Raw genomic sequence first — 55305 nt, 5'->3', positions numbered from 1 at the left:
GGGTCTGGGAACCCTGCCCCGGGCACGCGATGACGATCACGGGTTCAAGTCTGCCAATCTTCCGCCGCGCGGATGTGTCGGATGTGGATGAACTATGCGCCGAAGCTTTGTGGATGTCTACAACGAGCGGATATCAGTGCTTCCGCGGCGCGTCCGGCTCGTTGATCGAGCCCACGATGAGCGCAGCCTGCAGGATGAGCGCCTCCCTGGCACCGGTGGCGTCCCAGCCGATGACCTCGGAGACGCGCTTCAGCCGGTAGCGCACGGTGTTCGGATGCACGAACAGCTCGCGCGCGGTGGCCTCCAGCGACCTCCCGTTGTCCAGGTAGCACCACAGCGTCGTGAGGAGTTCCGTGGAGTACGCCTGCAACGGCCGGTAGATGCGGCTGATCAGCGTGGCCCGCGCGAGCCCGTCGCCCGCGAGCGCCCGCTCGGGGAGCAGGTCGTCGGCGTGCACGGGCCGCGGGCAGTTGCGCCACGCCTTGGCGACGGCGAAGCCGGCCAGGGCGGCCTTGGCGCTCTTGGAGGCGTCCACCAGGCTCGCGACCTCGTGGCCGAGCACCAGGTGGCCCGGCCCGAAGCCCGGCTCGAGCTGCTGCGCGATCTCCAGGAAGCTGACCGCGGGAGCTGCGCCGATGGCGTCCTCGTTCGGGGTGTCGGCAGGGAGGGCCCGGCCGATGACCAGCACCAGCCGGCTGCCCTGCACGCCGATCAGCACGTCGGCGGACATGTGCCTGGCCGTGCGGCGCAGCTGGTCGACGTCGAGCATCTTGGGGGCGGTGCCCACCAGGACGCTGACCTCGCCGTGACCGTGCCAGCCGAGCGCGGCGATCCGGCTGGGCAGCTCGTCGTCGTACTCGCCGGTGAGGATGCTGTCGACCACCAGGGCCTCCAGGCGCGCGTCCCAGAGGCCGCGGGCCTCGGCGGCGCGGGCGTACACGTCGGCCGCGGCGAACGCGATCTCGCGCGAGTACAGGAGGATGGCCTCCTTCAGCGACTCGTTGCCGCCGCTCTTCACGCGCTCCTCGACCACCTCCACGGTGATCTTGATGAGCTGGAGGGTCTGCTGCAGGCTGACGCTCCGGAGCAGCTCACGAGGAGCCGCCCCGAAGACGTCGGCCGCGATCCACGGCGTCGAGCGCGGGTCGTCGAACCACGAGATGAACGAGGAGATGCCTGCCTGGGCGACCAGCCCGACCGCGCTGCGGCGGCCGGGGGGCATGTCCCGGTACCAGGGGAGCGTGTCCTCCAGCCGCTTCAGCGTGGTCGTCGCGAGTTCGCCCGAGATCTTGCGCAGCCACGCAAGCGTCTCGGCCTTCGTCCTCTCGTGTGCGGTCGCCACGGGCGTCGTTACGCCTCGCCGCCCGCTGTGCCGGTGGTGCCGGCGTTGACGTCGTGCAGCAGGTACTTCTCGATCGCCCAGGCCGGGGCGTTCGGGTCCACCTTGCCCTGGGCCGCGAGCAGCTCCAGGGTGCGGACCACGAGCGACGGGCCGTCGATCTTGAAGAACCGGCGCGCGGCGGCGCGGGTGTCGGAGAAGCCGAAGTCGTCGGCGCCGAGCGTGGCGTACTCACCCGGCACGAACTGACGGATCTGGTCCGGCACCGCGTGCATGTAGTCGGTGACGGCGACGAACGGGCCCTCGGCGCCCTGCAGCTTGCGGGTGACGTACGGCACCTGCTTGTCCTGCTGCGGGTAGAGGAAGTTGTGCTCCTCCGCCGTGAGGCCGTCGCGGCGCAGCTCGCTCCACGAGGTGACGCTCCACACGTCGGCCGACACGCCCCAGTCCTGCGCGAGCAGGTGCTGGGCCTCCAGCGCCCACGGCACCGAGACGCCGGACGCGAGGAGCTGGGCCTTCGGGCCGCCGGTCTCGCCGTCGCGGAGCTTGTGGATGCCGCGGACGATGCCGTCCACGTCCACGCCCTCCGGCTCGGCCGGCTGCACGATCGGCTCGTTGTAGACCGTCAGGTAGTACATGACGTTCGGGTTCGGGTGCGAGTCGCCGTACATCCGCTCGAGGCCGGCGCGGACGATGTGCCCGATCTCGTAGCCGTAGGCGGGGTCGTAGGAGACGACGGCCGGGTTCGTCGAGGCGAGCAGCAGCGAGTGGCCGTCCGCGTGCTGCAGGCCCTCGCCGGTCAGCGTGGTACGGCCGGCGGTGGCGCCGATCATGAAGCCGCGCGCCATCTGGTCGCCAGCCGCCCACATCGCGTCGCCGGTGCGCTGGAAGCCGAACATCGAGTAGAAGACGTAGACCGGGATGAGCGGCTCGCCCTGCGTCGAGTACGACGTGCCCACATTGGTGAACGCCGCGAGGGCGCCTGCCTCGTTGATGCCGACGTGGATGATCTGGCCCTGCGGGCTCTCCTTGTATGCCAGGAGCAGCTCGCGGTCGACCGAGGTGTAGTGCTGGCCGTTCGGGTTGTAGATCTTCGCGTTCGGGAAGAACGCGTCCATGCCGAAGGTGCGCGCCTCGTCCGGGATGATCGGGACGATGCGGTGGCCGAAGTCCTTCGCGCGCAGCAGGTCCTTGAGCAGGCGGACGAACGCCATCGTGGTGGCGATCTCCTGCGTGCCTGAGCCCTTCTTGGAGATGGCGTAGGCCGAGTCGTCCGGGAGGGTGAGCTGCGTGTACTTGACGCGGCGCTCCGGCACGTACCCGCCGAGGGCCGCGCGGCGCTCGTGCAGGTACTGGATCGCCTCGTCGTCCGGCCCCGGGTTGTAGTACGGCGGCAGGTACGGGTTCTCCTCGAGCTGCGCGTCGCTGACCGGGATGCGCATGGCGTCGCGGAACGTCTTGAGGTTGTCCAGCGTCATCTTCTTCATCTGGTGGGTCGCGTTGCGGCCCTCGAAGGACGGACCCAGGCCGTAGCCCTTGATGGTCTTGGCGATGATGACGGTGGGCTGGCCCTTGTGCTCGACGGCCGCCTTGAAGGCTGCGTAGACCTTGCGGTAGTCGTGGCCGCCGCGCTTGAGGCCCCAGACCTCGTCGTCGGTGTAGTCCTTGACGAGCTCCAGGGTGCGCGGGTCGCGGCCGAAGAAGTTCTCGCGCACGTAGGCGCCGTTCTCGGTCTTGTAGGTCTGGTAGTCGCCGTCCGGCGTCTGGTTCATCAGGTTGATCAGCGCGCCATCGGTGTCGCGGGCGAGCAGGTCGTCCCACTCGCGGCCCCAGATCACCTTGATGACGTTCCAGCCGGCGCCGCGGAAGTAGCTCTCCAGCTCCTGGATGATCTTGCCGTTGCCGCGCACCGGGCCGTCGAGGCGCTGCAGGTTCGCGTTGATGACGAAGGTCAGGTTGTCGAGCTTCTCGTTCGCCGCCACCTGGAGCTGGCCGCGCGACTCCACCTCGTCCATCTCGCCGTCGCCGAGGAACGCCCAGACGTGCTGGTCGGAGGCGTCCTTGATGCCGCGGTTGGTGAGGTACTTGTTGAGCTGCGCCTGGTAGATCGCGTTGATCGGGCCGAGGCCCATCGACACGGTCGGGAACTGCCAGAACTCCGGCATGAGACGCGGGTGCGGGTACGACGACAGGCCGCCGCCCGCGTGCGACTTCTCCTGGCGGAAGCCGTCGAGCTGGTCGGCGCTCAGCCGGCCCTCGAGGAAGGCGCGGGCGTAGGTGCCGGGGGAGGCGTGGCCCTGGACGAAGATCTGGTCGCCGCCGCCCGGGTGGTCCTGGCCGCGGAAGAAGTGGTTGAAGCCGACCTCGTAGAGCGCGGCGCTCGACGCGTAGGTCGAGATGTGGCCGCCGACGGCGATGCCGGGTCGCTGCGCGCGGTGCACCAGGATGGCCGCGTTCCAGCGGATCCAGGCGCGATAGCGGCGCTCGATCTCCTCGTCGCCGGGGAAGTCCGGCTCGTTCTCGGGGGAGATGGTGTTGATGTAGTCGGTGGTCGGCACCATCGGCACGCCGAGGTGGAGTTCCTTCGAGCGCTTCAGCAGGCTGAGCATGATCTCGCGAGCGCGCTCATGGCCGTGTGCCGCAACCAGTGCGTCGAGGGACTCGCGCCATTCGGCGGTCTCCTCGGGGTCCGAGTCGATGTTATTCATCGAGTACGGGTCCTGGTCGTTTACAGTCACCCTCGACCTCTTTCTTGTGTCGGATGGATCGTGGAAGGAGCGCATCCGCTTGTCGGGTCACGACAAATCTGCGGGCACCATCGTTCAGCCTAGCCGCAACTCGGGACCACCGGTGACCGCTCGGAGGGAGGCCACGGGTTGGCGCTCCCCGCGTCCGGGTCTATGCTGTGTCCTCGTGCGCCGGCCGGGTGGAATCGTCCCCGGAGCGCGTGAAAGGACACGTCTCATGGCTCTGGAGAACGACACCCAGGCTCCCGACTTCGAACTGCTCGACCAGCACGGCCGCTCGGTCCGGCTCAGCGACTTCCGCGGCTCCAAGGCCGTAGCGCTCGTCTTCTTCCCGATGGCGTTCTCGGGCACCTGCACGGGTGAGCTGTGCGCGCTGCGCGACAACCTGGCGATGTTCCAGGATCACCGGGTGGAGCTGCTGGCGATCTCCGTGGACTCCAAGTACACGCTGCGCGCCTGGGTGGAGCAGGAGGGCTACGACTTCAGCCTGCTGGCCGACTTCTGGCCGCACGGCGACATCGCCAAGGAGTACGGCGTCTTCCTGCCGGAGAAGGGCTTCGCCAACCGCGCGACCTTCCTGATCGACGAGACCGGCATCATCCGCGCCTCCTTCATCACCGCGCCGGGGGAGGCGCGCTCGATCGAGGCCTACAAGGCCGCGCTGGAGCTGCTGCCGGCGCACGTGTGAGCGTGCGGCTTCCCCGCTAGGCTGGGAGGCGACCAGGGCCTTTAGCTCAGCTGGTAGAGCGCCACGTTTACACCGTGGATGTCGTCGGTTCGATCCCGGCAGGGCCCACTCGCCTCCCACCCCGCAGCGGACCTAGTCTGTGCCCTGGAGTCGCGCGCGCGACTCGGACGGGGATCGTTTCATGGACGCAGAGGGCGACGGCCCGCAGGAGTACGGGATTTATCCGGAGGACGACTCGATCGAGGAGAACCCGGAGACCGAGGGGACCAACGCGTCGCGGTTCGCGATCGCGGGCGCCCTCGGGGCGACGACTCTGCGAGGTGCGCCCCTCGACGTGGTCGAGCCCGGCATGCTGGAGATGTTCGGCTTCCGAGACGAGCTGCAGGGCGCCGTCGACCGACTGCGCGGCGTCGACAACATCCTCTTTGGGGAGGGCGAGTTTCTCCAGGGGACGGTGCGGGGCGGTTGGCAGCCGCGCGAGGCCCGCCACGAGTCCTGGCGGCGGCTGAACGAAGGCAGCGTGTGGCACCGGCTCACCCTGCTGGCGGCCGGTTTGTGCAGCTCGCTGGAACGCGAGAGCGTCGTCGCCGCCGTCGCCGTGCTCAACGCGCTCCCCGCGTCGCTCGTGATCGACCTCCTCGGGATCGACGCCGACGACCTCCTTTATCCGTTGCCCCTCTCGCTTTCCGAGCCGGCCGTCGAACGCGTCACCTGGCGAAGCGACGCGTGGGCGGCGGAGTCCGCTGACCAGCTCAGCGCGTCCGCGGACGGCGACACTCGGGACGTGCTCCGCCGGCTTCTCCTGCTCGCGTTCGAGCGTATTCGTGCGGCGCTGCGGTCACCCGACGACGTCGTGCGCGAACTGGCGGCCGTGGCGTGGCTCCGCGCGATCGCCGTGGACGACCGCGTCGAACAGGCGGGGGACGACGCCGAGACAGGAGCGAACGACGAGGAGGCGGGTGGCAGCGTACCGCCCGCAGACGTCCCCGATGGCGCCCCTCCTGGAACGGCGCCGGCCGCGCCCGCACGGCTCAGCACGCTCATCCACGGCACCTGGGCCTGGCAGGCGGACTGGTGGTACCCCGGGGGCGACTTTCACACCCATGTCCTGAACGGCCTCCGTCCCGCGCTGTACGACGCGGGGATGCCGTTCTCCTGGTCGGGCGAGCTCAGTGGGCAGCATCGTGCGATCGCAGCGCGACGCCTCAAGGAGTGGCTCACCACCGCTACCGGCGGCGCCGGTGTCGGCACCGTGTTCGCGCACAGCTACGGCGGCGAGGTGGCCGCCCGCGCCGTGAACAACGGCTGCCCCATCCCGCAGCTCGTGCTGTTGAGCGCACCGATTCACCGGCATCACCGCCGGGCGCTCCCGCTCATCCCCGACGTGGTGGACATCCGGCTGCGGTTCGACCTCGTGCTGACCGGCGCGCTCGCGAAGCAGCGGCTCCGGGGCCCGCGCGTGCGGAACCGGATCATCTCGAAGGCCTTCTGGCAGCACGGCGTGACGCATGATCCGGCGCTGTGGCACGGCGAGGGGCTCGACGCGTTCGTCGGACCCTAGACTCCCGCACATGCCGCCAGGCCCCTACCGCTGGTTCGTCATCGCCGAGCTGATCCTCGCGGCCGTGACCTTCGTCGCCCTCCTCTTCGTCGTCGCCCCCTACGGCGGCCGCCACGGCCGCCCCGGCTGGGGCCCGACCGTCCCCGCACGCGTCGGCTGGATCGTGATGGAGGCCCCCGCGAGCCTCGCCTTCCTGGCCTTCTACCTGCTCGGCGCGCACCGTGCCGACCTCGTGCCCCTGCTGTTCCTGCTGCTCTGGCAGGCGCACTACGTGCAGCGCGCCTTCGTCTACCCGCTGCTCATGCGTTCCGGCTCGCGGATGCCGGTGCTCGTGATGCTGCTGGCCATCCTGTTCAACCTGCTCAACGCGTGGGTGAACGCGCGCTGGATCTCCGAGTACGGCGACTACCCGGTGTCGTGGCTGGGCGATCCGCGGTTCTGGATCGGTGTCGCCCTGTTCGCGGCCGGCTACGCGCTCAACGTCGGCTCCGACCGCATCCTGCGGAGGCTGCGGCGAACCGGGGCCGGGTACCGCATCCCGCACGGCGGCGGCTTCCGGTTCGTGTCCAGCCCGAACTACCTCGGCGAGATGGTGGAGTGGACCGGCTGGGCCGTCGCCACCTGGTCCGTCGCGGGGCTCGCGTTCGCGCTCTACACGGTTGCCAACCTCGCGCCGCGGGCGATGGCGAACCACCGCTGGTACCGGGAGACCTTCCCCGATTACCCCTCCGACCGCCGTGCGCTGCTGCCGTTCCTCCTATGACACCCCCGCTGTCGGACGCCCGCCGTACCGTTGGCGTGTGAAGGACGGGGTGACGTGACCGAGAACGTCGCGCAGTGGTGGGCACGCAGGCAGTGGTCGAAGGGCCTCCCGGTGCCCTACGCCGTCGGCGCCTACCGCGCCGACTGGCAGCGCTATCCGACCGTGGTGCGCCAGTTCCATCCCGAGCTCAACGCCGGGATCGTGCTCAGCCAGATCCCGCCCGCCGCGGACGTCTACGTGCAGTGGGAGTGCGACGCCGGCCACCGCTTCATCGCCACGCCGGAGGAGCAGCGTTCCCGTCCTGGCGGCACCCGGCGGCGGTCGGCCTGGTGCCCGTGGTGCAGCGAGGAGGCGGTCCCGCGCCGCGTGCGGACGCCGGAGCCCGACGCGGGGCTGCACGTCTGCGGCCACGCGCGCGACCTGCGACGCATCGAGAACGACCCGGACGACGACCGCTGCTACCTCTGCCGGAGGCTCGACCGCACGTCGATGACACGGGAGGAGTTGATCGCGCTGGCGGCGCCCGGCTCGCGCGTCGCCCTCTCGCACGAGAACGGCACCGCCACCCGCTACTCGTGGCAGTGCTCCAACGGACATCCCAGCTACTCCGCCACGGTCGAGCGCATCCTCGGCGGCCGCCGCTGCCCGGTCTGCCGGAACGCGCGCCGCGGGGCGGACCGGGTGCCGGTCGGAGAGGCCTTCCTCAGCGAGCTCGCCCCGCGCCCGGCGTCGGCGGCCGAGCCCGAGCTGAAGCGCCGTCTGGCCGCCCGGCTCGCGGTCGACCTGAGCCTCAACGCGGTCCGGGTCGCCCGGCCGTTCAACAACCAGCTCGAGGTCTGGCCCGACATCGTCGTCCCCGAGCTGCGCGTCGCCATCGAGTACGACACCATCGGCCGGCACGGGCTGGAGCACGTGGGCCCGCGGGAGGCCTCCGACCGCCGCAAGGACCGCCTCCTGCGCGCCGCCGGCTGGGAGGTCGTGCGGGTGCGCTGCTCGCCGCTCGCACCGCTCGGCCCCCACGACGTCGTCGCGTCCGGGGTGACGGACGCGGTGGTCGAGCGTGTTCTCGCGGCGCTGGGCGCGATCCGCGGCGAGCTGTTCGTCGCCGCCTACCTTGCCTGAAAGGCCTCGCGCGCCTCGGCCTTCCCGCCCGGGCGGCCCACTGACTAGCCTGAAACCTGAGCCGCGCACCGTGCGCGCGCACGAAGGGAGATCCCACGATGCCGTCGATCTTGAACCCGTACCTCAACTTCCGCACGCAGGCCCGCGACGCGATGGACTTCTACCAGTCCGTCTTCGGCGGCACCCTCCAGCAGAGCACCTTCGCCGAGTTCGGGATGAGCCAGGACCCGGACGACGCGAACCTGATCATGCACTCGCAGCTCACCACCGACGCGGGCTTCACGATCATGGCGGCCGATGTGCCGGCCCACATGGACCTCAAGGAGGGCTCGCAGATCTCGGTGTCGCTGAGCGGCGACGACGAGGCCCAGCTCTCCGGCTACTACGACAAGCTGGTCGACGGCGGCACCGTCGTCGAGCCGCTCTCCAAGGCGCCGTGGGGCGACAGCTTCGGGATGCTGGTCGACCGGTTCGGCGTGCAGTGGCTGGTGAACATCGCGGGGGCCGCGCCGACCGCCTGAGAGCGGTCCGGGGAGTCGCTCCACCACCCATTCCCGGGGGAGGGTCCGCGGCGTTATGGTGCTCCCGGATCGAGCCGGTCGATCCGGGAGGGGAAGACGTCATGTGCCGTTGGCTCGCGTACTCCGGGGAGGCGCTGAAACCCGCCGTCCTGGTCCTGGACGCGCAACACTCGCTGGTCGCGCAATCGCTGAACTCGCCGCTCGGCGCCGAGACGGTGAACGGCGACGGCTTCGGCTTCGGGTGGTACCCGGAGGGCTCGAAGGCGGGCAGCACGCCCGCGCTGTTCCATTCCACCGAGCCCGCCTGGAACGACGAGAACCTGCGCGAGCTCACCAACTCGATCGCGAGCCCTCTCTTCTTCGGGCACGTGCGCGCGGCGGGAGGGCCGCCCATCCAGCAGACGAACTGCCATCCGTTCCGCTACGAGAACTGGATGTTCATGCACAACGGCTTCCTCGACGGCTTCGGGAAGATGAAGCGCGACCTGACCTTCTCCGTCGACGAGTCGCTGTACCCGCTGATCCACGGCACCACCGACTCGGAGGTGATGTTCTACCTGGCTCTGACGAACGGGCTCCAGGACGACCCGATCGGCGCGATGACGAAGACCATCCAGCGGGTAGAGGAGGTGGGGGAGTCGAAGGGCATCCGCTTCCCGATGCAGGGGACCATCGCACTGTCCGACGGCGCAACGCTCTGGGCGTTCCGCTACTCCACGTCGGGACGCAGCCGCAGCCTGTATCACTCCGTCGCGATCCCGGAGCTGCGCGAGATGTACCCGGATGCCGCCCGCCTGGAGATGTTCGGGGACAAGGCGAAGGTCGTGGTGTCCGAGCCGCTCAACGACATCCCCGGCACGTTCGTGGAAGTGGGGGAGTCCACGGTGGCCATCCTCACCGACGACGGCTACCACCACGAGCCGTTCATTGCGCGCGCCGACGCCTGACGACGAAAGGCCCTGACCACAGCGAAAGGCGGGGACGACCTGAGTCGTCCCCGCCTTCATCGCCTCCCGGTCAGGCCCGGCGTCGCCGCAGGAACCGGAATCCGATCGCGCCTCCGCCGAGGGCCAGGAGGATCGCGCCGAACCAGACGAGGGTGTCCACGTCCAGGCCCGTCGAGGCGAGCCCACCCAGGGCGGCCCGAGCCGTCGACGGAGGGGACGTGACCCGGCCCGAGCCGGACTCGCCGTCCGCGACCGCCGTGTTGGTCACGGTTGCCGCCCGCCGATCGGCGTCGGTGAGCGTGTACGTCGCCGTGCAGACGATCGACGCGGCGGGAGCGAGCGAGGCCGCCCCGTCCGGGCAGTCGACGCCGGGGAAGCCGCCGGTGCCGGTGAAGTCGCCCTCCGCGATGGACACGCCGGTGACCGTCACGTTCCCGGTGTTGGTCACCGTGAAGCGGTAGTCGATCGTGGAGGCGTTCACCGTGGCGCTCTTCACCAGGTCGAGCGCGGGCGCGCTGTCGTGCGGCAGCGTGACCGTGGACGGCGCGCTCTCCACCGGTTCGCCGCCCGCGGGCGGGATGCCGCTCGCGGTCGCCGTGTTGGTGATGCCTCCGGCGTCGGCGTCCGCCTGCGTCACGGTGTAGGTCGCCGTGCAGGTGAGCTGTGCGGCCGGCGCCAAGGAGGTCGGCTGACCCGAGCAGTCCGGCACCGGGGCGGGGCCGCTGCCCGTGAAGCCCGAGTCGGCCACCTGGATGTCGTCCAGCGTCACGTTGCCGGTGTTGGTCACCACGAAGCTGTACGTGATCACCGCCCCGGTCTTGAAGGACGCGGCGTCACTCGGCGTGCCCGACTTGACGATCGTCAGCGCCGGCTGGGCCGGTGCGTCGACGGTGCTGCCCGCCGGCCCGAATGTCATCGGCACATCGGGAGCCGACGGGATCGTGCCCTGTACGGTCGCCGTGTTGTCGACGGTCCCCGCATCCACGTCCGCCTGGGTCGCGATGTAAGTCGCCGTGCAGGTCACCGTGTCACCAGGGGCCAGGACGATCGGCGCTGCCGGGCACTGGACGGCCGGCGCGACGCCGGTTCCGGTGAAGGTCCCTTCGATCACCTCGACCGAGGACATGGTCACATTGCCGGTGTTCGTCACCACGAAGCTGTAGGTGACGGTCTGACCGGCTTTCGTGATGGTGGCCGGGTCGGCCGTCTTGGTGATGGTCATGTCCGGCGACGCGGTGGCGCTGAAGGTCGTGGACGACGGCTGCGAGTCCACCGCCGCGCCCCCGCCGATCGGCGTTGCGCTCGCGGTCGCGGTGTTGGTCACGGTGCCCGCGTCGACGTCGCCCTGGGTCGGCGTGTACACCGCCGTGCAGGTGACGGTCCCGCCCGGCGCGAGGGAGGCCGCGCCGGCCGGGCAGCTCGGCGCCGGTGTGGCACCGCTGCCGGTGAACTCGCCCTCGGCCACGGAGACGCCGGTGACCGTCACGTTCCCGGTGTTCGTCACCAGGTAGGAGTACGTGACCGGCTGTCCCGCCGCGGTGATCGCGGTGGGGTCGACCGTCTTCTCCATCGTCAGCGCCGGCGCCGGGTCGGCGGTGATGTCGACCTCCGACGGGGGAGCGGTGATGGTGGCTCCGCCCGGCGTCTGGAGCGTCGCCACGGCTCTGTTGGTGATCCCGCCCTTGTCGATGTCGGACTGCGTCGCGACGTAGTCGGCCGTGCAGGTCACGGACTCGCCCGGCGCCAGGGAGGTGACCCCGGCCGGGCACACCGGGCTCAGCACGGCGAACCCGCTGAACGTGGCCTCCACGACCTGGGGGCTCTGCAGCGTCACGTTCCCGGTGTTGGTGACCACGAACTCGTACGTGATCGTCTGGCCCGCGGCGGTCACGCTCCGCACGGTGGCGGTCTTCTGCAGCGTCACTCCCGGGTCTGCCAGGATCGGGACCACGGTCTGCGAGTCGCCCGACGTGACGGCGGCGCCGCTTCCCGTCGTGCCCGTCGCAGTGGCGGTGTTGTCGATGCCGCCGGCGTTCGCGTCCGCCTGCGTGACGGTGTAGGTCGCCGTGCAGGTCACGGTCGCGCCGGGCGCGAGGGAGGCCGCGCCGGCCGGGCAGCTCGGCGACGGCGCCGTGCCGGAACCGGAGAACGTACCTTCGGCGATCCCGATGCCGTTCACCGTCGTGTCGCCGGTGTTGGTCACCGCGAACGAGTAGGTGATCGTGTCGCCCGCGGCTGTCGCATGCAGGGGGCTCGCCGTCTTCACCAGGGTGAGCGCCGGATTCTCGGCGACCGCGACGGTCGCCGTCGACGGCGCGCTCGTCACCGGGCCGCCCGCCGACGCCGGCGGGGTGCCGGTCGCCGTGGCGGTGTTGACGAGCTGGGACCCGTCGGCGTCCGTCTGGGTCAGCGTGTAGCTGGCGGTGCAGACCACCCGGGCGCCGGGGACCATCGTGGCGGCCTCCGCGGGGCAGATGACGGCGGGGGTCCCGCCGCTGCCCGAGAACGCCGCCTCGTCGACCGTGACGCCCTTCAGGGTCACGTTCCCGCTGTTGGTGACAGCGAACTGGTAGCTCACGACGTCACCCTGCGCCGCGACAATCGCGGGCGTCGCGGTCTTCTCGACGGTGATGGCCGGCGCCGGGTTGCCCGGGGCGCTGATCGTGGCCGGCGGCGAGATCACGGCAGGGCCGGTCGGCGGCGTGCCGTGCGAGGTCGCGGTGTTCGTCACGTCGCCCTGGTCGATGTCGGCCTGCGTCAGCGTGTAGGTCGCCGTGCAGGTCACCTGGCCGCCCGGCGGGATCGGGGCGCTCGCCGGGCAGACCGGGTTCACCGCGCCTCCGGTGCCGGTGAAGCCCTGCTCGGCGATGCCGACGTTCGTCAGCGTCACGTTGCCGGTGTTGGTGGCGACGAAGGAGTAGGTCAGCACCTGCCCGACGACGAACGACGCGGCGTCGTCCGGCGACGCCGACTTCTCGAGCGTGATCGCGGGCGCGCCGGCCGAGGTCACCGTCGCCGACGAGTCGGGGGAGTCGACGGTGCCGCTCTCCGGGTCGGACGCCGTCGCGTGCGCGGTGTTCGTCACCGAGCCGCTGTCGACGTCCGCCTGGGTCAGCGTGTAGGTCGCGGTGCAGACCGTCGAGGTGCCTGGAGCGAGCGACGTCACCGGGCAGACCGGCGCCGGGCCGGTCCCGCTGCCGGAGAAGGAGCTCTCCACGATCGCGAGGGCGTGCACGTCCACGTTGCCGGTGTTCGTCACGCTGTAGTCGTAGGTCACTGCGGTCCCGGCGGTCGCCGCGGTCGACGGGGTGACCGTCTTGCTGAGCGTCAGCGCGGCGTTCGCCGCCTCGAGCGTCGTCGTGGTCGCGGAGCTGTTGGAGCGGATCACGGTCGTGCCGCCGAGCGGGTTGCCCTGCGCCGTCGCGGTGTTCGTGAAAGCGCCGGAGGCGACGTCCGCGGCCGTGATGGTGTACACCGAGTTCGCCGTGCAGCGGGTGGAGGCGCCGGGGGCGAGCGTGGTCGCCGGGCAGGTCACCGCGCCGACGGCGGGGTCGTTGACCACGAGGTTCTCGACGCTCATCTGCCCGGTGTTCGTCACGGCGAAGGAGTACGGGATGGTGTCGCCCGCATCGCGGACGCCGTTCCCGTTGACGTCGTTGACGGGTCCGGCCTCCTTCTGCAGGAGGAGGTTCCCGGCGAGCGCCGTGTTGGTGATGGTGCAGTTGACCAGGTCGCCGATCGCGAGCGCGACAGTGGCAGAGGGGCCGGCGGCGCCCGAGGGCAGACCGGGGTCGGCCGAACCGTTCCTGGTGCACGACCAGGACTGTGCGTACGCGCCGATCGGCGTCGTGCCGGTCGCGGTCTCCGCGAGCGTGAACGGGGAGGTGGTGGCGGCGCCGATGGTCTCGACCTCGCCGGTGGTGGCGGTGGTCGCCGTCCCGGTGTTGGCGCCGGCGAGCTGGATGCCGCCCGGGGCGGTGACGCTCAGCCCGAACGAGTCGGACGGGCTCACCCGGCTGGCGACGGTCTTGGACAGGACGACCTTCGACAGCAGGATGCCGAACGCGACGCCCTGTCGCCGGTTCGAGTTCAAGTCGATCGTGGCGCCGGTCGGAGCGTTGGCCGCCAGCATCGCCGTGCCGCTCCTCGTGGTGCTCTGGCTGCTGGAGCACATCACCGTGTTCGTGCCGACCCCGGTGAACCCCGAGTCGCACGCGTTGCCCAGCGGCGCGATCTGCCGCAGCGGTTGATCGGCCGCGAACCCCAGCGATTCGTCCTGGTCGGTGGACTCGGCGTCCGCCATGACGATCGAGAACGCGTTGACGGGGTTCCCGTCGGCATCCTTGACGGTGATGCCATTCATCAGCACGGACGAGTGCCCGCCCGTGGCGCCCGCCTGGTACAGCGCGGGCAAGCCCGCCACGCCTCGGTACCCGCCGTTGGTACTGCCGAGGTAGGCGCTCGCATACGTCGGGAACGCGGCGGGGACCACCGCGCGGCCGTTCGCGAAGGCCGTGTATTCGAGCGTGTAGCCGCCGGGTAGCGCGACCTTCATCTGCTGGCCGCCGGGGCTGGAGGCCGCCGCCTGGTCGTATCCGCTCTGGTCGAGCCAGCACAGCGTGCGCGCGTACGTCCCGCTGCCGGCGTCCGCGTACGAGCACTGCTGGTCGGTCGGCGCGGCCGACGCGACTTGCGAGAAGACGATGACGCCGGCCACTGCCATCAGCAGGCTCACGAGCGCGGCAAGCGCTTTCGAGCGCCTGCGTGTGAAGAACTTCATCGATGCCTCCCCGGCGGTGAAATGACCGTCGAAAGCTACCGACGTCACTCCGCGGATCGAGCAGCCGGACCTCGTCTTTCCGCAGGACTGAGCGCACCCTTCCGTTCAGTGGAAGGCAAGTTTAACGACGATCTTCACCCTGTCGATCTGCACCCATATGGGTATATGATCGAACACATGGCACGGGCAGCGACGACCTCGGACGTCTTCAACGCGATCGCGGAGCCGCGCCGCCGGGACATCCTGATGCTGCTGCGGTCCGGCGATCGGCCGGTGAACGAGGTGGCCGCGGCGCTCGGGATGCCGCAGCCCGGCGCGTCCAAGCACCTCCGGGTGCTCAAGGAGGTCGGGCTCGTGCTGGACCGCAGGGCCGGCAAGCAGCGCGTCTACGGGCTCGACGCCGGCGGCCTGCGCACGGTCCACGAGTGGACCGGCGGTTTCGAGCGGTTCTGGAACGAGAGCTTCGACCGGCTCGACGCCTACATGCAGGAGCTGAAAGCCCAGAGAGTAGGGGAGTAGCCAGTGCGGGAACCGGAAGCAGTGGAGTCGTCGACCGCCGATCGCGAGATCGTGGTCTCGCGCGTGATCGACGCCCCGCCCGAGCTCGTGTTCGAGGCGTTCACGGAGGTCAGGCATCTGTCGCGGTGGTGGGGCCCTGAGGGCTTCAGCACGACCACGCGGTCCTTCGACTTCCGCGTTGGCGGCGAGTGGGTCTTCACGATGCGCGGGCCGGACGGCACGGTCCATCCCGAGTGGATCACCTGGACGGCCATCATCCCGTCCGAGCGGATCGAGATGCTCCACGGCGAGCGCCGAGACGACCCCGACATGTTCGAGTCCGCGCTGACCTTCACGCCGGAGGGCGCCGCCACGCGCATCGAGCTGCGCACGGTGTTCCCGACGGCGGAGCTGCGCGACCAGGCGCTCGAGCGCTCGCACGCCGCCGAGGGCGGCAGGCAGACGCTGGCCAAGCTGGCCGGCTATGTGGAGACCACGATCAGGAGTGAGCCACGATGAGGAAACAGAAGGAGGACTGATGGCTGGCAAGGTGTTCTTCAGCGTCTCGATGTCGCTGGACGGGTTCATGGCGCCGGACTCCCCGGAGGAGTTGATGGGCAAACAGTGGATGGAGCTGCAGCACTGGGTGTTCCCGACCCGCTTCTTCCGCCAGAATCTGGGGCTCGGCCCCGGCGGCGAGGAGGGTCTGGACAACGACAAGGCGCGCAGCACCTTCGAGCGCACCGGCGCCAGCGTGATGGGGAAGCGCATGTTCGAGGCCGGCGAGCACTCCTGGCCGGAGGATCCGCCGTTCCACAGCGAGGTGTTCGTGGTGACGCACGAGAGCCGCGACCCTTGGGTGCGCCTCGGCGGGACCACCTTCCACTTCGTCGACGACCTCCGGGTCGCGCTGGATCGGGCGCGGGAGGCCGCGGGGGAGCGCGACGTCCGGATCGCCGGGGGTGGAGCGATCATCGTGGAGTACCTGAACGCCGGACTGGTGGACGAGTTCTCGATCGCCCTCTCACCCGTGCTGTTCGGGAAGGGCATCCGCCTGTTCGAGTCCGTGGACGACTCCCGGATCAAGCTGGAGCAGACCGCCTCGGAGGCGTCGCCGCGCGCGACGCACCTGACCTACACCGTTCACGAGCGCTGATGACCGGCCGCGCGAGCCCGGCCAAGGCGGCGGTCGGCGACAAGCCGGTGTTCGCCTACATCGCGAGCCTCCCTGACGCCCAGCGCGCGATCGCCCAGGCCGTCGACGACCTGGCTGCACGGACACTGCCCGGCCTCACCCGCTCGATCAAGTGGGGGATGTCGTACTACGGCGTCGGCGACGGCTGGTGCTTCTGCTGCGGCGCCTTCGACGACCTCGTGAAACTCATGTTCGTGAACGGAGTGACCCTCGATCCTGTGCCGCCGGTGACGCCCGTGGCGATGGGCAAGGCCACCCGCGGGGTGGAGCTGGCGACGCTCGCGGACCTGGACGAGAGGCAAGTCGCGGACTGGATGCGGCAGATCGCCTCCCGGCCGGGGGTCGGCGGCCGGAGGGCGTGAGCCGCCGGCCACCGACCCTCTGCCACTACCCTCCGGTAGCCGGCAGCTTCCAGAAGACGGACCCGATCTGATGTCCCGGATCGGACTGGGGGTCCCAGGCGACACCGGCGGGTGCGACCCCGACGCCCGGCTTCGAGTTGTTCGCCTGCGGCCAGCACAGGAGGCGCCAGTAGCCCGGCTTGTCCAGCTCGAAGGCGGTGCCGAGCTGGTCGGGCGACCCGAGCAGCACGCCCTTCACGCTGGTGTCTGCGGAGTGAGTCGGGATCACGACGCGCTTCGGCGTGGGCGTGACGGACGCAGGGGTGCCGTCCTCGTGCACGAACTGGTAGTAGACCTCGGTGGTCTGGTCGTTGCCTGCGACCGCCGAGCGTCCGGACGCCAACGCGTCGACGTGGAAGTGGTTGCCGTTGAGCGTGCCGGACGAGTTCGCCCGCACGAGGTTGCCCCACGCCGCCTGCGACGACAGGGTCTTGTCGTAGCCGGTGAGCCCCGCCGTGGTCTTGTCCCACGCGTTGATCGCCACCGGCCGCCCGTCGGCGCCGCGGCGCTGGACCAGAATCGGGAATGTGACGACCGATTGGGTACCGTTCGGCCAGGTCGCCTGAAGCGGCCACGAGTAGGTGGCGGTCGGCGTGGCGGGCTTCACATGCGCGTCGCCGCGGCAGCTCAGGAACAGTCGCTCGTTCCCGTTGCCGAGATCCTGCACGTGGACGATGGCATAGTTCTGATCGATGTACTTCCGGATGTCGCCGGTCACCGGCTTCAGCATGGTGCCGATCGCCGAGGTGGGCAGGTCGGGTTCGAAGCGGTACTTCAGCTGCGCCGGGCGCACGCCCCTCGGCACGATGACCGCGTAGTCGGCCCGGTACTCGTCGGGCCCCCTCGCGATGATGTCCATCGCACCGAGCACAGTCATTTCGTAGACGCCGGCCAGCACCGTGATGGGCGCCCAGGCGCTGGCGTCGGCACTCGAGGCGCCGATGCCGGTCGGGTAGCCGGGCGACGGCGTGCCGACCGTGACGTCCGGGATGAGGTACACCCCGGGGCCGCTGCCGATGACGCGGAGCGGCGATACCGTTCCGTCCGACCAGGCGAGCCCGGGGGAGACCGTGACGGTCACGTCCGCTCCCGGGTTGTCGGACGCGGAGATCGAGGCGCCGGTGATGGACGTACCCGCGCTCGCGGAGGCGGGGACCCCGTTGAACGCGAGCGCCGCAGCGGCGCTGCTGGTGGCGTACGCGGGCGATGCCACGGCGAGTGAGATCGCGGGCACCGACCAGGCGGCCGCCTTGGCTAGGGAGCGGCGGGAGGGGAGATTACCCCCCCCCCCCCCGGAGCGGGGGAAGAGCGTAGCGCCGCGGTCGTTGCGGACATCGGAGGGACGATGGGCATGTGCGTTCACTGAAAACTCCCTTGTATGACGCGTGATCATGCTTACCCGCCAGACAGTAGCAGAACCCGCACTGCTAACCTAGAAACATATTAATCTTACGTCACCGAAAATCGCGCGGGTGAGCGCGTCGCGTGCGACTCACGGCAGAGGATGGGCGGCCCGGTGAATCTTCTGGCGCTGTCACCCGGCGATCGCGCGTCCAGCGGGGGAGAACACGCGACCGGCCGCTAGCGTGACGCTCGCCGTGCCCTCTCAACGAAAGGACCGACATGGCCAACGACGCTTTCGCCGGACCCGTGGACTATCTCGTGTTCGCCTTCCCCGCCGAGGCCTCCGTCAGCGCGGGCCTCGCCGCCGTGCTGCGCCGGGTCGATGAGGGGATCATCGAGGTGCTCGACCTCGAACTGATCCGCGTGGACGACACCGGGGCGCCCGTCCGGCAGCCTCTCGACCAGCTCCCGGGCCCCGACGGGTTCGCGGGCGCCTACTCCGGCATCCTCGATGCGGAGGACGTCCAGCGGGTCGTGGACGCGCTGGAGCCCGGCGCCTTCGCCATCGCGCTCGTCTACGAGGACCGCTCCCTTGCTTCCGCGGCGGACGCCTGGATCGCTGCAGGCGGCGCGGAACTGTTCGCCGGGGGAGTCGACATCATCGACCTCGCCGACTCCCTCGAAGTGAAAGGAACGGACCGATGAGCCTTCTCCGCACCGCCGCGCGCGCCTCCGTCGCAACGCGCGTCATCGGAAGCACCCACCGCCGCCAGCAGCAGCGCTGGGCGGCTCAGGATGCTGCAGTGGCAGGGCCGAACCCGCCTGTCACCGAGGCGCCGACCTCGGACGCTGCGCCGTCAGTGCTCGATCAGCTCGCCCAGCTCGGGGAGCTGCGCGCCGCGGGGGTGCTCACCGAGGCGGAGTTCGAGGCGCAGAAGGCCCGCATCCTGAACGCGTGACGCCTCCCGACGGGGGAGCACCCCGCGTGCTACCGTTGGCGTGGTATGGAACCATGTGGTTCAGTACGTCGAGGGGGAGGTGGCTATGACCACGGCGATCGATGATCCGTTGAGCCGGACCTTCGCGGCCCTGGCGGATCCGACGCGGCGGGCGATCCTCGCGCGGCTCGCGGAGGGCTCGGCGAACGTCGGCGATCTCGCGGCGCCGTTCGAGATGAGCTTCGCCGCGGTCTCCAAGCACCTGCGGGTCCTGGAGGGCGCCGGCCTCGTCACCCGCGGCCGAGAGGCCCAGTACCGGCCGGCCATGCTCGACGCCCGGCCGCTGCTCGCCGCCTCGGCGTGGATCGAGGACTACCAGCGGTTCTGGGAGGCCGGCTTCGACGCGCTCGACGACCTCCTCGCCGCCACGAACGCGGCCGAACGGGAGGACGACGAGTGACCGGGATCACCGAGGACGGGATCGAGATCGACCGGGAGTTCGCGGCGCCGCCGGCCGCCGTGTTCGCCGCCTGGACGACGCCCGAGTCGTTCGCCCGCTGGTTCGGCGGTCGCGAGGTGCAGGTTCCCCTCGACGGGCTCGACTACCGCGCCGAAGCGGGCCGGGCCTGGTCGGCGATGATGGTCCTGCCGGACGGCGCCACCATCGACTGGGTGGGGGAGTTCCTGGAGGTCGACCCGCCGTCGCGCCTGGTGATGACGCTCACCGATCGTCCTGCCGCCGCCGAGCGGGCCGTCCTGACTGTCGAGCTGACGCCGTCTGCGATGGGGACGCGCTTGCGCATGACCCAGCAGACCCCCGGATTCTCGGACGCGCAGCGGCAGGGGACGATCGCCGGCTGGATGACCTTCCTCGACGTCCTCGGAGAGGTCGCGGAGGGCTGATCGCGCGTTTCTCGGTATTGAACTAACAGGTTCAGAACTGATAGGTTGAATCCAACGGACGACAGTCTGCCGCCCATCCGCACCGAGAGGACTGATACCCCATGCGCGACCTGATCATCTCCGCCTTCGTCTCCGCCGACGGCGTCGCCGAGGCCCCGGGAGGCGACGCGAGCTATCGCAACTCCGGCTGGACGTTCAACAGCGTCGAGTTCGACCCCGCCGCCTACGAGCTGAAGGGCCGCGAGCAGGGGGAGTCGACCGCCGTACTCCTCGGTCGGAAGAGCTACGAGCTCTTCGCCCCGGTCTGGCCGTCGATGAAGGAGTTCGCCGGCTACAACGCGATGCCGCGCTACGTCGTCTCCACGACGCTGGAGAAGGACGACGACCGCTGGCCCGCGACCATCCTGCGCTCGCTGGACGACGTGGCCGCGCTGAAGGCGACCGAGGGCGGCCCGATCATCGTCCACGGCAGCACGGCGCTCGGCCACGCCCTGGCCGACGCGGGACTGGTCGACCGCTACCACCTGCTCGTCTTCCCGGTGCTCCTGGGCGAGGGGGAGCGGCTGTTCAGCAGCTCCGAGCACGGCATCGAGAAGCTGGCCGTGGTGGAGGGGGAGACGTACGGAAACGGGGTGCAGAAGGTCGTGTACGAGGTGGTTCGTTAGCGGGCCAGCGGGAACCCCGCGGCGCGGAGTCCCCGATGGCTTCGTGTCACCTCTGGTGGACGGACTGCTGGTAGCACGCGACGTCGTACTGCGAACGAGGGGAGTAGTGCTGACCTCCGGTGCCGCCGTTGGCGCTGTTGATGCCGGGTTCGTTGAAGGGGGAGCCCGGGCTGCTCGCGGCATGCCCCGGGGTGAAGGGCTCGACGGACTGGCACGACTGGCTGGGAGGCCCGGGAGGACCGGGAGGGTTGTTTGCGAGGGCCGGCGCAGCGGCCGTCAGGGTGAACAGGACGGCCAGGCCGACGGCCGCGGCGATTCTCTTCATGTCAGGCTCCTTCGTCTCGACGGACCCGCGCGTGTCAGGAGCGGTCCGTATACGACAAAGGGTGTGCTCGCCGAGGCGGTTGGAGAGTGTCGAATCAGCCCCGGTATTCGGAGAGCTCGATCAGGTGCCCGTCCGGATCGCGGAAGAAGCAGCGGACCTCAGGGCCATTGTCGATCGGCGGGGTCAGGAAGGTGGCGCCGCGCGCGCTGAGCAGCTCGTACGCTGCAGCGCAGTCAGGCACCCGGAACGTCATCGCGTGGCTGACCCGGTCCGGGTCGGACGGCGCGGAGAACGTCACGGCCGGCTTGTCGGGAGTCGGGCCGCCACCGGTCACCAGCAAGAGCCAGGTGCCGGCCAGCCGCGCGACGACGCTCGTGCCGCCGTACTCGCGGACGATCTCGGCGCCGACGACGTCGCGGTAGAAATCACGGGAGACGTCGGCGTCGTTCACGACCAGGATGTGCGTCAGTTCGGCGTCGCCGGGGAAGTCGTCTGTGGCCTCCATGCTAGAAGAGTACACGGCGCGAAGCGTCCGCTACATTGTGGATCTGTCAGTGGTCAGTGTCGGGTTTCTGCGCGGTCCAGTACATGGATTGGCGTGGACACTCTGCAGATTGAGGCGCGCCAATTGAGGACGCATTTGACCAGGCGCTGGTCTTTCGCCTCGTGCCGCTACTAGGCGACCCGCGACCTGTGTTGGCCTTGCGGTCGGTCCTCAGGCGACGAGCTGTGCGAGCAATTCGTCGGTGGTGAGGCTGGCGTGGGCGTAGGTCGGTCCGTTGATGGTGTGGGCTGCATGCATCGCTTCGCGGCTGAAGGCGGAGGTTGCGTCCGTGACGAGCGTGACGTGGTAGCCGAGTTCCATGCCGAACTTGCCGGTGGTTTCTATGCACGTATTGGCGATCATTCCGACGAGCACGATGCGGCGAATGCCGTGCTGTCTCAGTTGCAGGTCGAGATCAGTGTTCGCGAAACCGCTGGATCCCCAGTGCTCGTGCGCGACGATCTCCCCGGTAACGGGCGTGAACTCGTCGTGAAAGCTTCCACCCCACGTGTCTTTTGCGAATACGTGCGCATGTGCCGAGCTCAGCTGGTACGGGGTCGCGTTGTCGAACCCGACATAGTCGCCGGGCTCCCAACGGTGATGGGGCACGAAGACGATCCGGTACCCCTGCGAGCGTGCGGTCGCGACGACCTGCCGCAGGTGGTCGAGTAGCCGCACATCGTCGGCGACCTCCTGCACGCGAGGCCATAGCTTCCCGCCGACAGCGAGGAAGTCGTTATACGGGTCGACCAGGAGGATGGCGGTGGTCGAGGAGTCATACGTCATCGGAACATTCCCATCGTCTCAGTTCGGTCAAGAGCGTGCGGGCTTGCCTTGTACAAGACGCGCGACGACGCGATCAGGCTCGCTTGCCGACGGCCTGTCTGGCCGAGTACCAGAGGGTGCGCGGGTTGTCCCGGTCACCGTGCAGCTTGAGCATGTCGGTGACGATCTGCTCAGTCGGGCCGCCTTCGTCGACGATGCGGGTGAAGTCCCGAAGATACTGTCGACTTGCTTCGATCTGCTCCGGTCCGTCCGATGCACCGACGCGCTTGTGGCCGGAGACCAGCACCGTCGGTGCAAGAGCCTCGATCGCATCCAGACTCCGCATCCACGCCTCACGTGCCTCCGCGTCAGTCTCCCCGGTCATCATGTGCACGCCGTTGTAGACGATGTCGCCGGCGACGACCAGTCCGATCGACGGCACGTGCAACGCCGTCGAGTGTTCCGTGTCGCCCTGCCCGAGAGAGAGGATCCTCACTTCGTTGCCCTCGAGCTCGAACGAGTCGCCCTCGACTACCTCGGGATGCACCGGGGCCTCCGGGAGCTCGCCCGGGAACGACGCGAACCAGTAGTCCCGAAGTGGCGGGAAGGACAGCTCGAACCGGGCGCGCTCGGCGACCTCTGCGGTTGCGAGTCCCTTCGCCTCGGGGAAGTGCTCCTGCAGTCGGGCGAGACCAAGCCAGTGATCAGCGTGGCCGTGCGTGATGTACACCCCGACCAGGCGCTTCCCGAAGCCGCGGACCCACTCCGCCAGCGCATCCACCTGCTCGTTCGCGACGAGCGCGTCGACGAGGATCGCGTCGCGTTCCCCGTAGATCAGGGTGCTGCTCATCGGCGACCACATCGGTTGATCGCCGGCCTCTCCGGCGGCACCAACGAACGGGCGCATCGGTGCCACGTAAACCTCGACAGACAGCGATTCGCTCATCTCAGCTCCTCATTTTCGTGACTACTATGCTATGTAACATAGCATAGTAGTCGATGTCGTAGTCTCGGAGAATGAAGGTGACGAATGCCGGAAGCTGAGCAACGCCCAGCCAAGAGTGCGCGCGAGGCGATGGTCGATGCGGCCTGGATGCTGATCGCCGAACGCGGGCTCGAGGGGATGTCGACCAGAGAGGTGCTGGCCCGGACGGGGGCTCCTCGCGGATCCGTCTATCACCACTTTCCCGGGGGACGCACCCAGCTGATCGAGCTGGCGCTGAAACGCTCGCAGTCCTGGATGCGCGACCAGATCATGGCGATTCCGGCCGAGTCGCCGGAGGCACTCATTTCGGGGTATGTGGGCATCTGGCGGAAAGTGCTCGAGTCAACGGCGTTCCGCGCCGGCTGTGCCGCGGTCGGCGTTGTAACCGGCGGTGACACGCCTCACATGCTCGACCTGGGTGCGGAAGCGTTCGACACCGCCGTCTCCGCACTGGCCAGCCGCTTTCAGTCGTTCGGCCTCGTACCCGAGTCGGCTGCGAGTCGGGCCACCGTCCTCGTCTGCGCCGCGGAAGGCGCCGTAGTCCTCGCTCGAGCCCAACGCTCGACGAGGCCGCTCGACCTCGTGTCCGTGCAGCTCGTCGGTCTCAAAGATTGAGCGCCCAGTCGCACGTTCGACAGGCCAAAATCAGGGGAGGGTGTACCTGCGGATTCTGCCAATACAGCCGTTGCGACTGGATAACGGGGTTATCACTCGCGGGTGTACTAGGCCCTGGTGCGTAGACGCAGTTACGCTGTGCCAATGCCGACGCCGCCTTCATTGCAATCCACCGTTGACAGGTATGCGAAGAGCCTCGCGGTGCCACACGGGCTGCAGCAACTGCACGGACGTAAGAAGCATCGCCCGACTCAGCCTCAAATGACGCTTGCCCCCGCGATGGTGCTGACGTCGGTGGCAGCCTTTGAAGGGTTTGTCGAGGAGTTCAATGCCGTTGTGGGTGGCATTCGAGGTCTGAGCTTTGCGCAGATCGTGCGGATAGCGCACACCAATAGTCCGTCATTGAAGGATTTCCATGACGATCTACTCAAACAACTCTCGAGTTGGGAGGACTTGAATTGGAAGCGAGACTTTGCGCTCGAGCTGTTTTCACCTCCCGCAGTCGGGGGCACGAACTGGTGGGGCCGGCAATCGGTCGGATGGGATGAGGCTGTACGACAAGCGGACGCGTGGGTTCAAGTTCGCCATTCGCTCAGCCATGGCTTGACGCGCGGATACTTGACAGAGGTATGGCCGGGGCCGATGAAGGCGGGCATCCACGCAAGCTACGTTCTCCGCCCGTACGCCGCGGGGAAGCACTCGCTATCCCTCCACAGCGCGATCAACTGTGCTCGCATTCTGCGTTACGGTGCCGAGATTCTGTCTACACAAGCGGCAATCGCACTAAGCGACCAGCCGCCAAAATGGAGAGCCGTACCTGCCTTTCCTCTCGACGCATGAGCCTCGACCCGCAACGCGCGCGTTGCATACCAAGTCGTCAGAATCTGGTCGGAAAGCATGAGCTCGGGCGGTCGCGTAGCTGAAGTCCGACGCCGCCTGGGATGCCAGCGACTAGCCAATGCTCGCGAAGGTCGCTATTGTGCCGGCGTCACGTCCCTGAGCATGCTGCGACGAAAGGGTCAAGTAATGAGCACGACATACCAGTTCTCGCACCTATCCGAGACCGTCGATTTGGTGGAACTCGCGCGCAAGCATGATGGGCGAATCGACGGGCACTTGTTCGAAAAATGCCATCTGCTCGGTCCCGCCGTTCTCGGTATGGCTCACGACATCGAACTGGATAGCTTGCAATTTGATCCTGCTCAGTTCTGGACCGTGGAACCTGGACGCCCGTATCTCGGGCAAATCGACCTTCTGAACTCACGCATCGATTCGTGCACCTTCGAGCGCGTAGCTTTTGCAGTGCTCCCGGCTCAATACAAGGGTGTTCTCCCAGGAGGCATTCCCGCGGGGTACCAGCCCAGTATGGCAGGAGTGTCAGTCTTCAACTGACGGAACATCGAGCCTACGTGTGAGGCGCATCGTCAGCCGGAAAGATCCTCCACCCATCTGAGCGAAGTACGTGAGTGTGTCTTTCAGCCAACGTCGTTCCGGAGTCGTCATATGTCACGACTTCCATCAGGAAGTCGTGGAGACCCTGTTCGTGTGCCCACTCGCCGAAGTACCTGACGTTGACCTCGCTACCGTCCGGTAACTCAGCGCGATAGCGCTCTCCGTGCCTCAACCGCGACCAGTCAGGAATCTCGCTTGGACTCGACATGGCGAGAGCATAACCGTCGCTACTGCCGATCGTGCACCCCTCGTGAGATCCTTCGGACGTGAGCGAAGCCAACGCAGCTGAACGCCGCTTCATAGCGGGAATCGAGACGTCGACTTGGTCAGATATGAAAGTCGCGCACGCTGCCGAAATCTGGCGTCAGCTCGAGGGACGAGTCGAAGTCTGGACGACGTCGTTGGCGGTCTATTTGGACATCCACCAGACCGGTCCGAACACTCTCCAATGGACAGTCAGGGAAACAGCCCGAGCGCCCGTTGAGGAGTGGTCGCTCCTGTTTGGGGACATAGTCCACAATCTTCGAAGCGCACTTGATGCCTTGATCTACGGGATTTGCTTATTGGCAACTCCTGGCCCAACCGCGAGCGACGAGCGGCGGATCTATTTCCCAGCAGAGCACGACGAGAGCAAGTGGGAAGCCAGGTGGGGCAAAGACCTAAAGTTCCTCGAGCCAGAAGTGCTCGAGCGGGTTCGAAGCTACCAGCCATTCGCTCAGCCCGACCAGAACGACAACTTCTTGCACCACCTTCACGCGATCGATATCGCTGATAAGCATCGCGGACAGGTCTACTTGGGGCTCAACCCGGCAGCCATTCTTGGCGAGAGCGTCCAGGTGGCGGTTTCCGAGGAGTTTCCCGACAACAAAATGGTCGAGCACAAGATCTTCAACGTGCCATATGAGGTCAGTGACGGCACGATCGTCGCCGTAACGACAATTCCGGTAGAGATCCGAGATGTCCGGCTTCTCGTCGTCGATAGGCAATCCATGAGCGTCTGGTTCAATCGAGACGGAACTCCAGTTGAAATCGGCAAGTATGTTCCTGAACTGATCAAATCGACGAAGGAGGCATTAGCCTTCGTGCGTCAAGGGTCCCCTCCTACGACTCCAGGCACAATCGAGATCGTCGACGTGAACCCGAGCACATGACTGCTGACTATAGGGGCAATATCAACGTATGAACGGTGGAACAGCACGGCCGGGGCTACGTGCCGGCGAAGATGCACAAGGGCTTTCGATCGATCAGGTGGTTGTACGGCTTCGAGGCGTACTCGGTGCCCGGCTTGTGGCGTACATCGGAAACGTAACCAAGACGAGCATCGTTCGCGCGTGGGCTGAAGGCGACGACGCACCAAATCCTGACAACGATTGTCGGTTGCGAACAGCACTTCACGCCTTAGGAATTCTGGAAGAGGGGATCGACCCGATCACGATTAGCACCTGGTTTCAGGGGATGAACCCTTTCCTCGGTGATGAGTCGCCGGCCCGCTACATCAGGAATGCAGTCCCGGGGGCGGCCGACGATGTTCTCGTGGCGGCGCGGTCGATGCTGGTCAGCTAAAACGGCCCGCACGAGTAGTCATCGGTCCTTTAGTTCGTGCGCATCCTGATTTCCCGGGCTCCTACTGTGGCCCGTCCGCTGGAAGGTGCAAAGCCGGGTAGATGGCCATTGTGACTCCAGCGCGAGCGGCGTGCTTCGTCATGATCTTTGCCGAGTATCCCAGGAGGGAGGCGAGGCTGGTCGGGTCGAGTTCTAGCGTGAGGTCGGCCAGGGTGGCATTGCGCGCGCCGAGAGCTTGTATGCCGAAGATCTTGAAGCGGCGAAGCAGAGACGTTGCGCTGATGTGTTGGCCGGCGTTCGTGGACGGAAAGAGCCAGGGCGAGTTCTTGTTCATCGTGCCGTTGTGTGACCGGTTGGCAAGATAGTCGGTGAACAGCGGAATGAGTGGGTCGGGGATGGGCGCTGGCTGCCTGCCGAGAGAGATTGTCATCCCGTCCAGCGAGGTAACGAAGTCGTCGACCCTGAGGCCGGCTATGGTCCCGATAGGCGTCCCGTAGAGAAGCAAGATGATCGCTGCTACGCGAGTTGAAAGGGTGACCTTGTCGGCTTCGACGACTCGGCGGAGGTGATCGAGTCGCTCACGGCCAGTGATGCTGGGACTGGTTTGAGCTTCGCGTGCCGGAGCGATCATTCCGCGTCGATGGCCGGTAAGTCCACGTTGTTGGAGGAAGTTGCGGATGTGTTTTCGGGTGGAGGATCCCTCGGACCAGTAGAGATCGATGTGCTCTTGTCTCAGGTCATCTACGTGCGCGCCGTGCTGAGATTGGAGCCAGATGAGGAACTTGCCCGCTTCGGTGATCTCCTGTTTGGCTGCGCGCGTCGCATGGTCCATGTTCGGCGCCGGCGGTTCTTGACGGAGGCGTCGCAGATGGTGCCATCGGCCGAACTGCTCAAGCGGTTGCAGAACGTGTGGGTTGCCTGCAAACGAGTCCAAGCGGTTGTCGAGCCAGGTCTCGAAGCGGGCGAGGCGGATGTCGCCGCGGGAGGGCAGGATGTGGTGATGGACGAGCATTTCGCGTAGATGTTCTACTGCACGCGACGGTGGTTCTCGGTCGAAGGCGTCGTGATTCAGGGCTAGGTCCCGGGAGCCCAAACGGCGGAGGAGCTCGGACGCGCCCTTCCCTCGCATCCACGTCCGGATGCTCTGAGGTCGGTTGGTGGAAGCCATTTCTCGTATGAGCCGGTGAAGGCGCAGGTCCGGCGGATTGTTGGGATGCAGGATCGCGGCGAGATCTTCGGTGACGACGCAGCTTGCACAGAGGCCGCTTCGGATGCGTTCGCCTTCCCGGTCACACCGATCGCAGCTCAGGGTGGTGGTGATGCCCGCGCAGTCCCGGCAGATGATTTCATTACTGGGGGAGCGGCCGGGGAGGAGACGCTCGGTACTGCACTGAGCACATGTGCCGTAGGTATTGACTGCGGTGGTGAAGCAGGCACCGCAGATGCCGCCGTCCGGCCAGCGCACGCGGATCTTAGCGACCATCTGCCCGCATCGGCCGCACTCGTGGGCTCCCGAACTTCTGGGTCGACCGCGGCCACGGAGTTCATTCGTCATCTGGACGGAGAACTCGCGCGCGTACTGGACGGTAGGCCTCGAGAAGCGGGACTTCGGCGGCGGAGCCGACGGCTTTTGGACGCGCAGAACGGATGCTGGTGGCGGTGTAGGTGACGAGTTCGTTTACTTCGACGCGGAAGATGTCGGCCAGTGCGACCAGGACCTTGAAGGCGATGCGCTCTGGATCCTGCATCGCGAGGCGATAGATCTGCGACTCCGAGAGCGTGATGCCGCGATCGCGCAACGGGCCCACGAGGTCGCGGCTGTTGCGCATCCCGGTTCGAGCCATCAGTTCCCGCACATGCCACTGATATTCCACTTGGCGCTTCATTGTGGATCCTTCCGGTCGGGGCGGGGGAGTGTGGCGCCGCTGCGTTCGAGCGTCCCGGTGAGGATGCGGTTGAGCTGCCGGGAACGGTAGTCGGGAGAGGCGACGGTGTAGATCGACGTAGTGGACGCATGTTCGTGTCCGAGCTGCAGCTGGACAAAGGAGACGTCCATGCCGAGTTCGAGCTGCAGGTTCGTGGCGTAACTGCGACGGAACGAGTGCAGATCCAAGCCTGGAGCGAAGCCGAGTTCGTTGACGAGTTGATGGAACTTCCGACGCAGATTTCGAGGATCCAGACGCTGCCCGGTCTCGGTGGGAAACAGCGGCGTGGCCCGCTCGAGCCCGAAGCGAGGAAGTCCAACACGGACCCAGTGGTCCATCATGTCGACGGACCAGTCGAAGACCGTGAGAACAGTTCGCTGTTTTGCGGGAGAGCCCTTCATCGCTTTACCCATCCGCACCCGAAGGACGCCCCACTCGCCGAACGACGGTGTGCGGACATTACGGGAGTAGTCCGCGACGATCAGGTGGCGCATCTCGTTGAGCCTCAGCCCCCAGGCGTAGAGGGTCTTGAACGCGATCGCATCCCGCCAAGCCGTCAATGCCCCGCGTCGACCAGCTCGAAGGACGCGCTCGGGTTCGAGGTCGGCAAGGTCGAAGAACTCCTGCAGCTCTCGAACGCTGAATGGCCGAACGGAGGCTTCCGCAGTCTCTTGAACATGACGGCTCCTGTTCAAGTCTGTTACGACCTGCGAGAAGACGGTCCCGAACAGGCGGCCGCAGCTCTCGTTCCAGTCGTATGCCGGGTCTCCGGCATAGTCGAGGAACAGCTTCACGTCGCCTTGATACGCCCGGACCGTGTTGTAAGCCAGATTCTGGACGCCGCGCAAGTGGGCGAAGAACTCGTCAGCGTCGCCAGGCAACCACTCCCACGGGTAGGAGCCGACGAACGACGCCATTCGCAAGACCGCGCGCGTGCGTCGTCGGACTGTCGCCAACCCGAAGTTGTTAGCCAGCTGCTGCCGCTTCCACCCGGTCAAGACCTCACTCAGGAACGCATCGGGATCTGACTGCACCTCCGGAGTCGGGAGCCAACTCAGTCGCCCAAAGCCATCACTCACAGTCACACCTCATCGAATGCAAATCTTGCAGACAACGTGCGAATTCCGCAGACCGAGATTGGTAAACGGCCGATCAGCGCAGGTTCTGGCGCATCATGATTTTGGCTAGCCGACAACCGGAACTGCGACTCTGAGCCCAGAAGGAACTCCCGATCGGAACTGGATTCTGGAGCCACAACATCCGATTATCAGGGGAGGGTATACCTGCAGATTCTGCCGATACACCCGTTACGAACTGACATAATGTGCATTATCAGCGCTTCAACTTGTGTGGCGGAACGAGGATGGCGGCCGCTGTTAGCGCGTCGGTCGCTGTCGCGCCCGATGGTATGCCTCCATCACCGGCGGCACGCCCTCGCTGAGCATCTTCTTCCGCACGCTGCCGAGCAGCTTCGACATTGCCAACCCTCCGACGCCGGTGAACCCCGTGTGGCGCCAGGTGAACCGCGTGCCCTCTGGGGTTTCTTCGAGGAGGTAAGTGACGTCGGTGACGCCATCGGTGTCCTCGTCACCCTTCCAGGTGTAGTGCATGGAGTGAGGGGCATCGACGGCGATCACCTCGCAGTACACGACCCCTGCCCAGCCGATCGTGGGCTTTCCCACGAATCGGAACTTCGTGCCCGCAGCGGCAGCAAAGCCCTCCGGCCTTCCTCCCTGCCCGGTCGTGGTCCACTGAGCGACCTGCTCGGGCTCGGTGAGAACAGCCCAGACTTCCTCGATCGGGTACGGGTAGTCGCGGACGACGGTGTATTCGGCCATGCTCTTCGCCTTTCATCAAGTAAACCCAGCCTACCTATCGGTAGGTAGATTGTCTACCGAATGGTAGGTAAGATGAGTTTGATGAGCGAGAGACAGGAAGTCGGTACGAGCGGTCGCGGGGTGCGGACCCGTGAGGCGGCGCAGCAAGTGGCTCTGAGGCTGTTCACCGAGCAGGGCTACGAGGCGACGTCGCTCCGGCAGATCGCGGACGAGCTGGGTATCAATAAGGCGTCGCTGTATTACTACTTCGACGGCAAAGAAGCGATCGTGCAGTCCCTCCTCGACAAACGCGGGAACGAGGCAGAGGAACTGGTCGCCTGGGTCAGCGAACAGCCCGTATCGCCGGAGTTGCTGGCGGACGCGGTATTCCGTTGGGTCGACTCGTTCACCGTAGAGAAGCTGCAGGGCATACGATTTCTCGCAGCGAATCCTCTTCTGCTGGCAGGCCTGACCGGGGGCGACGAGGAGCCCCGCGTCAGTGTCGGGTTGTCACAGCTCGCGGAGGACCTGAGTGAACTTCTCCCCGAGCGCACTCCGGAGACTGTCGTCATACTCCGCATGGCGCTGCTGTCGATCAACGCCGCGGTGCAAGCGGCGGCCACGACGAACACGCCCGACGATGCCGTCATCGCCGCCGCTCGACGCGCAGCGCGGGTCATGACCAGCGAACTGCTATCCGGGCGCTGACAGGATCAATCAGGCCCCGGCCGACGGAGTGCCGCTCTCGGGCATCCGCGAATGAATCTCCTGGGTCAGCCTGTGGATCGTGCGTGTGAGCTCGGTGTTCTCCTCGAGCAGCTTCTGCTGGGCGATGTAGTCGTGGTCGGCTTTCGCCTGCTGGAAGGCGGCCTGGCGGTTCTGGCCGATCATGACGAACGTCGAGAGGAAGATCGCCTCGAGCGAGACGATGAGGGTCAGCGTCGGCCAGGGGCTCTTCTCGAACACGAGCATCCAGACGGCGAAGAGCACGATGTGCAGGTAGACGAACATCATCGACCCGGCGAACGCGGTGATCGCGTCGGCGATTCGCAGTTGAACACTCGACGCGCGGCGTTCGGCCTCGGCGAGCACCGCGGGATGCAGCTTCTCGTGCGGGGCGTTGGCGAGCAGTCGGCTGGGCCGGAGGAACGGGCGCCGGCGCCCGGGAGCAGGTGTGGCGGAGGTGGATGTTCCGGTAGGGGAAGACGGCTGCGACATCGCTCTGCTCCAGGCTCGCGGCGGGTCCCTCCCGCCGATGGGGTGAGCGTACTGCGAAATCGCCGCTTCGCTAGGCTGGCGGAGTGGACGACGACGCCGACACTCCAGCACGTGTCGTCTCTCCCCCGCCCGAAATCCTCCGCCGGTCCGCGTTCGCCCTGTTCTGGAGCGCCAGCAGCATCCGGGCGCTCGGCGGCGCGGTCTCCGGCGTCGCGTTCAACGTCCTGGTCGTCTCGGTGCTGCATGCGACGACCCTGCAGATCAGCGTTCTGAGCGCGTTGAGCGTCGTCCCATACCTGTTCCTCGGCCTGATCATCGGCGCCCTCATGGATCGGTGGCGGCGCCAGCGGACCCTGGTCCTCACGAGCATCGGACGCGCGCTCGCCCTGGCCGCCATCCCTGTTCTGATCGTGACGAACTCCCTCAGTTTCTGGTCGGTCGCAGCGGTGACACTGGTGCTCGGCGTCCTGGTGCTGTTCGCCGACTCGGCTGCGCAGCCGCTGCTCCCCCGCATCGTTCCCCGGGAATCCCTCGTCATGGCCAACGCGCGCCTCGGGCAGAGCGAGACTGTCGCCGGGACCGCTGGGCCGGCGCTCGGCGGCGCGCTCCTGAACGTTCTCGGCGCGCCCCTCCTGTTCGCGTTCGACGCGATCTTCACGGCGGTCTCGGCGGCGCTCCAGTCGCGGATCCGGGTCGACGAGCCCGCACCCGGCCCACGCGTCGCCGGCCTTCACATCGGTCACGACATCGCCGAAGGCATGCGCTACACCTACCGCCACCGGACGCTGCGGCCGCTGGCCCTGTCGATCCACACGTGGTTCCTCGGCAACAGCATCGTGATGACCGTGTTCGCGGTCTTCGTCCTCCGCGAGCTCCAGCTCCAGCCCTGGGCGTACGGGCTCGCCCTGGCGTTCGGCGGCGTCGGCGGATTCCTGGGCGCGCTCATCGCGCCACGGGCCGGCGCCCGGCTCGGCGCCGGCCGGGCGATCTTTCTCGCGAGAGCCCTGGTCGTCGTGCCCTGGCTCGCCCTCGCCGTCGTGCCGGTCGGCACGGCCGGCGGCGGCATCGCGCTCGTTGCGGCGGCCCAGTTCGTCTACTGCCTCTCGATGGGCGTCGAGGACCCGAACGACACCGGCTACCGGCAGTCCGTCGCACCCGACGCCATCCAAGGGCGGATGAACTCGACCATCCGGACCGTCAACCGCGTCGTGTTCTTCGTCGGCGCGCTCCTCGCGGGGCTCCTGGCGTCGATGCTCGGCTACCGCCTGACCATCGGAGTCGGCGCCGCGGTCTTCGCGGTCGCGGCGCTCATCGTCGTCCTCTCCCCGCTGTACGCGGCCGAGCACGCGGACCCGCCCGGAGGGACGTGAGACGGACTCAGTTCGCCCACTCCCCCTCGGCGGTGATGGTCACGTCTCGTCGCAGTCGAGGGCGAGGAGCTGCCGCACCGTCGCCTTCAGCTGCTCACCGATCGGCTCATCGGGCGCATTGTCGTCGTGCAGGGTCTTGCTGAGTGCAGCCATCACGAGGACGACGGCGAGCTCCGCTTCGGATCTGCTGCGTGCGCGCTGAGCGGCGAGGTCGACGTACATCTCCCGCACCTCGACCATGATCCGGGTCGCCGTCGTCAGCAGCTCGGGTCGCCGGCTCAGGAGCCGCTTGATACTGACCAGGTCAGGGCCGTGCTCGGAACCGCTGCCGATCACCTCGCACAGGGCCATGACCAGGCTGCCGGGGTGAGACAGGAACGCCTGCTCCACATCCGGGTGGATGGTGGGGCCCTGGAATTCGAGGGCCGCCGCGGCCTTGGAGGGGAAGTAGTTGAAGAAGGTCCGGCCCGAGACGTCTGCCTGGTGGCAGATCTGCTCGACCGTCGTCGCGTCCAGCCCCTGCGAGTCGATGAGGCGGAAGGCCGCTTCGTGGATCGCGGTGCGGGTCTGGAGCTTCTTGCGCTCCCGGAGGCCGACGGCCTCGGGGTGGATGTCGATTGTGGTCACGATCTGATGTCTTCCGACCGAGCGGAGCAGGCGGCGTCACGGGGACGCCGCCCACTCCCCCGATCAGCTCTGCGGCACCGCCCGGATGCTTCCGGTCAGGGTCGCGCCGCCCTCATCGACCTGCTGCTGCAGCGCGGAGGTCTTCCGCAGCGGGGGCACCTTGAAGAACAGGCTGAGGACGAAGGCGAGCAGGATCACTCCGAGGCCGATCGTGTAGACCAGGACCACGGAATCGTTGAAGCCGACCATGAACGGCTTGCTCAGGCGCTGGTCGGCGCCGTCGAGGAACGACGTGTCGCTCGTCGCGCTGCTGCTCGAGTTGTTCGCCTTCGAGTCGCCCGTCTTCAGCTTGTCGGCGAGCGTCGGGGTCAGCTTGTCGACGTAGAAGCCGCGCTGGCTCGCGTTCGCCCAGTTCACTTCGACGGTCCCGTTGACGACCGTGGCGTGGGCCGCCTTCGCCACCGCGGCGAGTGCTGCGGCCTCTGCCTGAGGCGTCGCCGCCGCGACCTGCTGGGCGATGACCGGCGCAGCGGCCTCGGCCGGGATGTTCCCGGCAGCGACCTGCGCGTCGACGGCGGCGGTGACCTTCTCGGTCACGGCGGCGCCGGCGGCGGCCTTCGCCTTCGTCACGCCTGCGTCGAGCTGGTCCTGGACGCCCTTCTCCAGCGGGGTGACGATCGGCGTCCAGAGCTGCTTCATGATCGCCTTGTTGTGCGGCGCGGTCGCGACCTCCGGTGTCAGGGCGGCGTCCAGTGCGGAGCTCAGGGTCTTCTGGTCGGCCGTCGCCGTGACGATGTTGCCCGGCAGGGCGGCGAAGAGCACCGAGAGCAGCACGGCGACACCGAGGGTTCCACCGATCTGGCGGAAGAAGGTGGACGCACCCGTGGCGACGCCCATCTGGTTCGGCGCGACTGCGTTCTGGCTGGCCAGGGTGAGCGTCTGCATCATCTGGCCGAGTCCGAGCCCGATGAGGAACATCGCGATCATCAGGAACCAGAGCGGCTTGTCGATCGTGAGGAACGTCAGCACGAAGAAGCCGGCCGCCGTGAACAGCGTTCCCGTGACGGGGAAGATCCGGTACTTGCCCGTGCGAGCGATGATCTGACCCGAAGCGATCGAGGCGATCATCAGGCCCGCCATCATCGGCAGCGTGGCGAAGCCGGAGGCCGTCGGGCTCAGCCCGAAGACGATCTGCAGGTACAGCGGCAGGGTCAGCATGGCGCCGAACATTCCGAAGCCGACGAGCACGCCGAGCACGGTCGCCATCGAGAACACCCGCGAACGGAACAGGCGGAGCGGGATGATCGCGTCGTCCTTCATGTAGCGCTCGATGAGGATGAAGGAGAGCAGGCCGACTGCGGCGATCACGTAGCAGCTGATGGAGGCGACGGAGGTCCAGCCCCAGTCACGACCCTGCTCTGCGACCAGCAGCACCGGGACGAGCGTCACGATGACCGCGGTCGCGCCCCACCAGTCGATGCGCGGCTTCGCGGCCTTGTGGAACTTCGGCAGGTGCAGGAAGGCCAGCACCATGAGCAGTGCGACGATCCCGATCGGGACGTTGATGAGGAAGACCCAGCGCCACCCTGTGACGAAGAGGATCTGGTTCGCTCCCGCGAACAGGCCGCCGATGAGCGGGCCGATGACCGACGAGATGCCGAAGACGGCCAGGAAGTAGCCCTGGTACTTGGCGCGCTCACGCGGAGCCAGGATGTCGCCCATGATCGCCAGCGGTAGGGACATCAGCGCGCCGGCGCCGATCCCCTGGAACGCGCGGAACGCGGCCAGCATCATCATCGACGTCGAGAACGCCGAGAGCAGGGAGCCGAGCAGGAACACGACGATGCCGAAGATGTACAGCGGGCGGCGGCCGAAGATGTCGGACAGCTTGCCGTAGATCGGGACCGCGATCGTGGACGTGATCAGGTAGGCCGTGGTGACCCACGCCTGGTCGTTGAGCCCGTGGAGGTCGTCACCGATGGTGCGGATCGCCGTGCCGACGATCGTCTGGTCGAGCGACGACAGGAACATGCCGGCCATGAGGCCGTAGATGACGAGAAGAATCTGCCGGTGCGACATGATCGGCTTCGATTCGTGCGGCGCAGGCGCCGCTGGTTGCACCCTCACGGGCGCAGTGGTTGCAGACAAGACGGGTTCCTTTTGGCGATGTGTTTTTTGCAGGCAGTGCAACAATACACGAATGCACATCTGCGTTTGCTGAAAAATGCTTACGACGTCGAGAAGGATCCGCTGGACAGGTGGACGTCCGCTCTCTACCGTGAGACCCATGAGCCCAGCGGACATCGACTACAGCGATCTGAACGCGCTCTTCATCAACACGACCCTCACCCGCTCCCCCGGCCGCAGCCACACCCAGTCGCTGATCGACGTGAGCGCGTCGATCATGTCCGACCAAGGGGTGCAGGTCGATCAGTTCCGCGCCGTCGACCACCCGATCGCCACGGGCGTGTACCCCGACATGCGCGAGTACGGCTGGGAGGTGGACGCCTGGCCCGACCTCTTCCCCCGGGTGCTCGCCGCCGACATCCTCGTGATCGCGGGCCCGATCTGGCTCGGCGACAACAGCAGCGAGACCAAGAAGATCATCGAGCGGCTCTACGCGCACTCGGGCGAGCTCAACGAGAAAGGCCAGTGGCTGTTCTACGGCCGCACGGGCGGGTGCCTCATCACCGGCAACGAGGACGGCATCAAGCACTGCGCGTCCAACGTGCTCTACAGCCTGCAGCACATCGGCTACTCGATCCCTCCGCAGGCCGACGCCGGCTGGATCGGCGAGGCCGGCCCCGGCCCCAGCTACGGGGATGACGCGGGCGACGGCAGGCGTGTCGGGTTCGACAACGACTTCACGAACCGGAACACGACCTTCCTCACCTGGAACCTCCTGCACCTGGCCCGGCTGCTGAAGGACGCCGGCGGCTTCCCCGATTACGGCAACCAGCGCAAGGAGTGGGACGCGGGGACCCGGTTCGACTTCCCGAACCCCGAGTACCGTTCCTGAGGCTCGCCCATCACGGAGTTGCGTTGAGCGCCGCCTGGATGTCGATGTCGCGGGCGGACGCGGGCGAACCGGGTCCGGTGACCGGCGTTCCGGTCTTGGCGAGCAGATCGACCAGCTCGTCGACCGTCGGGTCGTAGGCGAACTTCTCCCGCAGAACGGCGAAGGCACCGGCGACCTGAGGAGCGGCGAACGACGTTCCCATCGCGTAGAAGGTGCCATCGCTCTTGTACGGCAGCAGGACGCCGTCCCGCTTCAGGTAGTCGCCTTCGCCGACCGGAGCGTACAGGCGCGTGCTCGCGGCGTGGTTGGAGTAGCTGGCCCGCACGTGCGGCTGGAGCGTCTTGGTCGCGCCGACGGTGATCACGTTCTTTCCGCAGTTCCAGGCGCCCAGCGAGTCGACGCCCTCGTTGCCGGCAGCCATGATGACCGCGATGCCCTTGGTCGTGAGCCGCCCGGCCGCCGCGTCGATGGCCTGTCCGATCGTGCTGCATGCGCCATTGGCGCCGATCGCGTCTCCGGCGACCGAAAGGGTCACCGCGGCGACCTTTCCGCGGTAGGCGAGCTCCGTCGTCACGGCGTTGTCGATCCAGTTGAGGGCGTTCACGACGGACTCCCCCGACCAGCCGTACGCGTCGTTGGCTCCGGACGACGTGCCACCGCCGACCTTCATCTGAACCACCTTCGCGCCGCTCGCCGCCCCGGCCGTGGAGACCTGCGTGTACGAGCCGTCCGCGTTGAGCTCCCAGCGGATGCCCCGCTGACCCACCACGGCGCCCGCAGTCGCCGTGCCGTGGAGTTCGTGGCAGGGATCCTTGGCGGAGTCGACGCATCGCAGCGACGGGGCTGAGCTACCGGGCAGGGTGCTGAAGTACGACGGGCCCTTGTACAGGTACCCGGTGTTGATCATGTCGGACTTCTCGCACAGGCTCGGCCAAGCCGTGCTGTCAGAGGCGAGCCCGAAGCAGTACTCGGCGGCGACCTTCGACTTCCCGTCGGCGTCCTTCATGAGCGAATTGCCGCCGGTGAACGCGCCGTCGATGTCGAACACGATCTGGCCCGTTCCATCGAACCGAGCTCCCCCGGCGTCGGCGTACGCCCCGGACGCGTCAGCGCCCAGGTTCATGGCGATGTTCGACCGCGTCCACTGGTCGTTCTCGGGGGCGGCGACGGCGGCGACGCCGGTGCTCAGCACGATCGGAGCGACCACCGCCGTTCCGATGAGCCCCTTGGTGATTGATTTCCGCATCGATGTTTCCTCACTGGTGCGCACGCAATTGTTGGCTTCATCACAAGCATATCGCACATCAATGTCACTGCAGCGACGGGAGCGTGAACGCGAACCGGTCGCCGGCGGAGAACCGGTACTCGTCGTCGCAGCGGTAGCCGCGCAGCCACTGCACGTCGTCGACCACCCGCAGGTAGAAGCCCTTCGGGAACTCGACATCGTCACTCAGCGGCGAAGCGGCGACCTTGATCGACCCCGCCGGCGAGCGTCCTGCCGACAGCACCGAATCGGGCGCGTTCGGCTGCGACCGCATCGCGAGCCGGAGGTAGGGGCCGGTGTCGGGAGGGCACAGCGACAGTCCCTGCTCGCGCGCCGCTGCGAAGACCTCCGGGAGGGAGCCGCCGTCGCCGAGGCCCAGCTCGCCCAAACAGCGCTCGACAATGGTCAGCTCCACCGGTTCCCGCACGTCGAACGCCTCGTGATCGAGCAGCGTCTCGGCGTGCGCGTTCACAAGGACACCGTGCGACCGCAGGGCGGTGCGCAGGTCCGTGCGGGTGGCTCCGCCGATGGTCAACGTGATCGGTTCGGCTTCGTGCACTGCTCCAGGCTATCCACCCGCGTCACGGCCGCGCTCCGCACGGGTCTCCAACGTATGACGACCCTCGACTCCCGCCTCCCCGACACCGCGAGCAGCTGCCCGCGCTGCGCCGGCCGCACCGCCTACCCGTCCATCGTCACCGTCGACCGGAGCCCCCGGTTCACGCTGGTGTGCGCGTTCTGCGGCACTGCGCGCGATCTCAACGGCCGACCGTAGGATGAGGCGGTGAGAGACCGCCGATCGCCCGCGAGCCCGGACGGCCTGTCGCGCCGCGGCTGGATCGTCCTCGTGGCCGCGACCGCCGCCGCCGCGATCGTCCTCCTCTCGGTGGCCGCCTTCGCCGGCGGCTCCCCCGCCGGCCACGCCCGGGCCGACCAGACTGCGGCATCCCCGTCCAGTCACCCGCTGGATCCGGCTCCCACGCCACTCGGGCTGCCGCCGCGCCCCACCCACACGCCCCCGGTCGCGACCGTCCCAGAGCAACCGGTCGGCAGCATCGCCACCGGCGCGTGCCTCCAGGTCTTCCCCTCGCCGTGGGCGAACGCGTACCCCGTCATCGACTGCGCGTCGCCGCACATCGCCCAGGTGATCTCGCAGGGCACCCTCCCCCAGTCCGCAAGCGCGCCGTTCCCGGGCGCGCAGGCGCTCAACACCCAGGTCGGCGACCTCTGCACCGCCCCCGGCATCCTGGACTGGAACTGGGTCGCGGTGTGGAACGAGGACGTCCAGGTGGAGCTGCGCTACCCGAACAGCGCGGCCCAGTGGGCATCGGGAGACCGCGCCTACGAGTGCTTCGTCGACACCTACTCACGCCACGAGCTCACCGGGACCGCCGTGGCGGCCCACTAAGACGTCACGCGCCCACGTACTCCGCCAGGTGCTGCCCGGTCAGGGTCGAGCGCGCCGCGACCAGGTCGGCGGGCGTCCCCTCGAACACGACACGGCCGCCGTCGTGGCCGGCTCCGGGGCCGAGGTCCACGATCCAGTCGGCGTGCGCCATCACGGCCTGGTGGTGCTCGATGACGATCACCGACTTGCCCGAGTCGACCAGCCGGTCCAGGAGGCCGAGCAGCTGCTCGACGTCGGCCAGGTGCAGGCCGGTGGTCGGTTCGTCCAGCACGTACACGCCGCCCTTCTCCGCCATGTGCGTCGCGAGCTTGAGGCGCTGGCGTTCGCCGCCGGACAGCGTCGTCAGCGGCTGGCCGATGGTCAGGTAGCCGAGGCCGACGTCCGCCAGGCGCTGCAGGACGGCGTGGGCGGCCGGGATGCGGGACTCGCCGCTCGCGAAGAACGTCTCCGCCTGCTCCACGGACAGCGCGAGCACCTCGCTGATGTCCAGGCCGCCGAACCGGTACTCCAGCACCGACGCATCGAAGCGCTTGCCCTCGCAGACCTCGCACACCGTCGAGACGCCGGCCATCACGCCGAGGTCGGTGTAGATGACGCCGGCGCCGTTGCAGTTCGGGCAGGCGCCCTCGGAGTTCGCGCTGAACAGCGCCGGCTTGACGCCGTTGGCCTTCGCGAACGCCTTGCGGATCGGCTCCAGCAGGCCGGTGTACGTGGCCGGATTGCTGCGCCGCGAGCCGCGGATGCCGGCCTGGTCGACGGAGACGACGCCCTCGCGCGGCGACACCGAGCCGTGGATGAGCGAACTCTTGCCGGAGCCGGCGACGCCCGTGACCACGACCAGCACGCCGAGCGGGATGTCGACGTCCACGTCCTGGAGGTTGTGCGACGTCGCGCCGCGCACCTCCAGCCGCCCGGACGGCGTGCGCACCGAGTCCTTGACCGTCGCGCGGTCGTCCAGGTGCCGCCCGGTGAGCGTGCCGCTCGCCCGCAGGCCCTCGATGGTCCCCTCGTAGACGATCTCTCCCCCGGCCGTGCCCGCGCGCGGCCCGAGGTCGACCACGTGGTCGGCGATGACGATCATCTCCGGCTTGTGCTCCACCACCAGCACCGTGTTGCCTTTGTCGCGGAGCTGCACGAGCAGCTCGTTCATCCGGCGCATGTCGTGCGGGTGGAGGCCGATCGACGGCTCGTCGAAGACGTAGGTGATGTCGGTGAGCGACGACCCCAGGTGGCGGATCATCTTGGTGCGCTGCGCCTCCCCGCCCGACAGCGTGCCGGACGGCCGGTCGAGCGACAGGTAGCCGAGGCCGATGTCCACGAACGAGTCGAGCGTGCCCTGGAGGCCGGCCAGCAGCGGCGCCACCGACGGCTCGTCGAGCTCGCGCACCCACGCGGCGAGATCGCTGAGCTGCATCGCGCACACGTCGGCGATGCTGACGCCGCCGATCAGCGACGACCGCGCGCCCGCGTTGAGCCGCGTGCCTGCGCACTCCGGGCAGGGCGCGAAGGTGACCGCGCGCTCCACGAACGCCCGGATGTGCGGCTGCATGGCCTCGACGTCCTTCGACAGCATCGACTTCTGGACGCGCGGCACCAGGCCCTCGTAGGTGAGGTTGATGCCGTTGATCCTGACCTTCACCGGCTCCTTGTAGAGGAAGTCGTGCAGCTCGGTCTCCGAGTACTCCCGGATCGGCTTGGCCGCGTCGAAGAAGCCGGACTCGCTGAACATCCGCACCGACCAGCCGTCCGCGGTGTAGCCGGGCACCGTGATCGCGCCGCCGGACAGCGACTTCGACTCGTCGTAAAGCTGTGTCAGGTCGATGTCGGAGGCGGTGCCCATCCCCTCGCAGCGCGGGCACATTCCGCCGGTCTGCTCGAAGCTGCGCTTCACCGTCCCCTTGCCCTCGATCGAGATGGCGCCGGAGCCGCGCACGGTCGGGATATTGAACGAGAAGGCCTGCGGCGAGCCGATGTGGGGCTGCCCGAGCCGGCTGAACAGGATGCGCAGCATGGCGTTCGCGTCGGTGACCGTGCCGACGGTGGACCGCGCGTTGGCGCCCATCCGCTCCTGGTCGACGAGGATGGCCGTGGTGAGACCTTCCAGCACATCCACGTCCGGCCGCGCGAGTGACGGCATGAAGCCCTGCACGAACGCGCTGTAGGTCTCGTTGATGAGCCGCTGCGACTCGGCGGCGATGGTCCCGAACACCAGCGAGCTCTTGCCGGAGCCGGACACCCCGGTGAACACGGTCAGCCGGCGTTTCGGGAGCTCGACGCTGACGTCCTTGAGGTTGTTCACACGCGCGCCGCGGACCCGGATGACGTCGTGCGTGTCCGCCCGCTCCTGTCCGCCCGCGGCGGTGCTCGCGTTGGTGGTCGCGCTGGTGGCCGTGGTCATCGCTGCACTCCGTCCGTTCGGTGTCGCTTCCGATCTAACCAGGCGCCTCCGACCCGCTCTCCTCCCCCGCGACCGCGGCGTCGCGAGAATGGGTCTGATATGCACAGGAGATTTTCAGTATTCTGCGCGTAAGCGGCCATCCGACAACGTGGCCGCACGACTGAAAGGTGCGTGCGATGTCCTCCACCGATCCTCTCGGCTCCGCCGTCCACGACCTCTCGCTGGACGCGTCGGAGATGACCCGTTCGGCCATCAACGCGATCCGGGCCGTGATGGGAGTCAGCGGTGCTGTCGCCGTCATCCTCGGCGTGGTGCTGCTGTTCTGGCCCGCCAAGACCATCGCGGTGCTGGCGGTGTTCCTCGGCATCTACTTCCTCATCGCCGGCATCATGCGGCTGGGCGTCGGGATCTTCGCCCGCGGCATCGGGGGCGGCATCCGCACGCTGAACATCATCCTCGGCGTGCTGCTGGTGTTCGTCGGCATCGTGACTCTGAAGAACGTCTCGACCGCCGCGACTGTGCTGGTGATCTTCGCCCTCGCCTTCATCGGCGTCGGCTGGATCATCGAGGGCATCATGGCGCTGGTGGAGGCCGGGCGCGCCCGCTCCGCCGGTTGGGCGATCGCCTACGGCGTCCTCAGCATCATCGCGGGACTCGTGGTGCTGTTCCTGCCCGCGTCGTCGGCCGTGTTCCTGATCCTGTTCGCCGCGATCGCGCTGATCGTGCTCGGCATCATCGGGATCGTCCGGGCGTTCACCTTCGGCCGCGAGGTGCTGAAGACGAGCGCGGCGCCCGCCGCGCCCGCCGCCGCCTAGCGCCCGTCTCCGCCTAGCGCCGCGCCTTCACCGGCAGGTGCCGGTCCCACCAGTCCAGGATGATCTCGAACCTCTCGCGACGGTGCCGCGGGCGGCCGCTGCGGCTCAGCTCGTGGTCCTCCCCCGGGAAGATCACGAGCTCTGCCTCGACGCCGCCCCGCTTCAGCGCCGCGTAGTACCGCTCGGCCTGGCCGAGCGGGCAGCGCAGGTCGCTGGACGAGTGCAGCACCAGGGTGGGCGTCCGCACGCGGTCGACCACGGCCTGCGGGCTCTGCGCCGCGATCCCGGACGGATCGGTGCCGGTGTACTCGTCGCTGAAGAAGCTGCCGATGTCGCTGGTGCCGATGAAGGCGGCGGGGTCGAGGTAGCCGCGCTCCACGATCGCCCCGGCGAACCGGTGGTCGTGCGCGATCGTCCACGCGGTCAGGTAGCCGCCGTAGGAGCCGCCCATCACGCCGACGCGCTCGGCGTCGAGGCCGGGGGTCGCGGCGATCGCGCCGTCCAGGAAGTCCAGGACGTCCGCCAGGTCGACGGTGCCCATCCGCTGCCGGATGACGCGGCCGTGCTCCTGGCCGTAGCCGGCGGAGCCACGCGGGTTGCACATCACCACGGCGTAGCCCGCGGCGGCGTAGACCTGCGCCTCGTCGAAGAGCGCCGCGGTGTAGGCCGCGAACGGCCCGCCGTGGATGTTCAGGAGCACGGGATGCGGCCCTGCGCCCTCCGGCGCCACGACCCAGCCGTGGATCGGATAGCCGTCCCGGCCCGTCACCGTGAGCTCGCGCGGGGCGATCACGCCTGCAGCACGAAGCGCGCGGGAGAAGTCGGTGAGCCTCCGGAGGCCGTCGTCGTCGATCACGGCGACGTCGCCCGCTGTGGCGGCGTCGGACACACTCACCACGATCGTCCCACCCGCCGCGCCGGCGCCGCCCACCACGGTGAGGTCGTCGGTGAGCCGGCGTGCGGCGCCGTCGGCCTCCACCTCGGTCAGGACGAGCGCGCCCCGGCGGCGGTCGGACACCAGCACGCTGTCGTCGCGGAAGGCGACGATCTCCGACTCGGTGAGGTCGACCGTCTCCGGATCGGTCAGCAGGCGCGGAGCGGCCCCCGGGTGGTCGATCACGTACAGCGCGGTGTTCTTCGCCACGAAGTCCCTGCCGCCCTGCCCGACGTCCTGCGCGCTGAAGTAGAGCGCGCCGTTGAGGCCGTAGGCGACGGCGACGACCGAGAAGCTGCCGTGCTCCCCCGTCTCGTCGGAGGGCTCCCTGCCGCCGTCGACCGGCACCAGGAAGACGTTCGAGCGGAGGTCGTCGTCGCGGCCGTCGTGGCGGGACGAGACGAACGCGAGCGTGGACCCGTCCGGCGAGAACGCGATCGTCGAGTCGTCCCAGTCCCCGCTGGTCAGCGCACGCGGCGTCGCCACCGCCGGCGCCGGCCGGCTCGAGCCGTCGGGCTCCGCGATCGGCGCCACCGGCGGCTCCGCCCAGACGTCGGGGACGGACACGACGTAGACGTGCGAGCGCCGGTCGGTGATGTAGCCGAGTCCATTTGCCTGATATTTCAGCGTGTCGATCCGGCGAGCACGCTCCCCGTTCGGGTCGATGCCCTCCACCGTGCCGTAGCGCCCCTGCTCGGGATCGCGGCTGACGAAAGCCAGCGAGCGGCCGTCCGGAGCCCAGGCGAACTCGGTCACGCCCAGCTTGCGATCGGTGGCGACCACCGGCTCGCCGCCGGCGGCGTCCACCACCATGAGCTGCGAGGGCGACTTCGGGCCGCCGCGCAGGAACGCGATCAGGCGGCCGTCCGGCGAGAACGCCGGGGCGCTGTCGCGGAAGCCGCGCGTGAGCCGCCGCGGCGCCGCGTGCCCGGACAGCGGGATGTTCCAGAGCTGGCCGATCGTCGCATCGGCGGCGAGCGACGGATGCGTGACCGAGACGACCGCGCGGCCCCCTGCCGGGTGGACGGTGGGGCGCGAGACTCCGGTCAGGAGCTCGAGGTCGGCGCCCCTCATTCGCTGATCGGCTCGAAGCTGGAGACGTCGCCGACGAGGCGGGTGTGGTCGGCCGGGACCGGGTCGACCACCGCCGACGCGACCTCAGCGGCGAACTCGCCGACGTTGTAGAGGCGGCCGGCGGCCTCCTTGCGGGCGTCGATCGCGCCGGGGTTCAGCCGGTTGAGCAGCGTCGCGGTGATAGTGCCCTCGATCATGTCGCCGGAGACCACGACGAACTCGACGCCCTTCGCGTCGAGCTCCGGGAGCAGCGCCCGCAGCGCGTCCTCGCCCGCCCGCTTGCTCAGCGCGACGGCCTCGTACTCGGGCATGGTCGGCGTCGAGCGGATGAAGTGCGCCTGGTGGCTGGTGACGAACACGACGCGAGAGCCGGAGGCCATGAGCGGCAGCGCCGAGGTCAGGACGTTCACCTGCGCGTCGCGGTTGAGCTGCATGGCGTAGTCCTCGGCCATCCCGGACTCCATGCCGCCTGAGGCGTTCAGGACCAGGATGTCGAGGCCGCCCCATTCGGCGTCGATCGCCCGGAACAGCGCGCCGACCGACGTCGGGTCGGTGAGGTCGGCGCCGACGGTGATCGCGGCGCCGCCCTGCGCGCGGATCGCGTCGGCCAGCTTGACCGCGCGCGCCTCCTTGTTGCGGTAGTTGATCGCGACCGCGGCGCCGGCGTCGGCGAGGTACTGCACGGTGTCGGCGCCGATACCGCGCGACGAACCGGTGACGAGGGCGCGTTTGCCGGTGAGGCTGCCCTGCTCGAGCGGGCTGGCGGACGCGGAAGCGTTGGACACGGGTACTCCTAGAGCGTTGGACGACACGGCTTTCTGAGACTACCAAGTGCGTTCCGTCCAGTGGGCCGCGGGAATGCTAGCGTTCTAGCAAGTACATAGTGATGTGTAGATACATAGTGATGTGTAGAGAGGGGGCCGCTCATGGACATCACGTCCTTCGCCTGGATCGCCTGGCTCGTCCTCATCCTCGTGTTCGTGATCATCGAGATGCTGACGCTCGACTTCGTCTTCCTCATGATCGCGATCGGCAGCTTCGGAGGGCTGATCGCCGGGTTCTTCGGCGCCCCGTGGTGGCTGCAGCTCATCATCGCGGCCGCGATCTCGGTGGTCCTGGTGTTCTTCATCCGGACGCCGTTGCTGCACAGGCTCAAGCGCGGCGGCGACCCCACCAAGAGCAACGTCGACGCGCTGATCGGCATGAACGGCGTCGTCGTCTCGACCGTCTCGCGCACCGCGGGGCTGGTCAAGCTGTCCGTCGGGGAGACCTGGACCGCGCGGCTCTCGCCCGCCCAGTCCGGCCCCGCCGAACTGGTGCCGGGCGAGCATGTCATCGTCCTGAGCATCGAGGGCGCGACGGCCGTCGTCGCCCCGTCACCGGTGTCGGCGGGAGCCGGCGACCTCACCGAGAGGAGCCTGACGTGACCCAAGTCACCCAGCTCGTCGTGACCATCGTCGTCTCGATCATCATCCTGGTGATCGCGATCTTCGTGCTGGTCACGCTGTTCCGCGCCATCCGGATCATCCCGCAGGCGCGGGCCGGGGTGGTGGAGCGGCTCGGCCGGTACCACAAGACGCTCACTCCGGGCCTCAACGTCGTCGTCCCGTTCATCGACAAGGTGCGCCCGCTCATCGACCTCCGCGAGCAGGTCGTCTCCTTCCCGCCGCAGCCGGTGATCACCGAGGACAACCTGGTCGTCTCGATCGACACGGTCGTCTACTTCCAGGTCACCGACGCCCGCGCCGCGACCTACGAGATCGCCAACTACCTCGGCGCCGTCGAGCAGCTCACCACGACCACGTTGCGTAACGTGGTCGGCGGCCTGAACCTCGAGGCCGCCCTGACCAGCCGCGACAACATCAACGGCCAGCTGCGCCTGGTGCTCGACGAAGCCACCGGCAAGTGGGGCATCCGAGTATCCCGCGTCGAGCTGAAGGCGATCGATCCGCCCCTGTCCATCCAGGACTCGATGGAGAAGCAGATGCGCGCCGAGCGCGATCGCCGTGCGGTGATCCTGACGGCCGAGGGCACGAAGCAGTCCGAGATCCTCAACGCGGAGGGCTCCCGCCAGGCGGCGATCCTCAAGGCGGAGGGCGACGCGAAGGCGGCCGTGCTGCGCGCGGACGGCGAGGCGAAGGCGATCGCCACCGTCTTCAGCGCCATCCACGAGGGGAAGCCCGACAACCTGCTGCTGGCCTACCAGTACCTGCAGACGCTGCCGAAGCTGGCCGAGGGCTCCGCGAACAAGCTCTGGATCATCCCGAGCGAGCTCACGGAGGCGCTGAAGGGCATCGGTGCGGCGCTCGGGCCGAAGGGCACGGCCGCTGCCGGGTTCGACGCGGCCCCGGCCGGCACCCAGGCCGCGCCGTCCGTGGAGGCGGCCGCCGGCGGCGCCACGGGTCCGACTCCCCCGCCCGCTCCCCCGGCGTGACGTTCCTCGACGGGCCGCGGCCGCGCATCATCGCGCACCGCGGCCTGGCGTCGGACGCGCCGGAGAACACCCTGCTCGCCTTCCTGAAGGCGCTGAGCGCGGGTGCGACGCACCTGGAGACGGACGTGCACGCGTCGGCCGACGGCGAGGCGGTGGTCAGCCACGACCCCGACCTGTCCCGGGTGGCCGGCCGCGACGTGCGCGTGGAGCAGCTCACCCTGGCCGAGCTGCGGCGCATCCCGCTCGGCCACGGCCAGTCGTTCTCCTCGCTCGCCGAGGCGCTGGACGCCTTCCCGCAGGCGCGCTTCAACATCGACATCAAGGACGAGCGCGCCGCGGCCCCGGCCGCCGCCGCGATCGTGAAGACGCGCGCAGCCGACCGGGTCCTCCTCACGAGCTTCTCGGCAGCGCGCAGGAGGGCCGCCACCTCCGCCCTCCCGGATGTCGCGGTGTCGCCCTCCGTCTCGGAGTTCGTGCCGGCGCTGATCGGCTCGAAACTCGGGGTGCGCCCGCTCACCCGGCGCGCCCTGCGGGGGTTCGCCGCCGTGCAGATCCCGGAGCGCCGCGGCCCGGTGCGCCTGGTCACCGCCCGCACGGTCCGCGCGATCCAGGCCGCGGGAGCCGAGGTGCACGTCTGGACGGTCGACGACGTCGCCGACATGACGCGGCTGCTCGACCTGGGAGTCGACGGAATCGTCACCAATCGCTGCAATCTCTTGAAAGCCCTGGTCAGCGCCCGGAAGTGAGCCGTGGTCCCTTGAGTGACGCTGTGAGCCCACTGAGAGAAGGGAGCACGCGGAAAGAGAATCCCCAGCTTGCTGGTTTATAAATGGTGACGATTCGCGCGAAGAGGAGACCACACGATGGCAGATCGCAGCTTGCGCGGAATGAGGCTTGGCGCCCAGAGCTTACAAAGCGAAGAAGGCGTCGTCTACTCTCCGCGTTCCCGTTATACCTACCTGTGCCCCGACTGCGGCCTGGAGACCGATATGGTCTTCTCCGCCGAGGCCGAACCTCCCAAGGGCTGGGAGTGCAAGCACTGCGGCCACGAGGCCCGCTTGCTGGTCGACGACAAGCCCGTCGAGATCGACCACTCGGACGTCAAGACGCCGCGCAGCCACTGGGACATGCTCCTGGAGCGCCGCACCAGGGCCGAGCTCGAAGAGCTCCTCGAGGAGCGGCTGCAGTACCTGCGCGCACGCCGCGGGACGGCCGAGCACAAGTACTCAGCCTGACGCTCGGCGCCCCGACCAGAGCCGCTCTCACCGTTCCGGTGGGAGCGGCTTTCTCAGTTCAGGCGCCGGTAGTCTGCGGCACAGCGCGGCCGCCAGCAGGCCGAAGAGCCCGAGGCCCGCGACGAGGAACTCGATGCCGCGGCTGAGCAGCGTGGACGGCGTCGTCGTGGTGCCGAGCGGCACGTCCGCGACCATGTGGCCGGGCTGGAACGGCGGGATCATGGTGATCGTCCTCCCGTCCGGCGCGATGATCTGGCTGCTGCCGACGGTCGAGATGTTCACCAGGGCCCGTCCGGACTCGATCGCGCGCAGCCGGGCGATGGCGAGCTGCTGCTCGTTCTCGTCGGTCTTGCCGAAGTCGGCGTTGTTCGTTTGCGCCAGGATGACCTGGGCGTCGTCGTTCATCATGTCGGTGAGGAGCTGATCGTCCACGATGTCGAAGCAGATCGAGACGCCGGCGCGCACTCCCCCGACGTCGAAGACGTTGTCGCGGGTTCCCGGCGTGTAGTCGCGGCCGATGAGGTCGATGAGCGACGGCGCGAAGGGCCGCCAGAACGACCGGTCGGGCACGTACTCGCCGAATGGCACCGGGTGCTTCTTGTCGTAGTAGTCGACGGCGCCCTTGCCGGCCTCCCACTGCAGCGACGTGTTGAAGTACTTGCCGTCGCGGGAGGTGATCGTCCCGACGATGAAGGGCGCGCCGAACTTCCGGCTCAGCGCGTCGAGGACGGAGGCGGAGCCGGGGTCGCGCGTCGGGTCGGGCTGGGCGGCGCCCTCCGGCCAGACCACCATGTCGAGCTTCTTGGCGCCGGTCGACTGCGAGGCCGGGATCTTCAGCGTCTCGGTGATCTGGGTGTCCAGCACCGCGCCCTCCGGGGCGTTGTCGAAGTAGCCGGCGGGACCGTTGCCCTGCACGGCGGCGATCCGGGTGGTGCCGTGCGTCGTCGCCGGCCAGGACGGAACGGCCAGCACCACGGCGATCGCGCCGACCGCGACGGCGCCGCGCAGGAGCGCTCGCACGTCGACGGCGAAGAACAGCTCGAGGAGGAGCGCCACCAGCCACACCATGACGAAGCTGAGGCCGGAGATGCCGAGCCAGGCGACCAGCGGAGCGTACGGGCTGAGCGACTGCGACTCCGCCACCCGGCCCCAGGAGAAGCCGCCGTACGGCCAGTTGCCCGTCACGTACTCCCGCAGCACCCAGAGCCCTGCGACGATCACGGGCGTCATCCCGAGCCGGCCGGCGATGCCGGGCCAGGCCTTCGGCGCCCAGCGGTAGGCCAGCGTGAGGAGGACGCCGCCCGCGCCCCAGAACAGCGCCTCCAGCGTCGAGAGCGCGACCCACGGCACCGGGCCGAGATACAGCGACGTCCAGGAGACGTGCACCAGATAGAACGCCTCGCCCGCGAGCCAGCCGACCAGGAACGCCTTCCCGGACGTGCGCCCGCGCTGTGCGAGCAGCACCATCCCGATGCCGACGAAGGTCAGCGGCCACAGGTTCTGGCCGGGGAAGCCGGCGGCGAGGACGGGACCGGCGCCGATCGCGACGAGGATCGCGAGCCAGAGCGGCAACGGAGCCGGCGGCAGCGCAGCACGCCGCGATCGGCGGGCGCGCGGCGTTCGGGTCACGAAGGGAGAGCCTAAAGCATCGCGCTCTGCGTCCCGCACAGCCACGGGGCCTCCGTTCTCAGGCACCGGCTCTCCCTCAGGCAACGGCGGAGTACGCGACGATGCCGCGGCGGATCGACTCCAGCGCCTGCCGTGCCGTGCGTCCTACGTTGCCCTGCGCGACGAGCGAGAGCTGGTCGAGGAGGTCGATCGTCTGCTTCGTCCAGCGGACGAAATCGCCTGCGGCCATGTCGGCCTCGCGCAGCACGACGTCCAGCGCCGCCCCGCGCGCCCACTGGTACATCGCCAGCGCCAGCGCCGTGGAGACGGGCTCGCTGCCCGGGAGGCGGTTCTCCCGCTCCAGGTCGTCCAGCCGGGCCCAGAGGTCGGTCGTGCGCTCCAGGGCCGGGCGGAAGGCGCCGCGCGGGAGGTTGCGGTCGTGGGCGAGACCGTCGTCGCGTCGCGGCTCGAAGACCAACGCGCACGCCATCGCGGCCAGGCCGGCGGCGTCGAGCTCCTTCCAGTAGCCGCGGCGCAGGCACTCGGCGACCAGCAGGTCCCGCTCGCCGTAGATGCGCTTGAGGGTGCGGCCGTGCACGGTCAGCGCCGTCTCGCCGTCCTCCGTCGTCAGGTAGCCGAGCTCCAGGAGCACGTCGGAGACCCGGTCGAAGACCTTCGCGACCGCTCCCGTGCGGGACTGGATCTGGGCGCTCAGCCGGTCGGTGTCGCGCTTGAGCTTCCACCAGCGCTCCGACCAGCGGGCGTGCTGCTCGCGGTCGGGGCAGCGGTGGCACGGGTGATCCCGCATTCGCTTCCGCAGCGCGGCGAGCTGGCGCTGGCGCCGCTCGCGATCGGCCTTGGACGCGTTCTCGATGCGCTGGCCCTTCTTCTCCAGGTCGCTGAGCTCGCGGCGGATGCGCGAGTACTCGCGGAAGTCGCCGAGGTGGCACTCCATCGCCTTCTCGTAGCCGGCGAGGGACTCCTCCTGCTGGCGCACCTTGCGGGCCAGGTCGACCACCGCGCGGTCGGCCTGGAACTGCGCGAACGAGGACTCCAGGATCTCGCGGGTGCGCAGCCGTCCGAACTGGTCGATCAGGTTGACGGCCATGTTGTACGTAGGCCGGAAGCTCGAGTTGAGCGGATAGCTGCGGCGGGAGGCCAGCGAGGCGACCGACTGCGGGTCGAGGCCGTCCTCCCACTGGATGACGGAGTGACCCTCGACGTCGATGCCGCGGCGCCCTGCACGGCCGGTGAGCTGGGTGTACTCCCCCGGCGTGATCGGCACGCGCGCCTCGCCGTTGAACTTCTCCAGCTTCTCCAGCACGACGGTGCGGGCGGGCATGTTGATGCCCAGCGCGAGCGTCTCCGTCGCGAAGACCACCTTGACCAGCTTGCGACGGAAGAGCTCCTCCACCACCTCTTTGAAGGCGGGCAGCATGCCGGCGTGGTGAGCCGCGACGCCGCGCTCCAGGCCCTCCAGCCACTCCCAGTAGCCCAGCACCGCGAGGTCCTCGTCCAGCAGGGTGCGGCAGCGCTCCTCGGCGATGGCGCGGATCTCGTCGCGCTCGCGCTGCTCGGTGAGCCGCACGCCCTCGCGCAGGGTCTGGCGGACGGCGGCGTCGCAGCCGTTGCGGCTGAAGATGAAGAAGATCGCCGGCAGGAGGTTGTGCTCGTTGAGCATCCGGACGAAGTCGGCGCGGTTCATCCGGAAGGTGTCGGGGCGGCCGCCGCGCGAGTGGTAGCGGCCGACGTCGCGCGTCTGCCGGCTGGACAGCACCCGGCCGCCGTAGCGCGCCATCTGCACGAGCTCCGGATTCACCCGGTTCGTCGCCGCCAGGCCGGACGAGTCGAACAGGTCGATCAGCTTGGTGCGCATCAGGATGTGCTGCTCCAGCGGCACCGGGCGCTCCTCGGAGACCACCACGTCGGTGTCGCCGCGCACCGCCTGCAGCCAGTCGCCGAACTCCTCGGCGTTGGAGACCGTGGCGCTGAGCGAGACCATCCGCACCGCCTGAGGCAGGTGGATGATGACCTCCTCCCAGACAGCCCCGCGGAACCGGTCGGCGAGGTAGTGCACCTCGTCCATCACCACGTAGGCCAGATCGCCGAGGAGGTCGGAGTCCGCATACAGCATGTTGCGCAGCACCTCGGTGGTCATCACCACGATGCGCGCGTGCGAATTGATGTTGGTGTCGCCGGTCAGCAGGCCGACCGACTCAGGCCCGTAGGCCTCGACGAACTCCTGGAACTTCTGGTTGCTCAGCGCCTTCATCGGCGTGGTGTAGAACACCTTCGCGTTCGCCTCGCGCATGGCGAGGAACACCGCGAACTCGGCCACGATGGTCTTGCCCGCACCGGTCGGCGCGGCCACGAGCACGCTGCGGCCGTTCTCCAGGCTGGCGCACGCCTCGCGCTGGAACGGATCCAGATCGAAGCGCAGCCCCGCCCGGAACGTCTCCAGCTGGGGCTGCTGCGCCCGCTGCCGCGAGGCGGCGAAGCGTTCGGCCGGGGAGAGCTGCTGCTGGTCGGTCACGCGACCAGCCTATGCCGCGAGCTCGGCCTCCAGTCGCATCGCCACCTTGGCCGCGCGGCGGTCGTGCAACCAGGCGACGCCGTAAGCGCCGAAGTAGAGCAGCACCATCGGAACGGCGAGGAGGAACATCGAGAGCACGTCGGCCGCGGGCGTCGCGATGGCGGTGAAGAGCGCGATCATGATGATCGCCCAGCGCCAGGAGCCGATGATCGATTTGGCGCTCAGCACACCGACGAAGTTGAGCAGCACCAGGAATACCGGCAGCACGAAGGCGACGCCGACGGCGAGGACGAGCTTGGTCACGAAGTCGATGTAGGTCTTGGCGTCGATGATCGCCGCGTCCTGCTCCGGCGCGAAGCTGGTCAGGAGGCTGACCATGTGCGGCACGAGCAGCCAGCCGGCCACGCCGCCCGCGATGAACAGCGGAACCGCGGTGAAGAAGAAGCCGAACGCGTACTTGAGCTCTTTGCGTGTCAGTGCCGGAACGAAGAACGCCCAGATCTGCCACAGCCAGACCGGGCTGGAGATGATGATGCCGATGGTGACCGCCATCTGCATCTTCAGGTCGAAGGCACCGGTGATGCTGCCGTAGTTCAGCAGCGCCTCGCGGCCCTGCTGCTTCGCGATCGCCGTGATCGGCTCCCGCAGCGCGTCCATCACGGGACCGGCGAGGATCCAGCCCGCGACCGCGCCGACCAGGAGGCCGAGCGCAGCGCGGAACAAGCGTTTACGAAGCTCGACGAAATGCTCGGCCAGCGACATCCGGCCTTCGCGGTTCTTGCCTCGCTTGGTGGAGGCCACGCAGCTACTGCTTCGGCTTGGACTCGGTCGCGTCGTTAGTCGGCGCAGCGGTGGTCGGCGCAGCGGCGGTCGGCGCAGCAGGCGCAGAGGTGGTGGGAGCGGCGGTCGACGCGTCGGTGTTCGCGCTGTCGTCCTTGCCGTCCTTCTTCATCTCGTCGACCTCGCCCTTGAAGATGCGCATGGACTGACCGATGCTCTTCGCGAGGGCGGGAAGCTTGGGCGCACCGAAGAGAAGGAGGATGACCGCGAGAATGATGAGCAAGTGCCATCCGGTGAGGCCGCCGAGCATGATTTACGTCCTTCTGTTCAAGTACGAGTAGCGGAACGGATCCGCTCTCACGAGTATTTTACCGCGCCGAACCCGGCTGTCTCTGCGAGCTTGCCGTGCGACCTGGCGGTCGGCGACGGCTTGTTCGCGCTGCGCGCGGAGCACGTCCGCGTCGGCGAAGACGGCGCTGTGAAACTCAGTGTACCGCATGTCATCCGAGCGTTGCCTGAGGACGTCCGCCTTCTCGATCAGCGCGCTCGCCTCGCGTCCGGCGGCCATCACCTTGCGGAACAGCCACCAGGCGAAGAACGCGAGCATGCCGAGCAGGCCGAGCACGAGCACGACCCAGATGACGACCCACGACCACCACGGCATGCTCGGAGCCTAACGGTAGCGGTCGGCGCCCGCACGCGCCCATTCGGCGACGGTGCGGCGGGCCTCGGGAGGGTCCAGCACCGTGAGCACGCCGGCGAGGCCCGCGACCAGTCGCTTGAGGCCGTGGAAGTGCGCGACGCGCACGCTCGTGCGGATCACGCCGTCGCGCTCCTCGCGCGGCGCGCCCTCCGGGATGTAGTCCTCGATGAGCGGGATCGCGGAGGCGGACACCTCGACGGTGACCAGCTGATCCTCCGGCGTGCCCTCGAAGAGCGTCTCCGGCAGCCTGAGGTCGCCCGGCCGGTAGGTGATCGGCTCCGTGGTCGTCATCAGGCCGTCGATGCGGTCGAGACGGAAGGTGCGGATCGCGGTGCGCAGGTGGTCCCAGCCGCGCAGGTACCAGTCCTGGTCGGCGGACTCCACGCGCAGCGGGTCGACGCGGCGACGCTCGCGCTCGCCGCGGGAGTTGAGGTAGTCGAACTCGAGCTGGGTGCCGGCGATGACGGCCTCGCGGATGGTCGCGAGCGCTTCGTCCGACTCGGAGCGCGCGACGGCGACCTGGCTGGGCGCCGCGGACGCGCCGCGGGCCAGCTTGGCCATCAGGGAGCCGATCACGTCGCGGTCGGCGTTCTCCGGCAGTGCGGTGAGGTACTGGAGGCCGGCGATCAGCGCGGCGGCCTCCCGCGCGGAGAACCGCGGCGAGTCGTCGATCGCCACCTGGTGGGTGAGGATGATGCGGTCGTTCTCCTCGAAGTCGTCCCAGGAGATGTCGAACAGGTCGCCCGGCTGGTACGCGTTCGTCTCGCCGGGGATGCCGGAGACGGCGATGAGCCGCACGGCGTCGCGCATGCTCTCCTCGTCCACGCCGAAGTGCTCGGCCGCCTCGGCGACGGTGACCCGGTCGCGGTCCATCAGGTATGGGACCAGCGCGAGCAGGAACGCCAGCTTGTCCTGCGCCTGCATCGGGCGCCTGCGCTCAGCCACGGTCGTGCTCCTCCCCCGCGTCGGCGGCGCTCTCGTGCGCCTCGGCGACCGCCACCAAGCGCTCGACCACCTTGCCGCGCAGCTCCTCCGGAGCCAGCACCAGCACCTCGGGGCCGAAGGCCGCGAGCTGGTCGGCGAGGATGTTGATGTCGGAGAAGTTCACCGTGAGCCGGAAGGCCGCACCCTCGTGCTCGGCCGGGACGGCGTCGCCGTAGCGCTTGCGCAGCCGGGTCGCGGCGTCGGTGCCCGCCGTCACCTCGATCTCGGCGACGTTCGCCGCCCAGATCCGCTCCAGGTCCTCCAGGGCGCGCTCGGCGAAGTCGTCGCCCTCCGGCGTGAACGTGCGGTTCGTGACCTTGACCGGCCCGACCATGCGCGAGAGCAGGAAGGTGCGCGAGCCGCCGGCCTCCTGGTCGATGCCCTGCAGGTGCCAGCGGCCTTGGTGCTGCACGAGCGCGAGCGGCGCGATCGTGCGCACGCGGGACGCGCTCTCACCGGGTTTGAGGTAGGGGAACTGGACGATCGCGTTGCGCTCCA

General features: G+C 68.4%; 58 protein-coding genes and 1 tRNA gene (2 of these 59 cut by a window edge). 31 read left to right on the top strand and 28 right to left on the bottom strand.

Translation table 11 applies throughout. The features are described from left to right. The 3 genes from ACFQ9V_RS01780 to aceE form a co-directional block, all read right to left on the bottom strand. Positions 1 to 40, bottom strand: the 5' portion of a protein-coding gene (locus ACFQ9V_RS01780; protein ID WP_382457463.1) for an ACP S-malonyltransferase. 881 nt of this gene lie to the left of the window's left edge; only the first 40 of its 921 coding nucleotides appear in the window; the start codon lies at positions 38 to 40; its stop codon lies off the left edge, out of view. 93 nt (positions 41 to 133) lie between these two features. Next, the gene (locus ACFQ9V_RS01775) at positions 134 to 1342 is read right to left on the bottom strand and encodes a PucR family transcriptional regulator (RefSeq protein WP_382457462.1); all 1209 of its coding nucleotides are present in this window, start codon (positions 1340 to 1342) and stop codon (positions 134 to 136) included. A gap of 8 nt (positions 1343 to 1350) precedes the next feature. Then, the gene (aceE, locus tag ACFQ9V_RS01770; RefSeq protein ID WP_382457461.1) at positions 1351 to 4077 is read right to left on the bottom strand and encodes a pyruvate dehydrogenase (acetyl-transferring), homodimeric type; all 2727 of its coding nucleotides are present in this window, start codon (positions 4075 to 4077) and stop codon (positions 1351 to 1353) included. A 226-nt stretch (positions 4078 to 4303) separates the two neighbouring features. Here aceE and ACFQ9V_RS01765 point away from each other — a divergent pair, with 226 nt between their 5' ends. The 7 genes from ACFQ9V_RS01765 (at position 4304) to ACFQ9V_RS01735 (ending at position 9688) form a co-directional block, all read left to right on the top strand. Further along, complete coding sequence (locus tag ACFQ9V_RS01765) at positions 4304 to 4774, top strand: peroxiredoxin (protein WP_382457460.1); 471 nt, start codon at positions 4304 to 4306, stop codon at positions 4772 to 4774. Positions 4775 to 4809: 35 nt separating this feature from the next. Then, a tRNA-Val gene (locus ACFQ9V_RS01760) sits at positions 4810 to 4882 on the top strand. 73 nt (positions 4883 to 4955) lie between these two features. Further along, entirely contained in the window at positions 4956 to 6335 is a 1380-nt protein-coding gene (locus ACFQ9V_RS01755) for a hypothetical protein (RefSeq protein ID WP_382457459.1), read from the top strand. Positions 6336 to 6345: 10 nt separating this feature from the next. Then, positions 6346 to 7098, top strand: a complete 753-nt coding sequence (locus ACFQ9V_RS01750; RefSeq protein WP_382457458.1) for a 3-oxo-5-alpha-steroid 4-dehydrogenase — start codon at positions 6346 to 6348, stop codon at positions 7096 to 7098. Between the two features lie 54 nt (positions 7099 to 7152). Then, a complete protein-coding gene (locus ACFQ9V_RS01745) occupies positions 7153 to 8220 on the top strand; it encodes a hypothetical protein (protein WP_382457457.1) in 1068 nt (355 codons plus the stop codon). Positions 8221 to 8318: 98 nt separating this feature from the next. Further along, positions 8319 to 8741 carry a VOC family protein gene (locus tag ACFQ9V_RS01740; RefSeq protein WP_382457456.1) on the top strand — a complete coding sequence of 141 codons (423 nt, stop codon included), beginning with the start codon at positions 8319 to 8321 and terminating at the stop codon, positions 8739 to 8741. Positions 8742 to 8842: 101 nt separating this feature from the next. After that, positions 8843 to 9688, top strand: a complete 846-nt coding sequence (locus ACFQ9V_RS01735) for a class II glutamine amidotransferase (protein WP_382457455.1) — start codon at positions 8843 to 8845, stop codon at positions 9686 to 9688. A 70-nt stretch (positions 9689 to 9758) separates the two neighbouring features. Here the strand turns inward: ACFQ9V_RS01735 and ACFQ9V_RS01730 are convergent, their stop codons facing one another. After that, positions 9759 to 14468 carry a beta strand repeat-containing protein gene (locus ACFQ9V_RS01730; protein ID WP_382457454.1) on the bottom strand — a complete coding sequence of 1570 codons (4710 nt, stop codon included), beginning with the start codon at positions 14466 to 14468 and terminating at the stop codon, positions 9759 to 9761. Between the two features lie 177 nt (positions 14469 to 14645). On the opposite strand from ACFQ9V_RS01730, the gene ACFQ9V_RS01725 reads away from it, so the two are divergent. From ACFQ9V_RS01725 to ACFQ9V_RS01710, 4 genes are read left to right on the top strand one after another with little or no spacing between them, the layout of a single operon-like run. Beyond that, complete coding sequence (locus ACFQ9V_RS01725; RefSeq protein WP_382457453.1) at positions 14646 to 14987, top strand: ArsR/SmtB family transcription factor; 342 nt, start codon at positions 14646 to 14648, stop codon at positions 14985 to 14987. 3 nt (positions 14988 to 14990) lie between these two features. Next, entirely contained in the window at positions 14991 to 15485 is a 495-nt protein-coding gene (locus tag ACFQ9V_RS01720; RefSeq protein ID WP_382457452.1) for an SRPBCC family protein, read from the top strand. A gap of 19 nt (positions 15486 to 15504) precedes the next feature. Then, complete coding sequence (locus ACFQ9V_RS01715) at positions 15505 to 16122, top strand: dihydrofolate reductase family protein (protein WP_382457451.1); 618 nt, start codon at positions 15505 to 15507, stop codon at positions 16120 to 16122. Then, entirely contained in the window at positions 16122 to 16523 is a 402-nt protein-coding gene (locus ACFQ9V_RS01710; protein ID WP_382457450.1) for a DUF1801 domain-containing protein, read from the top strand. Before ACFQ9V_RS01715 ends, ACFQ9V_RS01710 begins: the two co-directional genes overlap by 1 nt. Before the next feature lie 25 nt (positions 16524 to 16548). Here the strand turns inward: ACFQ9V_RS01710 and ACFQ9V_RS01705 are convergent, their stop codons facing one another. Then, positions 16549 to 17796 (bottom strand): hypothetical protein, encoded by a 1248-nt coding sequence (locus ACFQ9V_RS01705; protein WP_382457449.1) that lies wholly within the window; start codon positions 17794 to 17796, stop codon positions 16549 to 16551. A 389-nt stretch (positions 17797 to 18185) separates the two neighbouring features. Between ACFQ9V_RS01705 and ACFQ9V_RS01700 the strand changes: the two genes are divergently transcribed. The 5 genes from ACFQ9V_RS01700 (at position 18186) to ACFQ9V_RS01680 (ending at position 20412) form a co-directional block, all read left to right on the top strand. Beyond that, positions 18186 to 18611, top strand: a complete 426-nt coding sequence (locus ACFQ9V_RS01700; RefSeq protein ID WP_382457448.1) for a DUF6325 family protein — start codon at positions 18186 to 18188, stop codon at positions 18609 to 18611. Continuing rightward, positions 18608 to 18865: an SHOCT domain-containing protein gene (locus tag ACFQ9V_RS01695; protein WP_382457447.1), complete on the top strand. Its 258-nt coding sequence runs from the start codon at positions 18608 to 18610 to the stop codon at positions 18863 to 18865. Before ACFQ9V_RS01700 ends, ACFQ9V_RS01695 begins: the two co-directional genes overlap by 4 nt. 85 nt (positions 18866 to 18950) lie before the next feature. Then, a complete protein-coding gene (locus ACFQ9V_RS01690; protein ID WP_382457446.1) occupies positions 18951 to 19304 on the top strand; it encodes an ArsR/SmtB family transcription factor in 354 nt (117 codons plus the stop codon). Next, the gene (locus ACFQ9V_RS01685; protein WP_382457445.1) at positions 19301 to 19747 is read left to right on the top strand and encodes an SRPBCC domain-containing protein; all 447 of its coding nucleotides are present in this window, start codon (positions 19301 to 19303) and stop codon (positions 19745 to 19747) included. Before ACFQ9V_RS01690 ends, ACFQ9V_RS01685 begins: the two co-directional genes overlap by 4 nt. Positions 19748 to 19848: 101 nt before the next feature. After that, entirely contained in the window at positions 19849 to 20412 is a 564-nt protein-coding gene (locus ACFQ9V_RS01680; protein ID WP_382457444.1) for a dihydrofolate reductase family protein, read from the top strand. 46 nt (positions 20413 to 20458) lie between these two features. On the opposite strand, the gene ACFQ9V_RS01675 is transcribed toward ACFQ9V_RS01680, so the two are convergent. From ACFQ9V_RS01675 to ACFQ9V_RS01660, 4 genes are all read right to left on the bottom strand, one after another. Beyond that, entirely contained in the window at positions 20459 to 20737 is a 279-nt protein-coding gene (locus ACFQ9V_RS01675) for a hypothetical protein (RefSeq protein WP_382457443.1), read from the bottom strand. Positions 20738 to 20831: 94 nt separating this feature from the next. After that, complete coding sequence (locus ACFQ9V_RS01670; protein WP_382457442.1) at positions 20832 to 21242, bottom strand: VOC family protein; 411 nt, start codon at positions 21240 to 21242, stop codon at positions 20832 to 20834. 210 nt (positions 21243 to 21452) lie between these two features. Next, entirely contained in the window at positions 21453 to 22067 is a 615-nt protein-coding gene (locus ACFQ9V_RS01665) for an isochorismatase family cysteine hydrolase (RefSeq protein WP_382457441.1), read from the bottom strand. 73 nt (positions 22068 to 22140) lie between these two features. Beyond that, positions 22141 to 22992 carry an MBL fold metallo-hydrolase gene (locus ACFQ9V_RS01660; RefSeq protein ID WP_382457440.1) on the bottom strand — a complete coding sequence of 284 codons (852 nt, stop codon included), beginning with the start codon at positions 22990 to 22992 and terminating at the stop codon, positions 22141 to 22143. 84 nt (positions 22993 to 23076) lie between these two features. Between ACFQ9V_RS01660 and ACFQ9V_RS01655 the strand changes: the two genes are divergently transcribed. The 5 genes from ACFQ9V_RS01655 to ACFQ9V_RS01635 all read left to right on the top strand — a co-directional run bounded on the left by ACFQ9V_RS01655 (position 23077) and on the right by ACFQ9V_RS01635 (position 26661). Beyond that, positions 23077 to 23646, top strand: coding sequence for a TetR/AcrR family transcriptional regulator (locus ACFQ9V_RS01655; protein WP_382457439.1), 570 nt, complete (start codon positions 23077 to 23079; stop codon positions 23644 to 23646). Positions 23647 to 23790: 144 nt separating this feature from the next. Continuing rightward, positions 23791 to 24486 carry a hypothetical protein gene (locus ACFQ9V_RS01650; protein ID WP_382457438.1) on the top strand — a complete coding sequence of 232 codons (696 nt, stop codon included), beginning with the start codon at positions 23791 to 23793 and terminating at the stop codon, positions 24484 to 24486. A gap of 186 nt (positions 24487 to 24672) precedes the next feature. Continuing rightward, entirely contained in the window at positions 24673 to 25038 is a 366-nt protein-coding gene (locus ACFQ9V_RS01645; RefSeq protein ID WP_382457437.1) for a hypothetical protein, read from the top strand. Positions 25039 to 25364: 326 nt separating this feature from the next. Beyond that, entirely contained in the window at positions 25365 to 26249 is an 885-nt protein-coding gene (locus ACFQ9V_RS01640) for a hypothetical protein (protein WP_382457436.1), read from the top strand. Positions 26250 to 26277: 28 nt separating this feature from the next. Beyond that, entirely contained in the window at positions 26278 to 26661 is a 384-nt protein-coding gene (locus tag ACFQ9V_RS01635; RefSeq protein ID WP_382457435.1) for a hypothetical protein, read from the top strand. Between the two features lie 61 nt (positions 26662 to 26722). Here ACFQ9V_RS01635 and ACFQ9V_RS01630 read toward each other — a convergent pair whose 3' ends face one another. From ACFQ9V_RS01630 to ACFQ9V_RS01615, 4 genes are all read right to left on the bottom strand, one after another. Further along, complete coding sequence (locus tag ACFQ9V_RS01630) at positions 26723 to 28144, bottom strand: hypothetical protein (protein ID WP_382457434.1); 1422 nt, start codon at positions 28142 to 28144, stop codon at positions 26723 to 26725. A gap of 61 nt (positions 28145 to 28205) precedes the next feature. Beyond that, positions 28206 to 28547 (bottom strand): helix-turn-helix domain-containing protein, encoded by a 342-nt coding sequence (locus tag ACFQ9V_RS01625; protein ID WP_382457433.1) that lies wholly within the window; start codon positions 28545 to 28547, stop codon positions 28206 to 28208. After that, positions 28544 to 29584: a tyrosine-type recombinase/integrase gene (locus ACFQ9V_RS01620; protein ID WP_382457432.1), complete on the bottom strand. Its 1041-nt coding sequence runs from the start codon at positions 29582 to 29584 to the stop codon at positions 28544 to 28546. Before ACFQ9V_RS01620 ends, ACFQ9V_RS01625 begins: the two co-directional genes overlap by 4 nt. 378 nt (positions 29585 to 29962) lie before the next feature. After that, on the bottom strand, positions 29963 to 30424 hold the full coding sequence (locus ACFQ9V_RS01615) for an SRPBCC domain-containing protein (RefSeq protein WP_382457431.1): 462 nt from the start codon (positions 30422 to 30424) through the stop codon (positions 29963 to 29965). Positions 30425 to 30505: 81 nt separating this feature from the next. On the opposite strand from ACFQ9V_RS01615, the gene ACFQ9V_RS01610 reads away from it, so the two are divergent. After that, entirely contained in the window at positions 30506 to 31111 is a 606-nt protein-coding gene (locus tag ACFQ9V_RS01610; RefSeq protein ID WP_382457430.1) for a TetR/AcrR family transcriptional regulator, read from the top strand. A gap of 9 nt (positions 31112 to 31120) precedes the next feature. On the opposite strand, the gene ACFQ9V_RS01605 is transcribed toward ACFQ9V_RS01610, so the two are convergent. Then, positions 31121 to 31621, bottom strand: coding sequence for a DUF1003 domain-containing protein (locus ACFQ9V_RS01605; RefSeq protein ID WP_382457429.1), 501 nt, complete (start codon positions 31619 to 31621; stop codon positions 31121 to 31123). 83 nt (positions 31622 to 31704) lie between these two features. On the opposite strand from ACFQ9V_RS01605, the gene ACFQ9V_RS01600 reads away from it, so the two are divergent. Then, complete coding sequence (locus ACFQ9V_RS01600) at positions 31705 to 32991, top strand: MFS transporter (RefSeq protein WP_382457428.1); 1287 nt, start codon at positions 31705 to 31707, stop codon at positions 32989 to 32991. Between the two features lie 39 nt (positions 32992 to 33030). Here ACFQ9V_RS01600 and ACFQ9V_RS01595 read toward each other — a convergent pair whose 3' ends face one another. Both ACFQ9V_RS01595 and ACFQ9V_RS01590 read right to left on the bottom strand, forming a co-directional pair. Beyond that, the gene (locus ACFQ9V_RS01595) at positions 33031 to 33618 is read right to left on the bottom strand and encodes a TetR family transcriptional regulator (protein WP_382457427.1); all 588 of its coding nucleotides are present in this window, start codon (positions 33616 to 33618) and stop codon (positions 33031 to 33033) included. A 63-nt stretch (positions 33619 to 33681) separates the two neighbouring features. Further along, on the bottom strand, positions 33682 to 35745 hold the full coding sequence (locus tag ACFQ9V_RS01590) for an MDR family MFS transporter (RefSeq protein WP_382457426.1): 2064 nt from the start codon (positions 35743 to 35745) through the stop codon (positions 33682 to 33684). Between the two features lie 160 nt (positions 35746 to 35905). On the opposite strand from ACFQ9V_RS01590, the gene ACFQ9V_RS01585 reads away from it, so the two are divergent. Next, positions 35906 to 36637 carry a flavodoxin family protein gene (locus ACFQ9V_RS01585; protein WP_382457425.1) on the top strand — a complete coding sequence of 244 codons (732 nt, stop codon included), beginning with the start codon at positions 35906 to 35908 and terminating at the stop codon, positions 36635 to 36637. Positions 36638 to 36647: 10 nt separating this feature from the next. Here ACFQ9V_RS01585 and ACFQ9V_RS01580 read toward each other — a convergent pair whose 3' ends face one another. Both ACFQ9V_RS01580 and ACFQ9V_RS01575 read right to left on the bottom strand, forming a co-directional pair. Continuing rightward, positions 36648 to 37883: a S8 family serine peptidase gene (locus ACFQ9V_RS01580; RefSeq protein ID WP_382457424.1), complete on the bottom strand. Its 1236-nt coding sequence runs from the start codon at positions 37881 to 37883 to the stop codon at positions 36648 to 36650. A gap of 64 nt (positions 37884 to 37947) precedes the next feature. After that, positions 37948 to 38460, bottom strand: a complete 513-nt coding sequence (locus ACFQ9V_RS01575) for a hypothetical protein (RefSeq protein WP_382457423.1) — start codon at positions 38458 to 38460, stop codon at positions 37948 to 37950. Positions 38461 to 38514: 54 nt separating this feature from the next. On the opposite strand from ACFQ9V_RS01575, the gene ACFQ9V_RS01570 reads away from it, so the two are divergent. Both ACFQ9V_RS01570 and ACFQ9V_RS01565 read left to right on the top strand, forming a co-directional pair. Further along, positions 38515 to 38676 (top strand): hypothetical protein, encoded by a 162-nt coding sequence (locus tag ACFQ9V_RS01570; protein ID WP_382457422.1) that lies wholly within the window; start codon positions 38515 to 38517, stop codon positions 38674 to 38676. Between the two features lie 9 nt (positions 38677 to 38685). Then, positions 38686 to 39309, top strand: a complete 624-nt coding sequence (locus ACFQ9V_RS01565; protein WP_382457421.1) for a septum formation family protein — start codon at positions 38686 to 38688, stop codon at positions 39307 to 39309. 4 nt (positions 39310 to 39313) lie between these two features. On the opposite strand, the gene ACFQ9V_RS01560 is transcribed toward ACFQ9V_RS01565, so the two are convergent. Continuing rightward, positions 39314 to 41707, bottom strand: a complete 2394-nt coding sequence (locus ACFQ9V_RS01560; protein ID WP_382457420.1) for an ATP-binding cassette domain-containing protein — start codon at positions 41705 to 41707, stop codon at positions 39314 to 39316. Between the two features lie 176 nt (positions 41708 to 41883). Between ACFQ9V_RS01560 and ACFQ9V_RS01555 the strand changes: the two genes are divergently transcribed. Beyond that, complete coding sequence (locus tag ACFQ9V_RS01555; RefSeq protein ID WP_382457419.1) at positions 41884 to 42522, top strand: HdeD family acid-resistance protein; 639 nt, start codon at positions 41884 to 41886, stop codon at positions 42520 to 42522. 13 nt (positions 42523 to 42535) lie between these two features. Here ACFQ9V_RS01555 and ACFQ9V_RS01550 read toward each other — a convergent pair whose 3' ends face one another. Further along, positions 42536 to 44530: a S9 family peptidase gene (locus ACFQ9V_RS01550; protein ID WP_382457418.1), complete on the bottom strand. Its 1995-nt coding sequence runs from the start codon at positions 44528 to 44530 to the stop codon at positions 42536 to 42538. Further along, the gene (locus tag ACFQ9V_RS01545; RefSeq protein ID WP_382457417.1) at positions 44527 to 45315 is read right to left on the bottom strand and encodes an SDR family oxidoreductase; all 789 of its coding nucleotides are present in this window, start codon (positions 45313 to 45315) and stop codon (positions 44527 to 44529) included. The genes ACFQ9V_RS01550 and ACFQ9V_RS01545 overlap by 4 nt, the downstream gene beginning before the upstream one ends. 141 nt (positions 45316 to 45456) lie before the next feature. On the opposite strand from ACFQ9V_RS01545, the gene ACFQ9V_RS01540 reads away from it, so the two are divergent. The 4 genes from ACFQ9V_RS01540 (at position 45457) to ACFQ9V_RS01525 (ending at position 48199) form a co-directional block, all read left to right on the top strand. Next, a complete protein-coding gene (locus tag ACFQ9V_RS01540) occupies positions 45457 to 45957 on the top strand; it encodes an NfeD family protein (RefSeq protein WP_382457416.1) in 501 nt (166 codons plus the stop codon). After that, entirely contained in the window at positions 45954 to 46964 is a 1011-nt protein-coding gene (locus tag ACFQ9V_RS01535; RefSeq protein ID WP_382457415.1) for an SPFH domain-containing protein, read from the top strand. The genes ACFQ9V_RS01540 and ACFQ9V_RS01535 overlap by 4 nt, the downstream gene beginning before the upstream one ends. Continuing rightward, positions 46961 to 47710, top strand: a complete 750-nt coding sequence (locus ACFQ9V_RS01530) for a glycerophosphodiester phosphodiesterase family protein (RefSeq protein WP_382457414.1) — start codon at positions 46961 to 46963, stop codon at positions 47708 to 47710. The genes ACFQ9V_RS01535 and ACFQ9V_RS01530 overlap by 4 nt, the downstream gene beginning before the upstream one ends. Positions 47711 to 47827: 117 nt before the next feature. Continuing rightward, positions 47828 to 48199: an RNA polymerase-binding protein RbpA gene (locus ACFQ9V_RS01525; protein WP_382457413.1), complete on the top strand. Its 372-nt coding sequence runs from the start codon at positions 47828 to 47830 to the stop codon at positions 48197 to 48199. 27 nt (positions 48200 to 48226) lie between these two features. Here ACFQ9V_RS01525 and lnt read toward each other — a convergent pair whose 3' ends face one another. The 7 genes from lnt to ACFQ9V_RS01490 all read right to left on the bottom strand — a co-directional run. Then, positions 48227 to 49828: an apolipoprotein N-acyltransferase gene (gene lnt / locus ACFQ9V_RS01520; protein WP_382457412.1), complete on the bottom strand. Its 1602-nt coding sequence runs from the start codon at positions 49826 to 49828 to the stop codon at positions 48227 to 48229. A gap of 76 nt (positions 49829 to 49904) precedes the next feature. Continuing rightward, positions 49905 to 52340 (bottom strand): DEAD/DEAH box helicase, encoded by a 2436-nt coding sequence (locus tag ACFQ9V_RS01515; RefSeq protein WP_382457411.1) that lies wholly within the window; start codon positions 52338 to 52340, stop codon positions 49905 to 49907. A gap of 9 nt (positions 52341 to 52349) precedes the next feature. After that, complete coding sequence (tatC, locus tag ACFQ9V_RS01510) at positions 52350 to 53102, bottom strand: twin-arginine translocase subunit TatC (protein WP_382457552.1); 753 nt, start codon at positions 53100 to 53102, stop codon at positions 52350 to 52352. A gap of 43 nt (positions 53103 to 53145) precedes the next feature. Next, on the bottom strand, positions 53146 to 53430 hold the full coding sequence (tatA, locus tag ACFQ9V_RS01505; protein WP_382457410.1) for a Sec-independent protein translocase subunit TatA: 285 nt from the start codon (positions 53428 to 53430) through the stop codon (positions 53146 to 53148). Positions 53431 to 53433: 3 nt separating this feature from the next. Next, on the bottom strand, positions 53434 to 53784 hold the full coding sequence (locus ACFQ9V_RS01500; RefSeq protein WP_382457409.1) for a hypothetical protein: 351 nt from the start codon (positions 53782 to 53784) through the stop codon (positions 53434 to 53436). A 9-nt stretch (positions 53785 to 53793) separates the two neighbouring features. Next, on the bottom strand, positions 53794 to 54768 hold the full coding sequence (locus ACFQ9V_RS01495) for a helix-turn-helix transcriptional regulator (protein ID WP_382457408.1): 975 nt from the start codon (positions 54766 to 54768) through the stop codon (positions 53794 to 53796). After that, positions 54761 to 55305: the 3' portion of a helix-turn-helix transcriptional regulator gene (locus ACFQ9V_RS01490; RefSeq protein WP_382457407.1), read on the bottom strand. 505 nt of this gene lie beyond the right edge of the window; only the last 545 of its 1050 coding nucleotides appear in the window; the start codon falls outside the window, past its right edge — the gene reads right to left on this strand; the stop codon is at positions 54761 to 54763. Before ACFQ9V_RS01490 ends, ACFQ9V_RS01495 begins: the two co-directional genes overlap by 8 nt.

The organism is Leifsonia sp. NPDC056665 (assembly GCF_042791795.1).
GTDB lineage: Bacteria > Actinomycetota > Actinomycetes > Actinomycetales > Microbacteriaceae > Leifsonia.
This window is presented reverse-complemented; position numbering and strand designations above follow the sequence as displayed.

What these genes read in the sequence shown, in the direction of transcription:
- ACFQ9V_RS01560 (WP_382457420.1), bottom strand. Translation starts at nt 41,707, where the DNA reads ATGACCACGGCCACCAGCGCGACCACCAACGCGAGCACCGCCGCGGGC.
- ACFQ9V_RS01615 (WP_382457431.1), bottom strand. Translation starts at nt 30,424, where the DNA reads ATGGCCGAATACACCGTCGTCCGCGACTACCCGTACCCGATCGAGGAA.
- ACFQ9V_RS01690 (WP_382457446.1), top strand. Translation starts at nt 18,951, where the DNA reads ATGACCACGGCGATCGATGATCCGTTGAGCCGGACCTTCGCGGCCCTG.
- ACFQ9V_RS01630 (WP_382457434.1), bottom strand. Translation starts at nt 28,144, where the DNA reads ATGGTCGCTAAGATCCGCGTGCGCTGGCCGGACGGCGGCATCTGCGGT.
- ACFQ9V_RS01655 (WP_382457439.1), top strand. Translation starts at nt 23,077, where the DNA reads ATGCCGGAAGCTGAGCAACGCCCAGCCAAGAGTGCGCGCGAGGCGATG.
- ACFQ9V_RS01700 (WP_382457448.1), top strand. Translation starts at nt 18,186, where the DNA reads ATGGCCAACGACGCTTTCGCCGGACCCGTGGACTATCTCGTGTTCGCC.
- tatA (WP_382457410.1), bottom strand. Translation starts at nt 53,430, where the DNA reads ATGCTCGGCGGCCTCACCGGATGGCACTTGCTCATCATTCTCGCGGTC.
- ACFQ9V_RS01740 (WP_382457456.1), top strand. Translation starts at nt 8,319, where the DNA reads ATGCCGTCGATCTTGAACCCGTACCTCAACTTCCGCACGCAGGCCCGC.
- ACFQ9V_RS01555 (WP_382457419.1), top strand. Translation starts at nt 41,884, where the DNA reads ATGTCCTCCACCGATCCTCTCGGCTCCGCCGTCCACGACCTCTCGCTG.
- ACFQ9V_RS01665 (WP_382457441.1), bottom strand. Translation starts at nt 22,067, where the DNA reads ATGACGTATGACTCCTCGACCACCGCCATCCTCCTGGTCGACCCGTAT.
- ACFQ9V_RS01625 (WP_382457433.1), bottom strand. Translation starts at nt 28,547, where the DNA reads ATGAAGCGCCAAGTGGAATATCAGTGGCATGTGCGGGAACTGATGGCT.
- ACFQ9V_RS01610 (WP_382457430.1), top strand. Translation starts at nt 30,506, where the DNA reads ATGAGCGAGAGACAGGAAGTCGGTACGAGCGGTCGCGGGGTGCGGACC.
- ACFQ9V_RS01755 (WP_382457459.1), top strand. Translation starts at nt 4,956, where the DNA reads ATGGACGCAGAGGGCGACGGCCCGCAGGAGTACGGGATTTATCCGGAG.
- ACFQ9V_RS01635 (WP_382457435.1), top strand. Translation starts at nt 26,278, where the DNA reads ATGAACGGTGGAACAGCACGGCCGGGGCTACGTGCCGGCGAAGATGCA.
- ACFQ9V_RS01735 (WP_382457455.1), top strand. Translation starts at nt 8,843, where the DNA reads ATGTGCCGTTGGCTCGCGTACTCCGGGGAGGCGCTGAAACCCGCCGTC.
- ACFQ9V_RS01730 (WP_382457454.1), bottom strand. Translation starts at nt 14,468, where the DNA reads ATGAAGTTCTTCACACGCAGGCGCTCGAAAGCGCTTGCCGCGCTCGTG.
- ACFQ9V_RS01765 (WP_382457460.1), top strand. Translation starts at nt 4,304, where the DNA reads ATGGCTCTGGAGAACGACACCCAGGCTCCCGACTTCGAACTGCTCGAC.
- ACFQ9V_RS01725 (WP_382457453.1), top strand. Translation starts at nt 14,646, where the DNA reads ATGGCACGGGCAGCGACGACCTCGGACGTCTTCAACGCGATCGCGGAG.
- ACFQ9V_RS01675 (WP_382457443.1), bottom strand. Translation starts at nt 20,737, where the DNA reads ATGAAGAGAATCGCCGCGGCCGTCGGCCTGGCCGTCCTGTTCACCCTG.
- ACFQ9V_RS01570 (WP_382457422.1), top strand. Translation starts at nt 38,515, where the DNA reads ATGACGACCCTCGACTCCCGCCTCCCCGACACCGCGAGCAGCTGCCCG.
- ACFQ9V_RS01500 (WP_382457409.1), bottom strand. Translation starts at nt 53,784, where the DNA reads ATGCCGTGGTGGTCGTGGGTCGTCATCTGGGTCGTGCTCGTGCTCGGC.
- ACFQ9V_RS01695 (WP_382457447.1), top strand. Translation starts at nt 18,608, where the DNA reads ATGAGCCTTCTCCGCACCGCCGCGCGCGCCTCCGTCGCAACGCGCGTC.
- ACFQ9V_RS01715 (WP_382457451.1), top strand. Translation starts at nt 15,505, where the DNA reads ATGGCTGGCAAGGTGTTCTTCAGCGTCTCGATGTCGCTGGACGGGTTC.
- ACFQ9V_RS01585 (WP_382457425.1), top strand. Translation starts at nt 35,906, where the DNA reads ATGAGCCCAGCGGACATCGACTACAGCGATCTGAACGCGCTCTTCATC.
- ACFQ9V_RS01670 (WP_382457442.1), bottom strand. Translation starts at nt 21,242, where the DNA reads ATGGAGGCCACAGACGACTTCCCCGGCGACGCCGAACTGACGCACATC.
- ACFQ9V_RS01750 (WP_382457458.1), top strand. Translation starts at nt 6,346, where the DNA reads ATGCCGCCAGGCCCCTACCGCTGGTTCGTCATCGCCGAGCTGATCCTC.
- ACFQ9V_RS01605 (WP_382457429.1), bottom strand. Translation starts at nt 31,621, where the DNA reads ATGTCGCAGCCGTCTTCCCCTACCGGAACATCCACCTCCGCCACACCT.
- tatC (WP_382457552.1), bottom strand. Translation starts at nt 53,102, where the DNA reads ATGTCGCTGGCCGAGCATTTCGTCGAGCTTCGTAAACGCTTGTTCCGC.
- ACFQ9V_RS01680 (WP_382457444.1), top strand. Translation starts at nt 19,849, where the DNA reads ATGCGCGACCTGATCATCTCCGCCTTCGTCTCCGCCGACGGCGTCGCC.
- ACFQ9V_RS01550 (WP_382457418.1), bottom strand. Translation starts at nt 44,530, where the DNA reads ATGAGGGGCGCCGACCTCGAGCTCCTGACCGGAGTCTCGCGCCCCACC.
- ACFQ9V_RS01540 (WP_382457416.1), top strand. Translation starts at nt 45,457, where the DNA reads ATGGACATCACGTCCTTCGCCTGGATCGCCTGGCTCGTCCTCATCCTC.
- ACFQ9V_RS01660 (WP_382457440.1), bottom strand. Translation starts at nt 22,992, where the DNA reads ATGAGCGAATCGCTGTCTGTCGAGGTTTACGTGGCACCGATGCGCCCG.
- ACFQ9V_RS01580 (WP_382457424.1), bottom strand. Translation starts at nt 37,883, where the DNA reads ATGCGGAAATCAATCACCAAGGGGCTCATCGGAACGGCGGTGGTCGCT.
- ACFQ9V_RS01710 (WP_382457450.1), top strand. Translation starts at nt 16,122, where the DNA reads ATGACCGGCCGCGCGAGCCCGGCCAAGGCGGCGGTCGGCGACAAGCCG.
- ACFQ9V_RS01645 (WP_382457437.1), top strand. Translation starts at nt 24,673, where the DNA reads ATGAGCACGACATACCAGTTCTCGCACCTATCCGAGACCGTCGATTTG.
- ACFQ9V_RS01525 (WP_382457413.1), top strand. Translation starts at nt 47,828, where the DNA reads ATGGCAGATCGCAGCTTGCGCGGAATGAGGCTTGGCGCCCAGAGCTTA.
- ACFQ9V_RS01650 (WP_382457438.1), top strand. Translation starts at nt 23,791, where the DNA reads ATGCCGACGCCGCCTTCATTGCAATCCACCGTTGACAGGTATGCGAAG.